This is a genomic window from Flintibacter hominis (genome assembly GCF_014287965.1).
GTDB classification, from domain to species: Bacteria; Bacillota; Clostridia; order Oscillospirales; family Oscillospiraceae; genus Lawsonibacter; species Lawsonibacter aceti.
This window is the reverse complement of record NZ_JACOPO010000008.1, coordinates 1-57671: the sequence shown is the minus strand read 5'-3', so window position 1 is coordinate 57671 and position 57671 is coordinate 1. Positions and strand designations below refer to the sequence as shown.

The following is a 57671-nucleotide window of genomic DNA, read 5'->3' as shown; positions in this document are numbered from 1 at the left end:
CTTCAACTTCGCATTCTCCTCGTACAGGGCATCCAACCGCTGAACGGCGGATGCGGACTGCTGAAGGCTGTCGATTTGCTCCTGGTTTTGCTCCAGATAACTCTGATATTGCCGCCGCTCCATCATGAAAGAGTACAGCAACAGCAAGAAGGCGGCGGCAAAGAGGATGGCTATATATTGGAATACCGACCGCTGGCGGCGCTGCCGCTGTCCCTTGGTCATGGGTTTGTCCCCACGTTTGGCGGGAGAGGGGGGGAGATCCTGTGAATCAGGCTGGGGGGCCTGTCCTACCTGTTGATCTTTTTCCTCATCCATTCCCACCACCTCCTTCCCGGTGGAGGCTCTGAAGCAGGGTCAAGAGAGCTTCCAGGTCCTGGTCATCATAGTACTCCAGCTCGATCCGGCCCTTTTTTCCTTTGTGGGCGATCTTCACCTTCCGGCCCAGCCGGCCGGATAGGTCCTTTTCCAGATCTCCCAGGTAGAGGGAGAGGTCGGGGCCGACGGCCTTCGGCTTTTCATTACGCTCCTTTTGAAGAGCCTTGACCAGCGCTTCGGTCTGGCGCACAGAGAGCTGACCCTCCGCTACCCGCTGGGCCGCCTCCTTCTGAATGGCGGCGGTGGGGGCGCCTAGAATGGCTCGGGCGTGCCCGGCGGAAAGAATGCCCTCCTCCAGAAGCGCCAGCACCTCATCCGGCAGAGCCAGCAGGCGCAGAGTGTTGGCGATGGCGGGTCGGGACTTGCCCATCTGTTGAGCTACCTGCTCCTGGGTCAGACCATATTCATCCATCAGGACCTGATAGCCTCGAGCCTCCTCGGCCGGATTCAGGTCCTCCCGTTGGAGGTTTTCAATCAGGCCCAGCTCCATGACCTTCCGGTCATCCGCCTCAATAATGACGGCGGGCACCTCGGCCAGCCCGGCGGCCTTGGCCGCCCGCCACCGGCGTTCACCGGCGATAATCTGATAGTAGCCGGAGGACAGCCGCCGCACCGTAAGGGGTTGAATAATGCCGTGGACTCGGATAGATTCAGTGAGATCGGCCAATGCCGCCTCGTCAAATCGCTTTCTAGGCTGGTTCAGTCCCGGCTCGACCTGGGAAATGGGCAGGGATACAGAGCCCTCGCCTTGGGGCTGGAGGTCCGGGTCGCCCAGCAGGGCGTTAAGACCACGGCCCAGCCCCAGTTCTTTGGTTCGTTTTGCCATAATAAACTCCTTTTCCAGAGTAAAACATCGGGTGCGGAGAGGAACGATATTGATTCATAAGAGCCGGACGACCACACAGCAGAACCTCGAAAGCTCCGCTTTCCGTACTCTTTTATAAGGTTAGCGCTTGGACGCGATCTCATCCGCCAACAGGCGGTAGGCCTCCGCGCCCCGAGAATAGGGATCATAGGCGGAGATGGGTCTGCCGTGGCTGGGTGCCTCGGAGAGGCGGACGTTCCGAGGGATGACGGTGGCGTATACCTGGCCAGGGAAGTGGCGCTTGACCTCCTCCGCTACCTGAAGGGAGAGGTTGGTACGGCTGTCGAACATGGTGAGCAGAACCCCCTCCAGAGAGAGGGCGGGATTCAATCCCCGCTTGACTAACCGCACTGTGGCCAAGAGGTCGCTAAGCCCCTCCAGGGCATAGTATTCGCATTGGACCGGGACCAACAGGGAGCCGGCGGCACACAGGGCGTTGACAGTAAGCAGCTCTAGAGAAGGGGGACAGTCGATAAATATATAGTCATAGTCCCCGGACAGGGCGTCCAGGGCGGTTTTCAACAGTCTCTCCCGGTTGTCGATGGCGATCATCTCAATGCCCGCTCCGGCCAGCGCCTTGTTAGAGGGGAGAACATCGCCATATCTGGTCCGGACCACTGCTTTGGCCGGCTCGGCCCCATTGATCAGCACATCGTAGATATTGGGAGAAGCGGTATTCTTATCTACACCCATGCCGGAGGTAGAGTTGGCCTGGGGATCGAAGTCGCATAGCAGCACCCGCTTGCCCAGGTCATGGAGGGCGGCGGACAAGTTGACAGCGGTGGTCGTCTTGCCTACTCCGCCCTTTTGATTGACGACAGCGATGATCTTGGCCATGAGCGCCTCCTTAGCAGCGATGAAAATGCCCCCGAAGGGGCGGTACAGCATCTTATTATATCAATCGGGCACCGGGATTTCAACTGCTTTTCCGCTTTTTCTCTGTCCTTTCCCACAAAAAATGAGTGCCTAATGTTTCACGTGAAACATCAGGGCCATCTGGGCGCAAAAACCCCGTGGGCTCAGGATCAAAAGCCCACGGGGCAAAAAGGGGGGAGGGCGTCATGTGGCCCTTCGGGGAATGTGAATGGTAAGTAAAATCTCCTCGTCGGTGTCCTCTCTGCGGCAACAGGCGTTGACGCCGGCAGAGCGCATCAGATCCAGACTGCGGCTGATGGTATTTAAAAACAGCCGGACATCCTTGACGATAAACGTGGGTTTCTTTTTAGGGCCGGAGGAGGGAGAGGAGAGCATGGCCTCCACCATACTCTCTGTCTGGGCCACGGTCAGGGAACGCTCGGTCACCTGCTGCGCCGCTTCCCGCTGCTGGGCCGGGTCCTCCAGCCGGAGCAGGGCGCGAGCGTGACGCTCGGTGCATCCACCTTCCCGCAGGATTGTGAGGACCGCCGGGTCCAGCTTCAGCAGCCGGAGCTTATTGGCCACAGCGGACTGGCTCTTACCCAAACGCCGGGCGGCTTCATCCTGGGAGATGTGATAGGTGTCAATGAGTTTACGCAGGGCGAGAGCCTCCTCCCAAAAATCCAGGTCACGCCGCTGGAGATTCTCCACCAGGGCCAGCAGGGAGGAGGACTGACCGTCTGTCTGGATGGATAGGCAGGGCACTTCCCGCAGACCGGCTAGCTTGGCCGCACGCAGCCTCCGCTCGCCAGCCACCAGCTCCCAGCCGCCCTCCCGGCGGCGCACAGTAAGTGGCTGTAAAATACCCATAGACTGGATGGAGTCAGCCAGTTCCTCTAGTTCGGGTTGGGAAAACAACGTGCGGGGCTGGTCAGGATTGGGGAGGATTGAGTCCACAGGGAGGAATAGGACACGCCCGCTGTCGAATATACCTTTTTTGGGCAGCAGCCGCATGATAGGTACCGCCTTTCTGTCAAGTTCTCATACCCATATTCTACCAAAATATGGTAAATAATAGGTCGAAAACACAGAGGGGCAGAAAAAAATCCGTAAAAATTTCAGAGGGAGGGTCAAAGGCTGACTGAATAGATAAAAAATGAATGATTGATATGGGAAACTTGCACAATTATAAAAGGAGAGGAAGAGAATACCTTGTAAATTCAAAGCGAGGTGTATATAATGGAAGCAGAACAAAAAGTGCTGTAAAAAGCGGGGATGAGGGAAATAAAAGGAAGGAGAGAGGGAGAGGGCCGGGTCCAATGCCGTTGCATGTATGATTACGGCCGTTTTGTTTCTGGAAAATCCTTGCGAAAGTATAAGGGAAGATAGGGAAGGAGAAGGAGAATTATGAAAACAAAAAAACTGCCTCTTGCCTTTTGGATCTTTGTCGGCTTAGTGGCTGGTATTGCCGCGGGCCTGATACTGATGGCGGTCCCTGACGGAGGGCAGATTGCCATTGGCTATATCAAGCCCTGGGGCGACATCTTTTTGAACCTGCTGAAATTTATTGTAGTGCCTATCGTCCTGTTTTCCATCGCTGCCGGAGTCATCTCGATGCAGGACATCAGCCGCGTGGGTTCGGTAGGTGGCAAGACAGTGGTATATTATATGTGTACCACAGCCTTTGCGGTGGTGCTGGCCCTAACGCTGGCCAGCGTGGCGAAGGGGGCCGGCCTCTTTACGACCTTGGAAACCAGCGGCCTGAGCTATGAACCCCCAGCGGGAAAAAGCATTATGTCGGTCATTGTGGATATTTTCCCCGCCAACCCAATCACGCCGTTGGCCAACGCCTCTATGCTCCAGGTCATCGTCATTTCTTTGCTGCTGGGCTTCGGTATCCTGCTGGCCGGAGAGAAGGGGCTGGTGGCCGCCCAGATTGTGGACAGTTTCAATGAGGTGTCCATGAAGATTATGGACCTGATTATCAAGTTGTCTCCCATTGGTGTAGCCTGCCTGATCTGTCCGGTCATCGTGGAAAACGGCCCGGAGATCCTAGCATCCCTAGTGGCGGTGCTGCTGGTGGCCTATGTGGGGTATATCCTCCATGCCGTCCTGGTCTATTCCCTGACCGTGGGTACCTTGGGGGGAGTGTCCCCTCTCAAATTCTTTGCTTACATGGCCCCGGCTATGATGATGGCCTTTTCCTCCGCGTCTTCAGTAGGGACGCTGCCCTTTACGCTGGAGTGTTCCGAGCGGCTGGGGGCCCGGCGTGAGGTGGCCTCCTTTGTCCTGCCCCTGGGGGCCACCATCAATATGGACGGTACCGCCATCTACCAGGGCGTCTGTGCCATCTTTATCGCCACGGCCTTCGGCATTGATTTGAGCCTGGGACAAATGGTCACCATAGTGCTCACCGCTACCCTCGCCTCTATCGGTACCGCCGGCGTACCAGGGGCGGGCATGGTCATGCTGGCCATGGTTCTTCAAAGCGTCAATATCCCCATCGAAGGTATCGCTCTGGTGGCCGGGATCGACCGGATCTTCGATATGGGCCGTACTACAGTGAACATCACTGGCGATGCCGCTTGTGCGGTCATCGTGTCCAAGATGGAGGACCGTAAGACCGCCAAGACGCAGGGCGCGGTCCGCTGATTTTCTCCGCGTTGTGCCTGGAGAGGCGGTGAGGGCCGCCCGATCCACAAAGCTGGCGCGTCAATGGAACAATAAGAGGGAGCCCCTCCTTTGGGAGAGGCTCCCTCTTACTTTTTAAACAAGCCGGAAAAGAATTTGATTTTTATTTAAATAATAATTATATTATTCTATAATAGAATTAAGCAACAAAAATATTTATTTAGAAAAAACTTATTTAATTATATAGACAAATTGGAAAAGAGATATATAATGAAAGCTATACTAAATATATATTTTTTAGTATTTATTGAAAAGTAAAATGGAGGATGATGTAAAATGGGTATTCCAGTTGGGATCAATGGATTCGGACGGATTGGAAGGGTTGTACTCCGAATCATCTTGGAGCGAGGGGACGGCTTTGACCTGCGCGGCATCAATTTGCGTAAGGCTGACCTGGACTACATGGAGTACATGGTGAAGTATGATTCAGTGTTTCACACCTTTCAGGGGACGGTGGAGCATGATGGCCGCGACCTGATTGTAAACGGACGCAGGATCCGGGTATTCAGTCAAAGCGACGCGGGGCAGATCCCATGGAGCGAGTGCGGCGCACAGTACATCGTAGAATCCACCGGGGCCTTTAACTCCCAAGAGCTGGCCTCCCTCCATTTTCAGGGCGGGGCAAAAAAAGTGGTCATTACCGCTCCGGCCAAAGATGAAATGACGCCCACCTTTGTCATGGGCGTCAACCACTGGAATTATAGCGCGGATATGGATGTAGTATCCAACGCCTCCTGCACGACAAATTGTCTTGCGCCTCTGACTAAGGTCATCCAAGACAATTTTGGGATAGAGCAGGCCCTTATGTCTACCATCCATGCCTCCACAGCCAAGCAGAAGGCGGTAGACGCCAGAGCAGGGCGTGATTGGAGGACAGGCCGCTCTGTCATTGGCAACATCATTCCCTCCACGACCGGGGCGGCCAAGGCGGTGGGCCTGGTCATTCCGGAGCTGAAGGGCAAAATGACCGGGATGTCCTTCCGTGTCCCGACCAATGATGTATCCGTGGTGGACCTGACCGCCCGCTTGGTGACACCCACCACCTATGAGGAGATATGCCATGCTGTCCATGTGGCCGCCCAGGGCCCCATGAAGGGAATCCTATCCTATACCAGAGATCAGATCGTGTCCTCCGATATCATTGGCAATCCCCACACCTCCATTTTGGACGAAACCGCGGGTATCATGCTGGATGACCGCTTTGTCAAGCTGATCGCTTGGTATGATAACGAGTGGGGGTACTCCAATAAAGTGCTGGACCTGATTTCCCATATGTACCGCGTGGACCGTTCCTAAAAGGAGAGCCGTCTGCCGGGAAACCAGCAGGCGGCTCTTTTTTGTTTTACTCGTCTGCGGTCGTTCTGGTACGCCAGGCGATCTCAGATTCCAAGTCGCTTTTCAGCTTGTTGTTCTCCGCCACCAGATCGTCGTAGTGCCGGCTTTGGACATAGTATTTGACAAACTCAAAAGTGGCCTCCTGGAATTCCTCCTCGCTATAAGAGGGGAGGAGGGAGCCGTTGACTCGCTTTAGGCCCTGGACGGAAATGAGGACCAGACGGCGGTTCTTTTCAGACAGGCGGGCCAGCTTCAGGGTGTCAGGAATCTCCAGACCCAGGCCGTAGGCCTCGTTCACCAGTTCCAGCAGCCGGCGCTGTTCCGGCTTGGCCGATACGATGACCCCGTATTTTTGGAATAGGTCCTTTAGATAATCTACCGATACCAGTTCTCTGGTAATGGTCCCTTTGCCAATGCCGGAGAACATTGTATTTGACAGGGAAAAGCTGACATAAACCTCATTTCCAGTTTTCGGATAACCCATGGACGTTTCCTCCTATACTTTAAATAAAATAGACTGGGGTGAAAGGGGCTGTGTATAGTTTTATTATAGTTCAGGTTGCATTAAATATCAAGAAGATTTTAAAAAAAATTGTGCAGGATTACCGACTAAAAAAAGATGCTGCACTTGGTTACGTCGGCTGGAACTTTGTCAGCCTGTATTTCAAGCGGTACCGTATTGCCCCGTTTTCTCCTGTGGAACGGGACGGTCGGGGCAAAAGAAGGCGTGGTTGGTGAAAAAGGACGAAAGCTGGGGAGAAACAGAGAAAAAATTGTGGAAGGCGCAAGAGAAAAAATTTAAAAAAGGGATTGCAGGGGACGAAAATTTTTTGTAGAATGAATGTATATCAAGAAGTAGCGTGGCCCGTATTTTCGGGCCACTGTCATTTTCGAGGAAAGGACGGGGACTGGAAATGGAGCTTCTCAAGCAGCGGATCCGTCAGGACGGGATCGTGAAGGGGAACGATGTGCTGAAGGTGGACAGTTTTCTGAACCATCAGATGGATATTGCCCTTTTTGAGGAGATCGGCAAAGAATTCCAGCGCCGGTTCGCCAACTGCGGCGTGAACAAGATTTTGACCATCGAGGCCTCCGGCATCGGGATCGCTTGTATCACGGCGCAGTTTTTTCACTGTCCGGTGATTTTTGCCAAAAAGACCCAGACCAAAAATATTGACGGCGAGGTCTTTGCCACCCAGGTGGAGTCTTTTACTCACGGCCGGATCTATCAGGTCATCGTGTCCAAAAAGTTTCTAGGCCCCCAGGACAAGGTGCTTATCGTTGACGACTTTTTAGCCAACGGCGCCGCCCTGGAGGGACTGATCGACATAGTGGCGCAGTCCGGGGCACAGCTGGCCGGGGCGGGGATCGTCATTGAAAAGGCGTTCCAGCCCGGTGGAGACCGGCTCCGCGCCCAGGGCGTGCGGGTGGAGTCCCTGGCCAGAGTCAAGGCTATGAGTGAGGAAAACGGTGTGGAGTTCGCGGATTAAAGCCGGAGCCATCCGGTTTTAATATATGTACCATCCGAGGAATGAAAAGAGCAACCAAAAACTAAGGAGGATAACACAACGATGAAGAAGATCCTTGCGGCGGCTATGGCAATGGCCATGGTCCTGTCCCTGGCCGCCTGCGGCAACAGCGGCGACGGCGGCAACAGTGCCACCAGCGGAAACAACCAGTCCAACACCAGCAGCAGCCAGGCTGGCGGCTCCCAGACCACCGACGTCAGCGACTTTAAGGTGGGCGCTATCTACATCAACAGCAAGAACGACACCGCCGGCTACACCTATGCCCACCACAACGGCATTACCAAGGCCATGGAGGCCCTGGGCATGGACCCCGACACCCAGCTCATCATCCAGGACGAGATCACCGAGGACTATGAGAACGTGGCCACCGCCGTGGATACCCTGGTGGGCGAGGACTGCGACATCATCTTCGGCATCTCCTTCGGCTATCTGAATGCCATGGCCGACAAGGCTGAGGAGTATCCCGATGTGATCTTCTCTCACGCCACTGGCTATATGAGCAACCCCAACAACTACAACAACTACTTTGGCCGTATCTATCAGGCGCGCTACCTGGCCGGTATTGCCGCTGGCCTGAAGAGCCTGGAGACCAACAATAACAATGTGGGCTATGTGTCCGCCTACGGCACTGAGTATGCTGAGACCTGCTCCGGCATTAACGGCTTTGCCCTGGGTGTCCAGGCCGTCAACCCCGACGCCACTGTCTATGTGAAGGAACTGGGCAACTGGTTCGACGAGGTCAACGAGTACGCCTTTGCCGAGGAGCTGATTAACAGCTACAACTGCGGTGTCATCGCCCAGCACTGCGACTCTGCCCAGCCTCAGCTGGCCGCGGAGAAGGCCGGCGTGTTTGGCTGCGGTTACAACTCCGACATGACCAAGGACGCCCCCAACGCCCACCTGACTGCCCCTGTGTGGAACTGGGATGTCTACTACAAGCTGGCGATCGAGACTGCCATGGCCTGTGAAGGCGATGCTTCCCAGTTCGTGGAGAAGATGGGCGGCGAAGCTTGGTACGGCGGTCTGGCTGAAGGCTTTGTAGATGTGTCCCCCCTGAGTGACAACTGTGCTGCCGGCACCCAGGACGCCATTGACCAGGTCCGTGAGCTTATCGTTTCCGGCGCTTGGGACGTGTTCTCCGGCGTAAAGCTGAAGGTCACAGTCGCTGACGGTAAGGCCGCCGTGGAGCAGTATGACGACGCTCTGGTCACCAGCGACCGGGACGAGACCAAGGACGGCCAGGTGGTGGTTCCCGCCAACACCGAGATCGTGCCCGCCGGCGGCGAGTCTGTGGAGGACGGCGTCATCACCGGCACCATGAACTACTTTGTCAAGGGTGTCGTAGTGGCCTGAGCTTTTTGAACGAATATCCCCTAAGACCCGAAAAACCGGGCCGGCCACCGGCCGGCCCGGTTTTTAGAGCTTAGGCCCTTGGCCTGTGCTCCCTGGTCCGGAACCTCCGGCCCAGGGAGGAGAGGCCAGCGGTATTGGATTGCCTGGATACGATGTGCAATATAAGAGAGAAAGATAACAATTTGTAGTACAAAAGAGGGAGCGTGGTTCCATGGCGTCGGAATATGTCATTGAAATGAAGGGCATCACCAAGACCTTTGGCAGTGTGGTGGCCAACAAGGACGTAGACCTGACCCTGCGCCAGGGGGAGATTCTGGCCCTGCTGGGGGAAAACGGATCGGGCAAGACCACCCTGATGAATATGCTGTCTGGTATTTACCAGCCTGACCGGGGCCAGATCCTGATGGACGGGATACCTGTGGCCATTAACTCCCCGGAGGATTCTAAGCGGCTGGGCATTGGTATGGTCCATCAGCACTTCAAGCTGGTGGATGTGTTCTCCGCGGCCGATAACATCTGGATGGGCAAGGAGAGGGCCGGTATCGGGCTAAACAGGGCTCGGTACGGAGAGATCGGGGAGATGGCCAAAAAATTCGGCTTTGACATCGACCCCAGAAAAAAGGTCCGGAACATGGCGGTGTCGGAGAAGCAGACCCTGGAGATTATCAAGGTGCTCTATTACGGAGCCAAGGTCATCATTCTGGACGAGCCTACCGCGGTGCTGACAGTCCAGGAGATTGACAAGCTCTTTGCTGTGCTGCGGAAGATGAAGGAGGAGGGCCACTCCATCATCATCATTACCCACAAGCTCAACGAGGTCATGGACATTTCCGACCGGGTAGCTATCCTGCGCAAGGGGGAGTATATCACCACCGTGGACACCGCTCGCACCAACGAGCAGGAGTTGACCGAGTGGATGGTAGGCCGGAAAATTGACCTGAATATTGAACGGCCTGTGGTGGAAAAAACCCGGCCCCTGCTGGAAGTCCGGGATCTGACCATCAAAAACGACGAAGGCGCCGTGGCCATCGACAAGGTGAGCTTCTACATCCGGGGAGGGGAGATTCTGGGAGTGGCAGGCATCGCCGGCTGCGGCCAGAAGGAGCTGTGTGAGGCCATCGCCGGCCTGCGGCCCATCCAGTCCGGCTTGATGATTCACAAGGGGGACAATATTGTGGGCCTGCCCCCCAAGGCTATTCTGGAGAAGGGCATCTCCATGTCCTTTATACCCGAGGACCGGCTGGGAATGGGCCTGGCCCCCTCCATGTCCATTACGGACAATATGCTCCTGAAAAATTATGGTGAGAACAAGGGCCCCTTTGTGGATCGGAAGGCGGGCCGGGCCGCCGCTCAACAGGTGATTGAGCAGCTGGGCGTGGTCACTCCCTCAACAGAAACCCCGGTACGCCGGTTGTCGGGCGGAAATGTGCAGAAGGTGCTGCTGGGCCGGGAGATTAAGGCGGGCCCCAATGTCCTGATAACCGCCTATCCGGTCCGTGGTCTGGACATCAATTCGTCCTACGCCATCTATCACATCCTGAACCAGCAGAAACAGGATGGGGTAGGCATCCTGTTCGTGGGCGAGGATCTGGATGTGATGCTGGCCCTGTGCGACAAGATCATGGTACTGTGCCACGGTAAGGTCATGGGCGTGGTCCACGCTCACAAGACGACCAAGGAGGAACTGGGTCTGATGATGACTGGCGCCCTGGACCTGACCAATAAGTATGAGGATAAGCCCGCCGGTATTGCCCGGGACACCAACATCACCGACCAGGAGTTGCGTGAGCTGGAGGCCCAGGAGGGCGGCGGCCGGAGGAAGGAGGACTGACCATGCGTTTTCATATCGTCAAGCGGGATCACTGTCCCCTCTGGAAAAAGCTGTGCCTTTATCTGCTTGCGGTGGGCGCCGCCCTGGCGGTAGGCGGTCTGCTGCTGCTGGCCATGGGAGTGGACCCAGTCGCCTATTACAGCCGGATGTTCACCATGGGCATGGTGGGCAACAAGATTGCCTACAAGACCTTTGAGAACTATCTGAAGGTCTTTGTTCCCCTGGCGCTCACCTCTGTGGCCCTGTCCCTGGCCTTTAAGATGCGGTTTTGGAACATCGGGGGCGAGGGTCAGTTCATCCTGGGGGCTGTGGCCGCCGCCACAGTGGCCTTTAAGGCCGGCCCTATGCTTCCGACTCCGCTGACTTTAGTGCTGATGTGTCTGGCAGGAATGGCAGCCGCCGGTCTGTATGGCGCCTTCGTAGCTGTGCTGAAGGTAAAGTTCGGCACCAATGAGACCCTGATGACCCTGATGCTCAACTATGTGGCCCTATATTTCCTGGTATTTTTGGGAGAAACCCAAGCGTCCTGGAACTTCTTTCTGGACACCTCGTCCGTCCGGCCTGTCTTTGCTAACTTCAGCAAGATGGTGTCCTTCCCCACCATTCCCATCGGGAAATTTTCCCTGAATATCTGCGTTCCCCTCACATTGCTCATCGGCGTCTTGGTCTATATCTACCAGAGATACTCCAAACATGGGTATGAGATCGCTGTGGTGGGGGACAGCGCCGGCACCGCCCACTATGCGGGCATGAAGGTGAACGCCATCGTGCTGCGCACCGTATTCCTGTCCGCCTGTCTTATCGGCCTGGCTGCCTCCTTCAAGGTGGGCACCTCCGGCATCCTCTCCACCTCCTTTACCGACGATGTGGGCTGGACGGGCGTTATTGTGGCCTGGCTGTCCCAGCTGAACACCGCTGTGATCTTTGTGGTGGCCGCTCTGATCTCCATGCTACAGCACGGCTCCACCATTGCCGCCGCCACCTTCTCCAAGGTGGACTCCAGCTTTGCCGATATGCTTCAGGGGGTCATTCTGTTCCTGGTACTGGCGGCGGACTTCTTCATCCGCTTTAAGCTTGTGCGTTCTCAGAAAGGGGGTAGCACCTAATGGAAATGGATAAACTGGGCGTGGTCACCACCTTTGTCCACAACATCGTGGTGTACAACATTCCTCTGCTCTACGGCACGGTGGGCGAGATCGTGGTGGAAAAGTCAGGCAGCCTGAACCTGGGCGTGGAGGGCATTATGGCCGTGGGAGCCATCTTTGGCTATATTGTGGGCTGCTACGCCAACAGCCTGGGGGTGGGCATTCTGGTGTCCTTCCTGGCCGGCGCCCTGTGCGGCCTGCTCTTTGCCCTGCTGACTGTTTCCCTCCAGGCGAACCAGAACATCACCGGCCTGACCCTGACCACCTTCGGCCTGGGCGTCTACTTCTTTGTGGGCAACGGCGTCAAGGCGGTCAGCTGGCCCGCCATGAATGACTACGCCAACATCAAGGAGGGCTTTTCCGATCTGGCTATTCCCGGCCTGTCCCAACTGCCCGTTGTCGGCCGGGGCCTGTTTGACCACAATATTATGGTCTATCTGGCGGTGGCCATTGCTCTGCTCATGTGGTGCTATCTGAACCGTACCGCACCCGGCCTGCGTTTGAGGGCGGTAGGGGAAAATCCCGGCGCCGCCGACTCTGTGGGTATCAATGTAAAGCGGTACAAATATATCCACATCTGCCTGGGCTGCGGCATCATGGGGATCGGCGGTTACTATATGGGGCTGAATATGTCTGGCTCCTTCAACAGCAGCTGCTGGATCAACGGCTACGGCTGGATTGCGGTGGCACTGGTCATCTTTGCCAACTGGAATCCTGCCCTGGCCATCCTGGGCACCTTCGTTTTCGGCTTTTTCAATACCCTGCGAGTTTCAGGCTCCAGTCTGGCCGCCGCCTTCCCCGATACGCTTGGGTGGCTGGCTGCCGTCCCAACCCAGCTGTACCAGGCCCTGCCCTTCCTCATCACCGCCATTGTGCTGGTGGCTACCTCCGTCCGCAAGCGTGAGGGCTCCGGCCTGCCCGCCTCCCTGGGGCTCAATTATTTTCGGGAAGAGCGGTGACCTGCAAGAAAAAGACCTGACCGGATCCATCACAATAGTTTTTTGCCGCTGTCTTCTGAGGAAGACAGCGGCATTTTCTATATATTTTATGTACCGTTTCCACATTTTTCAGGCTTTGATGCTTTCCACAATGCGTCCATCCTGACCTTTGATGGTCACCACCTCCTGCTTCATATTCAAGTCGATCTCACGATACATCATGCCGTAACGTTTTGGGGTTACTCCCGTAAGCTTTTTAAAGGTACGGATAAAATGTTCGTTGCTTTGGAAACCGGACCGTTCTCCCGCTTCCTGTACCCGCATTCCCTGTCGCAGCAGTCCCCGCGCCTTGAGAACTCTGCAGTTAATGACATAGTCAATTAAGCTAAAGCCAGTGTGCTCCTTAAATAGGTGGCACAGATAATGCTTGCTCATATAAAAGGCTTCCGCGATACTTGCGGTAGTCAGCGGCTCATCCAAATGGTCCTGGATATATTCTAAAATCGGGGTCACTTTTTCTAGTCCCGGATTGGTGCGCGCCTGGGGTTTTCCGGCTTTGGCAAAGTGGGAAAAGCACTCCACCAAAAAGTTGATGACCTCTGCAACTCTGTTCAAATCGGCGCCAAACCCGATCTCTTTTGGGGCCATCAGGCCGGAAAACAGTGTTTCCAGCCTGTTGATATCGTCTCCAGTGAGGGTCACCGCCTGCCCGATCCCGCAGCAGTATGTGCTGAACTGGGTATAGGGGCTGCTGAGGACCTGGAGCATCTGGGGAGACACATGAAATACCATACACCGGTACTCCTCATTCGCCACGCTGCGATGCAGGACCGAGCTATTAATGAAAAATAGCTGTCCCCGGTGCAGCGGAAACACAGTGTTTCCAATAAACAAAAGCCCTTCTCCAGACACACACAGAACAATCTCCACATCCTCATGGAAGTGAGGCTTATCCATAGAATAGGTGTCATTTTTACTGATGTGTACTTCATATCGGCACTGCAGCATACGGGCGCTGTTCTCTCCTTTCTCAAGTCGGGCGTTTCCCAGGGAGCGCCTGTGTTCTCTCAAATGTAGCATGGACGGAAACGCTTCTCAAAGCATTTTGCTTTTTTGAACAAGATAGATCAATAAAATAACAAGGTACCTACCAGAAATTTCGACATGACCCCATTTTATGTGTTTGATCCGAATTATTTAATATTTTTGGAAATAAATCCATTTTTTGTTTTATTCAATTTGTTTATTTGCTTTACCGTCATTTTCACTTTTTTGGTGTTTTCATCCTGCTATTAGCAAGATACGTCAATTTAATCCTCGTTGAGTGCAGGAAAACGTCCTTATTCTCTGACATAATTCAAGGCAGAAAAGCCAATGCGCAGCGGCGATTCCCATCTGTCTCTGCCCGGCAGCCAAGAAAAACCTGCGGCACGGGCCTTATACCAGGCGCAGCCAGCGGGTTGGGCTGGGCACGAATGAAAAAGGAGCAACAACATAATGCTGCACAACTACGACGTGATCCACTTTGAGGCTTTGGGCGAGGAAGCTCACCACCTTCGTGAGGAGACGGAGGCAGCGCAGGCCAAGGGGCTGCTGCCCAGGGATCTGCGTTATCTGATCGTTCCCGATGCACTGCAGGATTTTCTTGCACAGCACCCAGACGAAACGCTTCCTCCCCTCATTACGATTAAGACCCACTCTGTTCCTCCCCAGGACTACCTTGCCAGCAATCCCAAAAAGAGCATCATTACCAGAAGTGCTGGCTATGATCATCTGGAAAGTCTGGCTGATGTTTCCAACATCACCTCTTTGCGCAACTACTGCGTCAACGCGGTTGCGCAGACCGCCATCAAATTCCTGTACGCGACTGCCGGACTGCTAAACCAATACACAGTGAACACTGCTACGTTTGAGCGCAACAAGACTGACTCCTTCATGGAGCTGGCCGCCAACCGGGTGGTGACAGTATTTGGTCTTGGCAATATTGGAAAGCGCGCATTTGATCTGGCTCGTGCCAACGGTCTGACAGTACAGGCTGTGGACATCCGCGCCCGGGAGCTGTCCCAGCGATACGGTGACGACGTGAAATTTGTCACCAAGGATGAGGCCATTGAGACCAGCGACGTGATCATCAACGCCATGAATCTGACCCGGATCAAGGGGAGCCCTTATTACAACGAGAACTACTTCTCCTACGACTATCTCAGCCGTGCCAAGAAGGGGTTGATCTTCATCAATGTGACTCGTGGCGAGATTGCGCCGGAGCCTGTGCTGCTGAAGCTCTACGATCAGGGTGTGCTGGGCGGCATCGGCCTGGATGTGTTCTCCAATGAGCATGATTTTTCATTGGCTGTTCAGAAGGGGCAGGTTGAGACTGTGAACAACCGGGTAGCTGCGGCGCTGGTGCTGCTCCAGATGGCGGAGAGCCGGATGGGCAACATTTATGTGCAGCCCCACCAGGGCTTCAACTCTGATCTGGCTGTGGAGTCCAAGGCAGCTGACACAATTTCCCACATGATCAGCTGGTATCAAAACGGGAAGAAACGTTTTGATGAACAGCTGCCCTATTACCAGGATGTGATCTGACTTTCTGCGCGTCAGGGCTTTCTGGAGCAACTGATAAAGGAGGAAAGTGTTTACAATGGAACTCACAATGTCTTCTGCTATCTGGCAAGTCATGGTCGATATTTCGATCATGGGCGCACTGCTACTGATTGGTGAATTTCTGCGTGCCAAGGTAAAACTGATTCAAAAGGTGCTGATTCCTCCCGCGGTTATCGCTGGTTTTCTGGCTCTTCTGTTCGGTCCACAAAGTCCTGTGGAGCAGCTGAAGATCCTGCCTCTGTCTACCTCATTCGGGACCTATGCCAGCGTGCTGATCGTGGTGATCTTTGCCGCCACCCCCATCGGGGACAAGCCCCAGAAAGGGGCCGCGTCGGGCCCCAAGATCAGCGGTATGTTCTTTAACGTGTCGGGTATTGCCGTACTGCAGTACGCCGTAGGCATGCTGGTCACACTGGTGCTGCTGGTCAAACTCTATCCCACTCTGGACGAGAACTTTGGTCTGATGATGGCTACTGGCTTCTACGGCGGCCATGGCACCGCTGCGGCGGTAGGCTCCGCTCTGAGTGAGCTGGGCGTGCCTAACATGACGGATCTGGGCAACACCTGCGCCACCATTGGCATCGTAGGCGGCATCATTAGCGGCATGATCATTATCAACTGGGGCACCCGTAAGGGCTACACCCACTACGTGGAGAATCCCAAGGAGCTCCCTCAGGAAATGCGTACCGGCCTGGTCCCTGCCAATAAGCAGAAGTCTTCTTCGAAAGGCACCGTAGCCTCCATCTGCCTGGATCCTCTGGGCTTCCATCTGGGTATTGTGATGCTGGCCTGCTGGGTGGGCTATATCGCCTCCAAGTGGTTTGCCAACTGGACGCTGGCTACCTTTGATTTCAAGATCTCTATTCCTGAGTTCTGCCTGTCTCTCATTGCCGGAATCATCCTCAATGGCTTTCTGAACAAGACGGGTGCGGATCAGTATGTGGACCGGGGTACGGTACAGCGTATCCAGGGCACCGCCACCGACTTCCTGATGATTTCCGGTATCGGCTCGCTGAACCTGAGTGTCGTAATGGAATTTGCGGTTCCCCTCATCGTGGTGTGCGCCGCTGGCTTCCTCATCAACTGGTTCTGGTTCATCATCGTGGGCGGAAAATCCTCCGACGAGGATTGGTTCGAGCGCAACATGATGGTCTGGGGTCACGCCACCGGCGTGGCGGCCACCGGCGTGCTGCTGCAGCGCGTGGTTGACCCGGAACTGAAGAGCCGCGGTATTGAGGACTCCGGCATCGCCGATGTGTTCAACCGTCCCATCATCATTGGCCTTCAGGTAATTCCTCCCATTCTTATCGTCAACATGGGTACGACCGGAAGCTGGATCGTCACTGGCGCTTGCTTTGCCATTGTGGCTGTTATGTGGATCTTCGCCTACTTCACTAAGGGCTGGGTCCCCGGACGTCGTCTGAAGACATATCGATAATTTACCCATTTTTCATCTTCTTCTACATACACCGTCTCTTGGTCCTCCCCAGGGAGCCAGGAGGCGGTGTGTGCCGCTATATACCCAGATCGGAGTGCCCCATATACCAGTCAGGTCTTTTTTGCCCAGGAAATAAGGGGCAGAAAGTCATATAGGAGCTGGCTCCCGCATATCTTCCTGATACGAACCATACAGAGGATAAGGGGTGGTAATGTGGATAAGAGAGATCAAATCGGACGGGCCCTGCGCCGTGGAGTGGCCCTGGGGCTTGTGTTGGTGGCCTGCTGGGGGCTGTCCCTGATGGCCGATTTATCCGGGGTAAAGGAACGGCTGGCCGCGCTGGGGCAGGAGCCCGGCCTGTCCGTGTCCCTGTTGTCCAGCCAGCTGGGGGAGCTGCCCCGGCAGACCGCTTCCGCAGAGCTGACCGGATGGGGCAGGCTGCTGTTGAGTCACAGCGCCCTGCTGGCTGCCGGAGAGGAAGCGGTAGCGGAAGTCCGAGATGGGGCCGACCCGATGGAGGATTTGGGCTCAAAGGAAGAATTGGTGGATGAGGAGGAGCAGGGGGAACCCGACCTGAAGCCTCCCACAGAGGACGAGGGCATCCTGGAGATGACGGCGAAGGGCAAAGAGGGGGGGAAGTACCTCCACGACCAGGGAGTTTATGTCTATGACCGGACCGACCTGGGGCTGGACGCCTCGGTGCTGGAGGAGGGCACGGTGGACGTTCCACTGGGAGAGGGACCGCAGATCCTGATCCTGCACACCCATGGCAGTGAGGCATACTCCCAGTCGGACGGGAGGTCCTATGAGGAGAGCGATCCCTACCGGACCACCGACTGTAACCACAACATGGTCCGGGTGGGGGAGGAGATGGCCACGGTTTTCCGGGCCCACGGCCTTCAGGTGGTCCATGATACCAACCTCTATGACTATCCGGCCTATAATGGGGCCTATGACCGGTCCAAGGCGGCGGTGGAGCAGTGGCTGAAGCAGTATCCCACCATCAAAGTGGTGCTGGATGTCCACCGGGACGCCCTGGTGGGAAACGAGGGGGAGATCTATAAGCTGGTTTCAGAGGAGGCCGGGGAGAAGGTGGCCCAGGTCATGCTGGTGGTGGGCACCGACGGCTCTGGCGCTGCCCACCCCCGCTGGAGGGACAATTTGGCCTTTGGAATCAAGCTGCAAAAAAACCTGGTCACAGGGTACTCCAGCCTGGCCCGGCCCATCGTCCTGCGCAACAGCCGGTATAACCAGCAGCTCTCACCTGGCTACCTCCTGGTGGAGGTGGGAGGCCATGGAAATACTCTCACCGAGGCCCTGGCCGGTGCCCGCCTGTGGGCGGACAACGTGGCCCGCACCCTGCTGGCCATGAAGGAGGGGTAGGAAGTCCGAGAAAAGAGCGGTTGCGAAAACCACCCCCCTGGTGTAAACTGGGGAAAAGGGGTGAAACGGATGAAGCAATACGAATATAAAATAGCTGATATCAGGGCATCTATGGGGTTTGACGAGAAGAAAAAGGTGAGAGAAGCGGAGGAGCAGTGGAATGCGCTGGGCCGGGCAGGCTGGCAGTTTTGCGCACAGGTGAATGGGGGACTGGTGTTCATGCGGGAGATTCAGGATGAATCATGAACAGTATATGCGCCGGGCTCTGGAGCTGGCGATGGAGGCCCAGGCAGAGGGGGATGTGCCCGTAGGCTGTGTTATTGTTCGGAACGGAGAAATCGTTGGCGAGGGGCGCAACCGGCGGGAGGAACGGGGAGACGCCACCGCCCACGCGGAGCTGGAGGCCATACGGGACGCATGCGCCAGGACCGGAAGCTGGCGTCTTCACGGCTGTACCCTCTATGTAACGTTGGAGCCATGCCCCATGTGCGCCGGAGGGATCATCAACGCCCGCATTGACCGAATCTACTACGGAGCGGGAGATGAGAAGGCGGGCTGCTGCGGCTCGGTTCTCAATCTGTTCGAGGAACGCTTCAACCACCATCCCCGCATCTATCGGGGTCCCCTGCGGGAGGAGTGTGAAGCGGTCCTTCAGAAGTTTTTTGAGGCGCTGCGCTGAAAAGATTTAAAGGTTTTGTAACAACTGCGGATAACTTTTGTAATAACCCTTGGGTATACTGATACTCGCAAGGCAAGAGCATCTTTTCATTCTATCCTCCAATTTTTTTTGGAAGACCGGCGGTTTGACCGCTGGTCTTTCCCCCTTTTTGGGCAAAATTTTTGGATCCAGGAGAGATTTAAAACTTATGTAACAACTTGCGTTGGAATTGTTAATAAGTTTCTCTTATCATAAAATCTGCAAGAGACAGTTCGTTTCATTTTGATCCTCTTTTTCAACGGAAGCCCCCGGACGCCTTGGAGCAGGCGTCCGGGGGCTTTCGTCAGCGGCCCCGCAGAAAAAGAAAAGGCAGGCCTGTTCCAACTACAGGCCTGCCTTTTGATTTTTATGGGGAGGGGATACTTGTGTCAGCATTTCCCTGAACTTTCTTTTTCCGCATCAGCAGCAGGGTCATCAGCCCATGAAACAGCTTGCTTACAGGCAGCAGCAGGGAAATAAAGGTTACCTCCCCAAAATAGAAAAACCGCCACCACAGAAACCCCGCGGCCGCGAAGAAGCATACCGCATTACAGACAACGGAATTTTCCGCTGGCCGTATGGAGCACAGCGCCGTCCGGCCCAGGACCAGCAGCAATACAAGGATAAAGGCGGCAATGCCGGTCCCAAGGTCAAGGAGTAGGTATACAAGCTGATAGGTGCTCTGTGCCTTTTCCTGAAAGCCGGAGCAAGCCACATGACTCAGGAAAATAACAAGAAAAATGCCGCAGTAATAGAGAAGCTGTTTCTATATCTTGTTCATCTGTTTCCTCCCTCGATCATTGGATGGACCCTTTGACCGATTTGTTTCACTCTGCCTTTGAGTACCTTATTTTTCCCCTTGTTTCAATCTATCACCAGAATTTTCGTAAAAAAGACGAAAAGGCCCAAGGACCTCGGAAATTCCCGCTTTCTTGGGGGGAGACTCACAGGACAAAAGGAGCGGAGCCCTGGGGATGTCCCGGAGCTCCGCTCGATACTATATTGTGATCCTTCCAAAATCACAGGCCGCTTTTCCAAAGGGGAGAAGAGAAAATCAGCACTTCTCAAAGATGGTGGCAACGCCCTGGCCGCCGCCGATGCACAGGGTGGCAAGGCCCTTCTTGGCGTCGTCGCGCTTCTGCATCTCATGGAGCAGAGTGACAATAATGCGCGCGCCGGAGGCTCCCACGGGGTGACCCAGAGCGATAGCGCCGCCGTTGACGTTGACCTTGCTCATGTCGAAGCCCAGCTCGCGGGCCACGGCGATGGACTGGGCGGCAAAGGCCTCGTTGGCCTCCACCAAATCCATGTCCTCGATTTTCAGGCCGGCCTTGGCCATGGCCTGACGGGAGGCGGGCACGGGGCCCACGCCCATGATCTTGGGATCCACGCCGCCCTGGCCCCAGGAGACCAGCTTGGCCATGGGCTTCAGGCCGTACTTCTCCACGGCCTCGCCGGAGGCCAGGATGATAGCGGCGGCGCCGTCGTTGATGCCGGAGGCGTTGGCGGCGGTGACGCGCTGCTGGCCCTTGTCAGCGGACTCCTTGATGCCGGTGGGCTCGAAGGTGTGCTCCACGGCGGGGGCGGGGGATTCAGGCCCCACAGGGAAGGCGCCCTTCAGCTTGGAGATACCCTCGGCGGTGACGCCGGCGCGGGGGAACTCGTCCACTTTAAACTCCACCATCTGCTTCTTCTGCTTGACCATCACGGGGACGATCTCGTCGTCAAAGCGGCCGGAGTTGATGGCGGCCTCAGCCTTGTTCTGGGAGGAGGCGGCAAACTCGTCCAGTTCCTGGCGAGTGATGCCCCACACGTCGCAGATGTTCTCGGCGGTGGTACCCATGTGGTAGTTGTTAAAGGCATCCCACAGGCCATCCTTGATCATGGTGTCTACCACCTTCTTGTCACCCATGCGGGCGCCCCAGCGCTCGGCAGGCAGGGCGTAGGGGGCGGCGGACATATTCTCGGTGCCGCCGGCCACAATGATGTCGGCGTCGCCGGCCATGATGGTACGGGCGGCCTCGATGACGGACTTCATACCGGAGCCGCACACCATGCCCACGGTGTAGGCGGGGACGGAGGTGGGCACACCGGCCTTGATGGCAGCCTGACGGGCCACATTCTGGCCCAGGCCAGCGGTGAGGATGCAGCCAAACATGACTTCGTCCACCTGCTCGGGCTTGACGCCGGCGCGGGACAGGGCCTCCCTGATGACGGTAGCGCCCAGATCAGCGGCGGGGATATCCTTCAGGGAGCCGCCGAAGGAGCCGATGGCGGTGCGGCAGCAGTTGACAACGTAGATGTCTTTCATAGCTTCTGTTACCTCCAAAATTTATTTGGCGTCCAGAGGGACGCCCACGATTTCCGCTCTTGTTCTGATTATATCGGAGGAAAGGGGAAAAAGCAATCAATTTTTCTGCCCAAGGGTGCCTCTTTCCTGCCTGTGATTGACAAAATCGCAAAAATTATATCAGCGGAAGGGCAAAAATTATGTAAAATAGTGAATTTTTTAACAAAATCCCCCGGCTCTATTTTAAGCCGGGGGAGGGAAGAAGGCTTCAGTCCGCAAGGACGGCCTCCTGGTAGGGGGGCGCCACAGAGGTATCTCCGGTAGAAACGCTTCCGACAGCCGTTTCCTCATCGTGGAGGACCAGCTCATACTGGGAGCCCAGGCCGCTGAACGTCCGAAGCCATTCCAGTGTGCGGCTGGCGTTGGGCGTCAGGGTGATGCTGAGGGAGGAGGAATAAGTCTGGCCAACGGGACTGCTCTCTGCGGCGGGGGCATACTGGCCGCCGCGGCCGGGCTGCTCCTCAAGGGGCAGCTCCCATTGGAAACGCAGGTCGGTGCGGTAGGTGTTTCGCAACCGCTCCTCGTCGCTGAAGAGATAGCGTACGCCGATGCTCCCATCAGCAAAGTCAGCCTTGACCGCTTCCCACAGGCCCTCCAGGTCCTCCCCGGCGGCGCCGTCCAGATACAGGGTGCTCCGATCTTCCCCCTCCGGGGACAGGGAATTGGGCAGCATCCGGACATCGGTGAGATAGGCCTCCACCAGCCGGCCCTGTTCCTCGAAAGAGGCAAAATTATACACCATGGAGATCAGGCCGCGGTTCTGGATCAACTGGTCGGCCAGCTGAGTGACAGAGCCCTCCTTGTCCAACTCATCCAGGAAGATGGGGACGCTGGAATATTCACGGGACAGGGTGGACCCATCCTTCAGCGTATAGGTCACATAGAAAAAGATGTAGTCATCACCGTATATGCTGTAATTGTCAGCTCCATTCCGGTCCCTCTCATTGATGATGGCCTGGTGGAGGTCCAAGACCTGCTGGATCTGGCCGGGCTCGGTGATCTGGGACAGATGGAAGCCGCTGATATCCATGGGGTATCCCATGTCTGCCGATAGATTGATGGAAGCGACTTGGCCGGCATCGGGAATCCGGCTCTCCACGCCAAAGAGATCATAGACACAGGCGGCGCATAACAGAGCCATGGCGGCCGCCACCGCCGCGCAGCCTTTCCAGGCGTTTAGCACCCGGAAGGATTTTTTTAGCAGCATCTCAGCGGTAAAATAGCCCGCTACGGTCCAAAACAGCACACAGGCGGTGAGGAATACGGCGTCTGCCTGCCAGCCCAAAAAAGTGCTGGTAAAGGTGCCAAAGCACAGTCCGGCGCAGAAGGAGACCCCATATTTAAAAATAGGCCGGACCAGGGGGATGGACACTACATCCCCGGCGGATTCCACATGACGGTGGCGGTAGACCAGCAGGGCTAAAAGGGCAAAAACCAGTCCGGCCACGGCGTAGATGGCCACGGTGGAGGGGGAGGCGAGACCCCACTCCCTAGTCACAGCGACCCCGCTCTCCCCCGTCTGGACCACATTCCAGTTACAGGCCTGGGACAGCAGATAGACGGGGGTACACCACTCTACCAGTCTGCCCCCCACCCAGCCCCGGCCGGGGAAGCCGTAGAAAAAGCGGTTCATCAGCTCCGCCAGCAGGGTGGAGATCACCATGACCAGAAAATTCAGAATGACATAGAAGGCGGGCAGGGCCAGGATGTGGCCGGTAAACATGGCGCAGAAGGCGGCAAAGGAGAAGAAAAACAGAGCGGTGCCGCTCTGAACCAGCAGCCAGACAGCCAGGGCGGCCAGCGCCTCTCCCCAGCACTCCATAGGCAGAAAGGCCAGTTCGGCGGCCGCCGTCACCAGAGCCACCGCCAGATGGGGCAGCAGCAGGCAGGACAGACCGGCCAGATACTGGGTGGTGAACAGGGCCTCCCGCCGCAGGGGCAGCGCGTGCATCATGGCGGCGGACCGGTTATTGTATAGATAGCCGAAGGAGGCCATGGCGGCCAGCGCCCCAAAGACCAGAGAGAGGGCCACTCCCATAGTCAGGAGATAGGGGATGTCCAGGGCGGCGGAGGTCAGCATGGACTGAAGGTCCAGCTCTCCCTGATATCGCTCCTGAAGCCAGAAAAACTGATTGAGCAGGTTCAGAGGGATCAGAAAGGCCCAAATCACCCCATACAGGGCCCAAAGGGGCCAGAAGCGGGTCATAGTTTTGCGGTAGAGGGTGGAATTAAAGCACGATGTCGCGGACCCCATAGTCCTCACCTCCCATTTCATAGATAAAGATTTCCTCCAGGGACAGAGGCAGGGCCTCCATCAGAATGGGGGAATACACTGCCATCCTGGTCTTGATGTCCGCTGGGCTGCCCCGGACAATCAGAGTGAACACCCGACCTACCTGGGTGGTGTGGAGGACGTTCATATCTTGGGGCAGTTGGGGCAGCTGCCCGTCCTGGAAGGCCACCTGGAGCTTGACCACGTTATCCTGAAGGTCGGTGAGGGACCGTTCCAGAAGTACCTTGCCATGGGACAGGATGCCCACATGGTCGCACACGTCCTCCAGCTCCCGCAGGTTGTGGGAGGACACCAGCACCGTGGTCCCCCGCTGGGCCACGTCACCCATCAGCAGGGACCAGACCTGGCGGCGCATCACCGGGTCTAACCCGTCTACCGGCTCATCCAGCACCAGTACCTCCGGCTGGCAGCACAGGGCCAGCCAGAAGGCGGACTGCTTCTGCATCCCTTTGGACAGGCGGCGAATGGGCTGCTTCTCATCCACCTCGGGGAAGGCATCCTTCAGCGCCTCATATCGCTTGGCGTCAAATTGGGGGTACATCCCCCGGTAGAACCGCATCATGTCCCGGGTGGAGGCGGAGGCGAAATAATACAGCTCATCCGGAATGGTGGCGATCTTGGCCTTTACGGCGGGATTTTCATAGACCGGCTGGCCGTCAACCAAGACGCTGCCGGAATCGGGGCGGTAGACGCCAATGATGTGGCGCAGGATGGTGGATTTTCCGGCGCCGTTGGGGCCCACAAGGCCGTAGATAGAGCCCTTCTCCGCCGTCATGGTCAGACCGTCCAGGGCCCGGAAGCCCTCGAAGGTCTTGACTACGTTGTTTACCTTTATCATGGTTCCTCTCCTCCTTCCAGAGCCCGGACGCGGGCCCATAACTCCTCGCCGTTGACCCCTAGAAACAGCAGCTCCGCCGCTGTCTGGTCAAAGGTCTGGAACAGGGCGTCCCGCCGCCCGGTGTCCACCCCGCTGTTGGGGGCGGCAAAGGAGCCTTTGCCTGGCACGGAGCAGAGATAGCCCTCGGACTCCAGAGCGTCGTAAGCCCGCTGGATGGTATTGGGATTGATGGCCAGGGAGCTGGCCATGGTACGGACAGAAGGGAGCTTTTCTCCCTCCTGAATGACTCCGGATACCATCAGCTTCCGCAGGCCGTCCTTCACCTGTTCATAGATGGGACGGGAATCCCGAAAGTCTAGGTTGAGCAAAGCGATTCCTCCTCTCTCGGCGGGACGCCGCCGGATCTGGTCTGTAGATATTTACTGTAGTTCGGCCTGAAAGCCTGTTGCCTCGTCCCCGGAGAGTATCACAGTGTAACACGCTCCATACTGGGCGGGGATAGATACCTGGTCCGTAGTGCCTAAGGGGATGATCCTGCCCTCCGCATAGGGGGAAAAATCGATGGAGAAGCCAATCGGATCTGCACCGTCTAGGTAGGCACGGGAGAAACAGGGGACAAGTTCGCTTTCCGCTGTCAACTCTTCTCCGTCCAAGTCGGCCATTCCCCCAGAACCATAAAAGACTCCATCCAGATAGCAGCTCCAGAAGATCTGCTGTATGCCGGAACTCTTGCAGATAATCTGGACCTGAAAGGCATCTTGCTCCGCAGCGGCGCAACTGGTCAACCCCAAACACAGCAGGCAGGCACCCAGGAAACAGAGGCTTTTTTTCATCCCGCGCATTGCGACCTCCCACACTCAAAACTGTATTAATTGTATTAGTACACATAGTATATCGAAGAGAGCGGGAAAAAACAATTAAGAACTTCTTAAATTTTCTCCTAAGAAAAAAAGAACCGAGGGCGGGACCGGCAAAGGTCCCGCCCTCGGTTTCAAAAACAGAGGTCGGACTTACGGCTGGGACATATAGGGATATTTGATTGCGGAGGAGGGGCTAAAGGCCTCTTTGACGGAGTGAGCGCTGACCCAGCGAATCATGTTCAGGGTGGTGCCTGCTTTGTCGTTGGTTCCAGAGGCCCTAGCTCCTCCAAAGGGCTGCTGGCCAACTACGGCACCCGTGCATTTGTCGTTGATATAGAAGTTGCCCGAGGCGTTGCGCAGAGCCTTCTCCATCTTTACAATGGCCTGCCGGTCCTGTGCAAAAATGGCACCGGTCAGGGCATAGGGAGAGGCGCTGTCACAGATGGACAGGGTCTCATCCAGCTTGTCGTCCTCATAGACGTAGATGGAAACAATAGGGCCGAAGATCTCTTTAACCATGGACTCATATGTGGGAGTCTTGCAGCGTATGATGGTAGGCTGGACGAACCAGCCCTTACTGTCGTCATAGGCGCCGCCGGCCACAAATTCGCAGTCCGGAGAGACTGCTGCCCGGTCGATGTATTCCTTGCAGGTTTCAAAGGAGGCCTGGTCAATAACGGCGCCCATAAAGGTATCGAACTCCTGGACGTCGCCTACCTTTAGGGCGGCGGTGTGGGCTTTCAACAACGTCTCCACCTGAGGCCAGATGCTGGCGGGAATGAAGGCGCGGGAGCAGGCGGAGCACTTCTGTCCCTGATACTCAAAGGAGCCACGGACGATAGCGGTAGCTAGCGGCTCTATGTCGGCAGAGCTGTGGGCAAAGATAAAGTCCTTGCCGCCGGTCTCGCCTACCAGACGGGGATAGTTGGCGTAAGAGGCAATATTTTCACCCACCTGCTTCCATACATTCTGGAAGACCGCAGTGGAGCCGGTGAAGTGAAATCCGGCCATCTTAGGGTGGCTGACTACATATTGGGACATATCACTGCCCGTGCAGGGAACAAAGTTGATGACGCCTGCTGGCAGGCCACACCACATTAGCAGCTTCATGTAGTAGTAGTTGGACAGGACAGCCGTGCGGGAGGGCTTCCAAACTGCTACATTGCCCATGATAGCAGGCGCGGTAGCAAGGTTACCACCGATGGAAGTAAAGTTAAAGGGCGTAATGGCACAAATAAAACCATCCAGTGGACGATAGTCTTGGCGATTCCAAATACCGGCGCTGCTGCTGGGTTGATCCTTAAAGATCTCCTGTGCGCTCCAGACACCAAAACGCAGGAAATCAGCCAGCTCTGCGATGTCGATCTCGGCCTGGAATACCGTTTTGGACTGTCCCAACATGGTAGAAGCGTTTAGTACAGGGCGGTAAGAATTGGTGATATGATCGGCTGCTTTCAGAAAGATTGCAGAACGATGCTCCCACGGCATGGACTCCCATTCCTCTTTTGCAGCTAAAGCGGAGTCAACTGCCATTTTTAGTTCTTTTTCTCCTGCTATGCAACACTCGGCAATGACGTGGCTGTGATCATGGGGCATCGTCACTTTAATGGTCTTATCTGTATAAATCGCCTGACCGCCAATGATCAGCGGAATCTTAACAATCTGATTGGACTGCCTCTCCAGTTCCGCTTTCAGTTCCTCCCGCTCAGAACTGCCGGGCATATAGCCCAGGAAGGGATCATTGGTGGGCTTTGAAATAGTAAAGTAGGCATTAGCCATAGTACTCAACTTCCTTTCTGTGATTTAAGATAGGTCAGGTTAACCGAGCAAATTGGGCAAGAATGTCACAAGAGGTGGGAATAGGGCACAGACGGCCATAGAGAATAACAGGGCACAGGCAAAGGGGATCATAGCTTTTGCAGTGCGGAGGACAGGGGTCTTTGCAATGCCACTGGCCACGAACAGTAGATTCCCGACCGGAGGAGTGATGCCCCCTACAGTGGTCATCATGACCATCACCACGCCGAACTGAATGGGATCAATGCCATACTGCTTGACGATAGGGATAAACAGAGGGGTCATAATGGTGATCATGGCGGTATCTACCAGGAAACAGCCCATGATAAGCAGAGTACCTAGAATAATGAAGATAATCAGTGTGCTGTTGGAGGTCAGACTGGAGAGAAAAGCTACCAGCGCCTGGGGAAGTCGCTCAATGGTCAAGATCCAGCCCAGAGCCTGAGAGGTGGCAATGATATACATGATAGAAGCGGATGTCAAGGCACCGTTGACCAAAACAGTGGGTACTTCCTTCATGGGCAGCTCTCGGGTTACCAGGCCGACCAACAGGCCATAGAGCAGCCCTACGGCGCCGGCCTCCGTAGAGGTAAAGATGCCAGACATAATACCGCCCAGAATGATGACCGGCATCAAGATAGCCAGAACAGAGCCCTTGGCAGCGGAGAGCTTCTCAGCGGTGGAGGAACGCTCGTGGATGGGGTAGTTCCGCTTCTTAGAGATCAAGTAGGCGATCACCATTAGGCTGACGCCCATGATGATACCGGGGACCATACCTCCAAGAAACAGCTTGCCGACAGAATCTCCTGTGATGGAGGAGTAGATAATAAAGGCAATGCTGGGGGGAATAATGGGCCCCATGGTGGCGGAGCAGGCAGTGACGGCCGCACCGAAGCCAGCATCATAGCCATCTTCCTTCATGGCCGGGATGAGCATACCCCCTACAGAAGAAGCCGCTGCCACAGAGGAGCCAGACATACCAGCGAATAGCATACTAGCAAAAATGGTCACATGGGCTAGGCTGCCCCGAATATGTCCCACCAGCGTAGAGGAGAGGCGTACAATACGCTTGGTAATACCAGCCTTGTTCATCAGCTCGCCGGCAATGATGAACAATGGGACTGCTAACATAGTAAAACTGACGGAGGAGTTGTACATCCTCTGAACTAGGAGAGTACCTGGGATATCCCCGCCCAGAACAAGATAGAGCATGACGGCAGCTCCAGTAGAGAAAGTGATGGGAACACCAATCAGGACCATCACCATAAAAGCAATCAGCATCAATGCGGTCAATCCACTCATGCAGCTCCACCCTCCTTGTTCCGACTGGGATCATTTTTAGGTGCATAGGTCACAAAAAAGTCATAAGCAGCCGCCCGTACCACATTAATAGCCATCAAAATACAGGTGATAGGAATGGACAGATAGACATGATAGTAGCTCAGCTTCAGGGTAGAGGTGATTTGATGGGCAAAGGTGAGAGCCATGCTGTAGCCATTGAACACCATATATACAGAAAAAATAAACATAATGGCATAAATTAGAAGGTACCAATATCGCTTCACACGGAAAGGAAGGTACTCCAGTACCAGGTCGATCGTGATGTGCCGGCGCTCTGTTACACAAACAGCAGCGCCCAGAAAGATAGACAGGAAAAACAGAAGGTTACATGCCTCCTGAGACCAGACTAGAGAATTTTGCAGCACAAACCGGAAAAAGACTTGGAGCAGGCAGATGGCTACGAATCCTCCAGTGGCGCAGCAGAGTAATATTTTCAGCACCTTATCATAGATGTCAAATACCGCTTTCACAATATCGCCTCCTTGATCAAAATATCTAGCCGCTTAAAGAACTGCCATGCCTTATCCCATGGCACGAATCTCCTCCACGATGGCGGTGTTGAAAATGCCGCTGATCGACTTTTCAATGGCGGGTTGAGCCATCTCGATTACCTTTGACATTTCCTCGTCAGAGAATTGGATGGTTTCCACTCCAGCCGAGGCTAGGCGCTCTTTATAACCCGCAAGATTTTCGTTGAACGCCTTGCGCTGTTCAGTACTGGCTTCTTCAAAAGCGCGGGTCACAATTTCCTGTTCCTCGGGGGTCAGCCGTTGATATGCTCTCTCACTCATCAGGAAGCAATCGATGGTATAGGTGTGACAGGTTTCTACACAGTAGTCCACGACCTCTTGTAGGTTATTGGACAGAACACTCTCCAGACCAATCTCAAATCCGTTTACCACGCCAGTTTGCATAGCAGTATAGATTTCGTTAAAGGCAGTCACGGTAGGGTTGGCATCTAGGGCATTAAACAGGTTGATAAGACCAGCTACATCTGCTGTCCGCATGGTTAATTTCGAAAAGTCAGCAGCCGATCGAACCTCAACTGTGGTGTAGATGTTTCGTGGACCGCAGTCGATCATACCTAGAGTACGGATGCCTTGTTCTTCCAAAAACTTTTGCTGGACCTGCTGGCTGATTTCACTGTCCCACAGAACCTCAGCGTGTTCTGGCCCAAAAACTGTGAAGGGGATATCATAGAGGACAAACTCCGGCTCAAAATTTTCCACCGAGGAGGCGCTGACATAGCCTATTTCGATAGTGCCCAGCATCATGCTCTCAATAAAGTCTCGCTGGGAGCCAAGCTGTCCGGAGGGATAGATCTCAACGGTCACAGAGCCGTTAGTTTCCTCTTTGATCTGGTCCGCAGCTTTCTGCGCCATTTCGGTTGTAAGCGCGTTGGGCGCAATCTCCAGCGCCAATTTCAGAACCTTTGTATTACTGTTGGTGGCAGCATTTCCGCAGGCGGTCAGACCGAGCGTGAGGAGCAGAGAGGTTACAATTACTGCAGTGCGGCGAAAGATTCTCATAGTACCAGATACCCTCCTTTTTCATCCTGGTGTCATCCGGCTCCGCCCCGTGAGGACGGAAAGGTGGCCGGGGTGACTTTAATATTGAACTGTTCTGCACCTGCAACGCTTGTTATGGATGCCCCAAACGATGCAGGTGCATGAACAATCAGCTTATAGTAGGCCGAATTCTGTTAGCAGTCGGTCAATGAGGTCGCGAGTTTCCTGAGAGGGTTCGGCGGGAATGGGAGTACTGGCCAGTCCGGCGGGTAGTCCCAGCTTCCGCATAGCGTACTTGATGGGGCCGGGGTTAGCCTCACGGAATAGGGCTTTAAACAGGGGAATGTACTGCTTGACTATATCGGTAGCCTCCTTGTACTGGCCAGCCACGGATTTTTCATACAGCTCCAACCACACCTTAGGTAGCACGTTAGCGGTGGCAATAATACCGCCACAGGCGCCATAGGTCATGACGCTGGCAGCCAGGAACTCCTCTCCGCTGAGGACGGAGATCCGGCTGCCCAGTCGGCGCAGCAGATCGATGTTCTGGCCCAGGTCGGGGGAGCATTCCTTAATGCCAACTACATTTTTGGTGGTATTGACAATAGTTTCCACGGTATCGGGAGTCATATTGACGCTAGTACGGTAGGGAATATTGTAGAGGATGATAGGGGTGTTGACCGCTTGGTCAATCCGCTGGAAATAGTCGATGATACCAGGCTGCGAGGGGCTTAGATAGAAGGGGGTTAACACCAGGAGGGCATCCACACCCATAGAGTCAAAGGCTTTGCAGGCCTTCAAGCATTCGCCAAAGCCAGGCTCCAAGACGCCGGCCACCACGGGGACACGCCCGGCAGCCTCTTCCTTGGCAATCCGGACAGCCCGCTGCCGCTCCTCGGCAGATAAGGCTGCGTACTCGCCGGTGCCGCCCAGCATTACAAGGCCGTGGATGCCACTGTCAAGTTGAATGTTGACTAGCTGACGGAGTTTGGCCTCGTCCACCTGGAACTGCTCGTCCATGGGGGTGACAAGAGCGGTGAGAATACCTTGAAATTTCATAGTGACCTCTCCTTTTAAATAAAATATAGAATTTGCTATTTAGTGTTTTGGGCATTCAATTGTGACTGATTGACCACGTTTAGGGCGAATCTTCCACCTCCGTCGATGGCCTCTGCAATGGACTCAGCCCCCAATATAGCTTGATCGGCCATAAGGGTCTTATGAGTCCCAGCGACATGGGCGCTGACCAGGAGGTTCTCGATTTGGAAGAGCGGATTATCTGCAGGAGTGGGTTCCTTTTCAAATACGTCAAGGGCGGCACCAGCAATCTCATGGTTTTTCAGTGCCTGGTAGAGGGCCTGCTCGTGAACAATAGGACCACGGCCGACGTTGATAAAGAAGGCGCTGTTCTTCATTTGCTTGAACTGTTGGGTGGAAAACATACCTCGTGTTTGGTCGGTCAAGGGCATATGTACAGAAACAAAATCGGCTTCGGCTAGCCCGTCTTCTAGGGTTTCCATCTTCCGAAGGCCCACAGCGGCCATCCGATCCTGAGAAAGGAAGGGATCGTAGCCTAGTAGCTCCATCCCCAAAGCTCCAGCCCGCTTGGCCACTTGTTGCCCAATGTTCCCAGTTCCCACGATCAGAAGCTTACTGCCCATGATTTGGACACTGTTGAAGGAGGGCTGGTTAAAGGACTTCCACTGGCCGGCCCGCGTAGTAATATCATTCCACCTGAGGTCACGACCTAGGGCCATGATAAAAGCGATGGTATGTTCAGCCACAGCTAAGGCGCCCAGAGAGAGGTTGGCTACTTTGACACCATTGCGGGTGGCAGCGGCCACATCAATGTTGTCCACACCGATGCCGTTTTCCACCACTATTTGAAGGCTGGGACAGGAGTCAAAGATCCTTCCAGTAATTTTCTCGATGCGGACGAACATACCTACGATCTTATGCACATTGATCTGGTGGATCAGCGCGTCCTCTGAGGGGTTCTGCGCAACAAATACCTGGAATCCTAATTCTTCCAGTCTTTTCTTTGCATTGGGGTGGAGAGTTGGATTTGTGATCAGGATATTTCTGCTCATGGTAGGAACGACCTCCAAATAAGTTTTGGTATATGGCTCAATGTTGATTTTAGGAGCATCTCTGCTTTGTGTTACCATCATATCTCGGGATTGACATTTAGTAAATATCACAATATTATATACTATATTGAATAAAATTTAATGGAAAAGAGGGGGTATGACTATGTCACTGTCAGCCTATGAGCTGTTTTCCGCCATTGCGGAATACGGGAATATGACGAAGGCGGCGGAGTCGATGCACATCACGCCATCTGCAGCCAGCCATGCAATTAGTGCGTTGGAAAAGTCTTTTGGTTTTCCGTTGCTTTATCGGGACCGGAACGGCACGACGCTGACCAAAGATGGAGAGTGCCTGCTGCCTCAGATCAGGGCCATCCTTTCTCAAGAGGCCTGCTTGCAGGAGCGTGTTTCTCAAATCAAGGGGATGGAAAAGGGGACTGTAGGAATTGGTGTGATAGATAGTGTGTGTCGCAACTGGCTTCCAGGAATCCTGCGCTCTTTTCAGGAAAAATATCCGAATATAGAGGTCCGGATATACCAAGAGGGATACCACGCCATTGAACAGATGCTGTTGGATAATACTATAGATATGGGGTTTCTCTCCCTGCCGACCGCTGACAAATTTACTACAGTCACTTTAGCCCATGACCGTCTGCTGTGTGTCACTCCAATGGACTATGAGCCATTAAACGGATCCTATGTGACGGTCGAGGACCTTCGGACCTTGACATTGATTTTGGCACAGCGGGGATATGATAGGATTATGCGGGAGTTTTTGGAAGCTAATCAGCTGGTATTGGACCCACGATATGTCATCAATTTAGACCACTCAGTGTTGGCGATGGTGGAGAGTGGGATTGGTTGCAGTATCCTTCCAGAGCTGGTACTGCAGAATTGTGAAGGACATTATAGGGTCTATCCCATAGAAAACAATATTTACCGCACTATTGCTTTGGCCACCCTGCGAGGGAGGAGTTTGTCTCTTGCAGGTGAGAAGATGATACAGGAAATTCGTACCAATGTTGAACGATATTTAAAAAGAAGTTGAATTTAACTAAAAATAAGCAAAAAATAAAAAAGATTGTGCAATTTGATGAATTTATAAAATATATACAAAAATTGGAATGAAAATATGCGCATAATATATAAGGCTAGAGGTAACGAAGAAAAAATTGAAGTCAAACCTACATTTCGTGGAGATATCTAAAAAATGAAAGATTTAATCTGTATATATGCAAATGTGGCGAATCTGAAAGCGCCTGATAGTCTGCATCCGGGGGCAAAAGAAAGGATACTCCTTACATAGATTTGTATTAAATTGTTGACGGACTGTGTTATGATATAAAATAGAGAAAAATTCTTGTTTTACTGAGAATACCAAAAATAAAGGAGGACAAATCGATGTTTCGTTCCATTGGATTTATTGGGACAGGACACATGGGCTCCGCTCTGGCCAGGGTGGCTGCGAAGGGAGCGGCAGGCGCTCCAGTGTATTTGGCCAACCGTACACAGGAAAAGGCCAGAAGGCTGGCTCAAGAGTTGGACTGCCGTGTCGCTGACAATGAGACGATAGCTCAACACTGTGACTTAATTTTTCTGGGAGTAAAGCCCCAACTAATGGGACAGGTACTGGGTTCTCTGTCCCCGATCCTGGCTGCCCGTAAGGACAGGTTTGTTCTGGCGTCTATGGCCGCTGGTTTGTCTTCTCAGACGATTCAGGCGATGGCGGGGGCGGAATATCCTGTGATCCGACTGATGCCAAACACTCCTGTGGTGGTGGGTGCTGGTGTAATTCAGTATTGCGGTCTGGGGGCTACTGTGGAGGAATTGAAAGCACTTCAGACACTGCTTGCCCCAGCCGGTCTAGTGGACCACATTAACGAAGACTTGTGCGATGCGGCTATGTCCCTCTCAGGCTGTGGCCCCGCCTTCTGTGCTCTGATGATTGAGGCACTGGCGGACGGAGGTGTGGCCTGCGGCCTACCCCGGGACAAAGCGCAGATGTATACTGCCCAGATGATGAAAGGCGCAGCAAAGCTGGTGCTAGAAACGGGAATTCACCCCGGCGACATGAAGGACGGGGTCTGTTCCCCTGGTGGCACCACTATCCAAGGCGTCCGAATTTTGGAGGAGCAGGGATTCCGGGCTGCGGCTATGAACGCAGTGATTGCCGCTTATGAAAAGACCATCGCCTTAGGGCAGAAGTGAGCTAGATATAATAAGGAGGATCTATAATATGCGCATCGTAGTCAAAGTAGGCACCTCCACCTTAGCCCACGCCACTGGGCGATTGAACATCCGCCATGTGGAGGAGCTGGTCAAGGTGCTGTCCGACCTGAAAAACGCCGGACATGAGGTGATTTTGGTGTCCTCCGGCGCAATCGGCATGGGGGTAGGCAAGCTGAATCTATCCGGCCGGCCGGCTGATATGCCCACCAAGCAGGCCGCCGCCGCGGTGGGCCAGTGTGAGCTGATGTATACCTATGATAAGCTGTTTGCCCAGTACAACCACACAGTAGCCCAGATCCTGTTGACCGGAGAGGACGTTGACCACGACGACCGCCGGCAGAACTTTGAGAACACGATGGCCCGACTGCTGGAGCTGGGCGCTCTGCCTATCATTAATGAGAACGACACCGTTGCCACCGCCGAGATCAAGGTGGGGGACAACGACACGCTGGGCGCAATCGTAGCCTGCTCGGTGGAGGCCGACCTGCTGGTCCTTCTGTCCGACATCGAGGGGCTGTATACTGCCGACCCCCGCAAGGACCCCGCCGCCCGCCTTATCCCCACAGTGGAAGAGGTCACACCGGAAATCGAGTCCCTGGCTGACGGTAAGGGAAGCGAGCTGGCGGTGGGCGGCATGGGGACCAAGCTTCGGGCGGCCAAAATGGTCACTCAGCGGGGCTGCGATATGGTTATCACCAACGGCGCGCGCCCAGAGAACCTCTATGACATCGTAGACGGCCGGGCCGTAGGTACCCGCTTCCTGGGGAAGATTGCCCTGGAGGCCGCGCATCAAAAAGGACGGGAGACCGGGCGATGAAAAAAGTAAAGATCACCGTTCTGCGCAAGACACTTCAGGAGGACTTGGCCAGGGAATACGGAGTGGAAGGACTGTCTGCCTGTCCCATGCTTCGGGAGGGAGAGGTATTCTATGCCGACTACGCCAAACCTGACGGGTTGTGTGACGAGGCATGGAAGGCGATCTATCAATATGTATTTGCCCTGGCCCACGGGGCGGGCCAGGAGCCCTTCTACTTTGGGGACTGGATCCGCACCCCCGGTGTTGCCATCTGCTCCTGCAATGACGGCCTGCGCCCCGTCATCTTCAAGCTGGAGGCCACCAATCAGGATGTCCAAATCAATTACGTACCAGTGAGTTGAGCTCACAGACGGAAAGAAGAGATGTGCCGCTATGCCTGTAACCATGCTCCCGTCCTTCCTCTTATATTGTTTTACAGGCGGCATTACCCCCGGCCCCGCCAACCTGTGCTCCCTGTCGGCGGCCCTGCGGTATGGTCCCGGTGCGGCCCTGCGCCAATGGCGCGGGCTGTTTACCGGGTTCCTCCTCATCTCTCTGGTCTCGGTGGCCATCACTTGGCGGCTGGGCGCGGCGCTGGGCCAATACGTGGGAATGCTGTCCTGGCTGGGCGCGGTGTATATGCTGTGGCTGGCCTGGCACATAGCGCGCAGCCCGAAGTCCGGGGCTGCCAAGGACCCGGCCGCCCCCACTTTCCGGACCGGGCTGCTTATCAACCTGACAAATGTGAAAATCATGATTTTCTGTCTGACCGCGTTGAGCGCCTATGTGCTGCCCTATACCCGATCCTTCTGGGCCCTGCTGGGCGTGGGGCTGTTTCTCCCCTTCACTGGGCCGGTCTGCAACCTGGTATGGCTCTTTGCTGGGGCCTCCCTGCAGTCCCTGTTCACCAGCCACCGCGGGGCGGTAGATACCACAATGGCCGCCGCCCTAGTCCTGTGCGCGTTTAGCTTGGTATGGCCCTTTTTTACCGAGGGCCCTGCCTCCCTCGTCTCTGGTTGAAATCGAGTGTGCGCCCGTCCTTTTCTATGCTGACCTACCATGATAAAGAGGTGTTTGATATGACGACACAAGAACTGCTGCAAAAGGCCAAGGCATCCAAGGCCGCCATGGCTCTGGCAGATACTGACCGGAAAAACCGTGCCCTGCTGGCTATGGCGGATGCGCTCATCGCCCGCGCAGACCCCATCCTGGCGGCGAACGCCCTGGATATGGAGGCGGCCAGAGGGACCATCTCTGAGGTGATGCTGGACCGGCTGGCCCTGAATGAGAACCGGATCGCCGGAATGGCACAGGGTGTCCGGGAGGTGGCTGATCTCCCAGATCCGGTGGGCGTCGTCCTGAACCGAGTGGACCGGCCAAATGGCTTGGTGATTCAACGGGTCTCTGTTCCCATGGGGGTCATCGCTATCATCTACGAGTCCCGGCCCAACGTGACCTCCGACGCCGCCGCTTTGGCCCTGAAGGCCGGGTCTGCCTGCGTGCTCCGCTGTGGCAAGGAGGCCCACCACTCAGCCGCCGCCATTGTGGCTGCCCTGAAGGATGGGCTGTCCTCTGCCGGCCTGCCCAGCGAGGCACTCCAGCTGGTGAAGGACACCACCCGCCAGTCGGCGGGGGAGCTGATGGCGGCCAGGGGCCTGGTAGACCTGCTCATTCCCCGTGGCGGGGCGGGGCTGATTCGGGCGTGTGTGGACAACGCCGCCGTCCCGGTACTGGAAACAGGCACCGGCATTTGCCACATCTATGTGGACCAGTGGGCCAATCAAACGATGGCCCTGGACATTGTGGAGAACGCCAAATGCTCTCGGCCCAGTGTGTGCAACGCCGCCGAGGTGTGCCTGGTCCACCGGGCCATCGCCGAGGAGTTCCTGCCCAAGCTGCGTCGGCGGCTGACGGAGGACCGGGCTGCCGCCGGCCTGCCCCCCGTGGAACTGCGCCTGGACCGCTCCGCCGCGGCGGTCATTCCGGGCACTCCCGCCGGGGAGCGGGACTTTGACACGGAGTTTTTGGACTACATTCTGGCAGTCAAGGTAGTGGACAGCTTGGAAAACGCGGTGGACCACATCGCCGCCCACTCCACCGGCCACTCTGACGCCATTGTCACCGGCGACGAGAGGGCTGCCCACGCCTTTCAACAGCGGGTGGACTCTGCCGCCGTGTACTGGAACGCCTCCACCCGCTTTACCGATGGCGGTGAATTTGGACTGGGGTGTGAGATGGGCATTTCCACCCAAAAGCTCCATGCCCGGGGCCCCCTGGGGCTGGCGGAGCTGTGTTCCTACAAAACTATCATTCGGGGCAGCGGCCAGATACGATAGATTTGGTAAATTTTTTGTCTGGTATTTTTCCAGCTTTTGTGTATAATGAGCCCAGAGAATGACTTTTCCAGAAGGAGAAAGGATGGATTCCCATGAATCGTCATATTTTGGATTTCCTCCAGACTACCCGTGAGCTGTTGGAGTCTGACCAGGTGCGGATGATGGGCCGGTGGAAGCACCATGGCCCTATTTCCACCCTGGACCATTCCCTGTTTGTGGCCTACTTGTCCTACCGCGCCGCCAAGGTACTGGGGCTGGATGCTCGGGCCGCTGCCCGGGGAGGACTGCTCCACGACCTGTATCTGTACGACTCTAAGGATAAGTCCGCCCATCCCGGCTGGCAGTGCTTTGACCATCCGCGGGCGGCCGCTCGAAACGCCGGGGAGTTGACCTGGCTGTCCGACAAGGAGCGGAACATCATCCTGTCCCATATGTGGCCCCTGGGTGGAGCTCTGCCCAGGTCTCGAGAGGCTTGGCTGGTGGACCTGGTGGACACCCTTTGCGCCGGACTGGAAATGTCCCGCGTTTACCATCCCGCCCGTCTGCGGGAGCGGCTCGGAGTGCGCCCCCTCCTGCCCGCCTGTGCCTGATTTTTATCTCTCCTCCACCTGCTGGAGGAGAGTTTTTTTGCGAAGTTGGGGGATTTTGCGGTGAAATTGTGCTTTCTGGCCTTTTTGAAAAAATTTTCCTTGTCACGGGAAAAAAGACCTGATAATATGCTATAATGTCTATAGTCCTGATTTCAGGGCCTGTTAAGCCAGAGCAAAAGGAGAATTCAATATGCGTGATCGTCAGGCCGCTTTGGAAGCCAAACGCCAGGCTCTGCTGGAGGCGGGCGTGGATATGATGGACCCCTCCTCTGTGTATGTGGAGGACTCGGTCCAGGTGGGCGAGGGGACCCTGCTCCTCCCCGGCACCATTTTACGCGGGGACACCGTGGTGGGCAGGAACTGCCAGATTGGGCCCAACGTGATGCTCACCAGCTGCACAGTGGAGGATGAATGCGCCATCAACGCCTCCCAGTGTGAGGAGAGCGTCATTCGGAAGGGCTGCCAAATTGGCCCCTATACCCACATCCGCCCCCACTGTGTGGTAGGCGAGGGGTCCAAGATCGGCGCCTTTGTCCAGCTGAAGAACTGCAATCTGGGCAAAGGGACCAAGATGGCCCACCTGACTTATGTGGGGGACAGCGACGTGGGGGACGACTGCAACTTTGGCTGCGGCACCGTCACCTGCAATTATGACGGCTTTCAGAAGCACCGCACCATCATCGGAAGCAACGTGTTCGTGGGCTGCAACACCAACTTTGTCCCCCCAGTACAGATTGGGGACGGGGCCTTTATCGCCGCTGCTACCACGGTTACCCAGGATGTGCCCCAGGACGCCATGGTCATCGGCCGCACCCGCCAGCAGGTGAAAGAGGGCTGGGCCGCCGCCAACCGGGAGAAAAAGCGCAAAAAGTGAGGGGACGCCTCACACAACATAGGAACGGGGCCGGCGGCGACAGCCGGACCCAAAAATATTAGGAGGAAGCTGTATTATGATCGCACACGGGAAGGATATCAAGGTCTTTACCGGCAATTCCAACCCCCAGCTGGCCAAGGACATCTGTAAGGAGCTGGGCATCCCCCTCGGGAGCTCCGAGGTAGGAGCCTTCTCCGATGGAGAAAATTTTGCCTCCATCTATGAGACTGTCCGCGGCTCCGACGTTTTCGTGGTCCAGTCCACCTGCTCCTTTGTCGATGAGGGAAAGCCCGGCACCGTCAACGATTCCCTGATGGAACTGCTCATCATGATCGATGCCCTGAAGCGGGCCTCCGCCGGCCGCATCACCGCTGTTATCCCCTATTTCGGCTACGCCCGCCAGGACCGCAAAACCAAGCCTCGGGACCCCATCTCCGCCAAGCTGGTGGCCAACCTGATCACCACGGCGGGAGCGGACCGGGTGCTGACCATGGACCTCCACGCCAACCAGATCCAGGGCTTCTTTGATATCCCAGTGGACAATCTGTTGGGCTCCCCCATCTTTGTGGAGCACTTTACCCAGAAGTACGCCTCCTGCCATGATGACACTATGATCGTGTCGCCCGACGTAGGCTCCGTGGCCCGGGCCCGGGCCTTTGCCCAGAAGCTGAATATGCCCCTGGCCATCGTGGACAAGCGCCGCCAGAAGGCCAACTCCTCCGAGGTCATGAATATCATCGGTGATGTGCGGGATAAGCACGTCATCCTTCTGGACGACATGGTGGATACCGGCGGTTCTCTGTGCCACGCGGCTAAGGCGCTGGTAGAGATTGGCGGCGCCCGGGATGTTACCGCCTGCGCCTCCCATGGCGTGCTGTCCGGCCCCGCCATCCAGCGCATCATGGACAGCGTGCTGGACGAGGTGATCTTCCTGAATACCATCCCCGCGAAGCCTGGTATCCAGTGCCCCAAGATCAAGTACATCTCTGTGGCCCACATGTTTGCCGAGGCCATCAGCCACATCTACATGGAGACCTCCGTTTCTCCCCTTTTCCTGTAAGAACAAACCTCCAGGGGCGGGCTTTTGCCCGCCCCTGTTTTCAAAGAAGGGACCGCGATGTTTTTGAAAAAAGATGCCGGCGGCGTCAACTGGCTGCTGGTCTGCCTGGGAAATCCCGGAGAAAAGTACGAAGATACCCGCCACAACGTGGGCTTCATGGTGGCCGACGAGATCGGCGAGCGCCAGCACGCCCCCATCCAGAAGCTGAAATTTAGGGCGCTGACCAATATCTTCACCATTTCCGGGGAAAAGGTGCTGGTGATGAAGCCGGTCACCTATATGAACCTGTCTGGCGAGGCGGTGCGGCAGGCGGCGGATTTTTACAAGGTCCCGCCTGACCATGTGCTGGTAGTGTTGGACGATACCGCGCTGGCTGTGGGCAAACTGCGCGTCCGGAGGGGCGGCTCCGCCGGCGGACACAACGGGTTGAAAAGCATCATCCAGCACCTGGGCACAGATCAGTTTCCCCGCCTGCGGGTAGGCGTGGGCGAGAAGCCCCACCCGGACTACGACTTGGCCGACTGGGTGCTGGGCAGGTTCACCGGCGAGGACAAGAAGGCCATCGACGCCGCGGTGAAGCGGGCGGCCGACGGGGTGGAGTGTATTTTGAAGGACGGCCTGGAGCAGGGAATGAATCGGTTTAACGGGTAGGGCAGAACTTTTTGAGGAGGGTGTCCAGATGGGAGAGCTGATGACCGGGATCGCCTGCGGCCGGGCACTGAAGAAGCTGGCGGGGATGGCCCGCCCCCTGTGGGAGCGGTGCGACCCAATGCCGCTGAAGCGCGCCATCGAGAATCGATATGCCGGCGGCCCCCGGCGGGAGCGCCAGCTGGTCCAAGATCTCTATACCACCTATTATGTGGGTGCCCTGATCGCGGCGGGGGAGGTAGTGACGCCGGAATCTGTGATGAAGGCCCAGTTAGAGGACAGGCACAGCGGCAACGGCGCCCTGTACTGGGGGCTGGCCGCCCTGATCCATATCCAGTGGGAGCGCTGGGACCAGGCCCTTCAGGCCCAGGTTCAGGCCATGGCCAACTATGACGACTGCCCCCTGCGGCGGGACGTCCGGCGGGAGGTCCAGCGCCTGCTGTGCGTCACGGGCTACGCCTTGAAGATCCACAGTAGTACCCTGGAGGGGCTGGAGGACGATTTGTCCGCCTTGGCAGACAGCGCCGTTAACCGGTTCCAGCGGGTAGAGGCCCGGCTGCTGCTGGGGCGGTATCACCTGACTGTGGGAAATACCCAGGCGGCCCGGGACCATCTGGAATTTGCGCTGGCCCAGGGCGGGGAAACCTATGTCGGGCTGCTGGCGGACGACCTGCTGAGGGAGCTGGAGGGCCGGGAGCCCAGCCCGGAGCGCCAATGGCGTCGGGCCATGCTTCGGGTGGAAGAGGAAACCAGGAGGATGGCGGATACCTGCGACCCTTGGCCCCTGCTGGCGGCCCTGGAGGCTGTCCAGGCCTGTCAGATCCCTGCCCCTGCCCGCACCGGACTCCGGATGCTGGAGGCCACCGCTCTGGTCAACCTGGGCCGGGAGGAAGAGGCCGAGGCCCTGCTGGACCAGGTCCCTGACCAGGAGCAGGGGGATTACAGGATGCAGAAGCTGCAACTCAGGGCCATCCTGTGCAACCGCCGGGGCCGGACCGAGGAGGCGGAGGAGCTGGCCGGAAAGATGGAGGAGCTGATGGTCCAGGCGGGCAGGGACAATGGACGGCGGGAGGTGTTTTGCCTCCGGTGCACCGCCCGCCTCAAGCGGGGGGAGGCGGATGGACTGGAGGAGGGCCTTCGGCGGTACATCACCTGCGGCGGGCCTCTCCTTTCTCAGGTCGGTGACCACTTGCTGCTGGGCCGGTACTGCCTGGCCGTGGGGAGAATAGAGGAGGCCGGGGAGCACCTGACCTTTGCGGCGGAGCGGGGCGGGCCCATGTATGTGGGAAAAGAGGCGGCGCAGCTGCTTCGGACCCTCCGCCAATCCCCGCGGGACGGAAAAAATTAAGAGAGAATTAAGAGAATATACCTCTTTTTTTAACAGAGCCGTGCTATTCTGACCGGGCAATACATAGGATTTCAGGAGGTATTCTGTGATGAACCGATGGATTTTAACCCATGCCCGGCTAGCCTTCTGGCTGTGGACTGTTCCCTCCCTGGCCCTGTTGGTCTGGTATGCCGCGCGGAACGAGGGGGAGGGCCTAATGACCGCCTACGCCCTGTTTGCCCTCTGGGAAGCGGCGGGGTTTTGGGGGATCAACGGATTCCTGTGCGGCTGGGCCCGGCGGCCGGCCTTCCGGGCGATGGACGAGTATTGTGACCCGGAACCCCTGCTGGAACTGTGCCGCATGGTGCTGAAGCAGAACCCCAAGTCCCTTTTTTACCGGGTGTTTGAGGGCTATGCCCTGGCTCTGTTGGGCCGGCGTAGGGAGGCGGAGGACTCTGCTCACATGGCCGCGGAGCAGCCCCGGCTGTGGAAAAACCCGCCCCTTCTAGCTGTGTGGCTCACCCAGCTCCCTCCAGAGGACCCGGAGCGGGAACGAGGAGAGCTGGCCATGGAACGGCTGGTCCGCCGGCTCTCTCCCCAAAAGCGGGCTGTCCTGGCCAGGGCCGGGACCATGCGGGACCGGGCGGCCCAGATCCAGGAGGCGCGGCCTGAGCTAGAGCCTCTGCTGCTGGCCGATCTGGAACAGGCCGGCTGTACCCGGGAACAGGTAGCGGCCCACATGGCGCTGGGGATCTATTACCAGCGCCGGGGGTTGGAGAACAAGGCCCAGGAGCATCTGTCCTTTGTGGTTGCCCGCGGGGGACGGCTGGCAGTCCGTACGGAGGCGGAGCGGATGCTGTGCCGCCTATCAGGAAAGGGTTGAGGCAAGCGGGGGACAACGTCCTTCCGGTTCGCCTGGGTTTTCTTCCTTTTGGATGACCCTCTGAACGGGGCGGTCCCACTTACCGCCCTGTTCCTCTTGACACGGGCCTATTCTGGAGTAAACTTTTATCCATACCAAAGAGATCACCCCCTGTCCGGTTGGATTGGGGGCTTTGCCGCGTTGCTTCGGAGGTTTTGTTATGATGCAGCTGCTTATTGACGCCCTGAACCGCATCCCTGAATTCCAGCAGCTCCTCTCCGCCCTGGAGGGGGGCCGCTCTCCCGCCGCCCTGTCCGGTGTGGCGGCGGTCCACCGGGCTCACATGGCCGCGGGGATTGGGACGATGACCGGGCGGCCCGTGGTAGTGGTGTGCGCCGACGAAGGGGAGGGGGAACGGCTGGCCCGGGATCTGGCTGCCTTCGTAGGTCAGGAGGTGCCGGTTCTTACCCCGCGCTCCTTTACCTTCCACAATGCCGCCACCGTCTCCCGCCAGTGGGAGCACCGGAGGCTGGCCCTGATGGAGAAGCTGGCCGCGGGGCGGCTTCCCTTCCTGGTAGCCACGGTGGAGGGCTTGCTCCAGCGCACCCTTCCGCCACAGGCGCTGGAGCAGTATTGCTTCCGACTGAAAGTCGGCCAGAGCCAGGACCTGGCCCAGCTGGCGGAAGCCCTGTCGGCCGCGGGATACATCCGGTGTGACCAGGTGGAGGGTGTGGGCCAGTTCGCCCTCCGGGGCGGCATCCTGGATGTGTATGCCCCCGGTATGGACGCCCCAGCCCGGGTGGAGTTTTTCGGGGATGAGGTGGACGCCATGGGTTCCTTTGACCTGTCCACCCAGCGGCGGACGGAAAATTTGGAGGAGGTCCGTCTTCTCCCGGCCGCCGAGACGCTGCCTCAGCTGGCCCCAGGGGGACTGGCCGGGTTGTCGGAGCGGCTCCGCCAACTGGCGGCTAAGGCCGCCCAGAACGGCTTAAAGGAGCTGGCAGCCACCTTGGAGCAGGACCGGGAGGCCATTTCCCAGGGCCGTTCCTTCCCGGCTATGGACCGCTATCTGCCGTTGATCTACCCAAAGGCGGCTTCCGCCGCCCACTATCTCCCCGGAGATGCCTGTGTGGTATTCTCCGAATGCGCCCGGGTGGCTGACCGGGCCAAGACCTGGCAGTGGCAGCTGGATGAGGACGTGAAGTCCCTGCTGGAGCGGGGGCTGCTGGATGGCTCCTGCGGCGAGCTGTCCCTGACCTTCTCCCAGCTCACCGCCCTGCTACGGGACTGGCCGGTGGTCTATCTGGACTCCTTTACCACCTCCGCCTATCCTGACCCGCCCAAGGTGCTGCTGTCCATCACCGCCAAGCAGCTTCCCTCCTTTGGGGCCAGTCTGGAGACGGCGGTCCAGGACTTGGCTCACTACCAGAACAGCGGCTTTTCCTCCTTGGTGCTGGTGTCCGGGGAGCAGCGGGCCTTGGATCTACAGGGACTGCTCCGGGAGCAGAAGGTAAAGTCGGCTGTGGATTTCCAGATGAAGGAGCTGCCCCGGCCTGGGCAGACGGTCATCACCGTGGGCGGCCTGTCCGGGGGAATGGAGTATCCATCCATCCAACTGGCCGTCATCACAGAGGGCGACCCGCGGGCCATCAAAAAGCCGCGGGCCCGGAAAGACGCCACCAACCGGCAAAAGCTGAAGTCCTACGCCGACCTGTCCCCCGGCGACCTGGTGGTTCATGAGCACCATGGAGTGGGCCGCTATGTGGGTATGGTCAAAATGCAGGTAGACGGCGTGGAGAAGGACTATGTGAAGATCGCCTATGCCGGCACCGATGTGCTCTATGTCCCAGCCACCCAACTGGATATGGTGTCCAAGTACATTGGCGGCGGCGAGGACGCGGCGGAGACCAAGAAGCTGAACAAACTGGGGGGCACCGAGTGGGAGAAGGCCAAGACCCGGGCCAAAAAAGCGGTTCAGGACCTGGCCAAGGGGCTTATTCAGCTCTACGCCCAGAGACAGCGTCAGCCAGGATATGCCTTTTCTCCTGATTCCCCATGGCAGAGGGAGTTCGAGGAGCAGTTCGAATACACCGAGACGGAGGACCAGTTGCGCTGCATCCAGGAGATCAAAACAGATATGGAGCGGGCCTCCCCAATGGACCGCCTCCTCTGTGGCGACGTGGGCTACGGAAAGACGGAGGTAGCCTTCCGGGCCATGATGAAGTGCGTGCTGGACGGCAAGCAGGCCGCTATCCTGGTGCCTACCACCGTATTGGCCCGTCAGCACTATCTCACAGCCCTGCGCCGCTTTGCCAAATATCCGGTGAACATTGACGTGGTGTCCCGGTTCCGTACCCCCGCCCAGATGAAGGAGACACTGCGTCAGGTGGAGAACGGTTCGGTCGATATCCTGATTGGCACTCACCGCCTGTTCAATAAGGATGTGAAGTTCAAGGATCTGGGGCTGCTGGTGGTGGACGAGGAGCAGCGTTTCGGTGTGCAGCACAAGGAGAAGCTGAAGGAGCAGTTCAAGCAGGTGGACGTCCTTACCCTGTCCGCCACCCCCATCCCACGCACACTGAATATGGCCCTGTCCGGTATCCGGGATATGTCTACCTTGGAGGAACCGCCGGCGGACCGCCAGCCGGTCCAGACCTATGTGCTGGAGCACGATTGGGGGGTGTTGGCCGACGCCATGCGCCGGGAGCTGGAGCGGGGCGGCCAGGTCTACTACCTCCACAACCGGGTGGAGACCATCGACCGCTGCGCCGCCCGTGTTCAGATGCTGCTGGGGGAGGATGCGGCGGTGGGTGTGGCCCACGGCAGGATGACCCAGGAGGCCATCGACGACGTGATGAGCCGGATGACCGACGGGGAGTTGAACGTGCTGGTGTGTACCACCATCATCGAGACGGGCATCGACCTGCCCAACGCCAACACCCTCATCATCGAAAACGCCGACCAGCTTGGCCTGGCCCAGCTCCACCAGATTCGGGGCCGGGTGGGCCGGTCCAGCCGCCGGGCCTTCGCCTATCTGACCTACCGTCGGGGCAAGGTGCTCACCGAGGTGGCCTCCAAGCGGCTGGAGGCTATCCGGGAGTTTGCCGAATTTGGCTCCGGCTTCAAGATCGCCATTCGGGATCTGGAGATCCGGGGGGCGGGCAATGTGCTGGGTCCGGAGCAGAGCGGCTTTATGCTCTCGGTGGGCTATGATATGTACTTGAAGCTGCTGGAGGAGGCCGTCCTGCTGGAGCAGGGACAGGAGGTCCCCACACGTGCCGAGTGCTCCGCCAACCTGTCGGTGGCCGCCTCCATCCCCGACCGGTATGTGCCCTCCCCGGAGCAGCGGATGGACCTGTACCGTCGCATCGCCGCCATCCGGGAGGAGAGCGACGCTGACGACCTGGTGGATGAGCTTATCGACCGCTACGGCGAGCCTCCAAGGACTGTAAACAACCTGATCTCCGTGGCGCTGCTCCGGGCGGACGCCGCCCGGGCCGGCGTCACCGACATCGACCAGAGGAATGGCTGCCTGCTGCTGACCATCCCTCAATTCGATCTGCGTCAGGTATCCCTCCTGTGTGGAGATCGCAAGTACAAGGGCCGGCTCCTTTTCTCCGCCGGGGAGCTCCCGTATCTCTCCCTGCGGCTGAAGCAGGGGGAGGACGCTCTGCGGGCGGCCCGTACCCTGGTGGCCGACTACGCCGCCGGAGGTGAGGGGCCCGTGGAGGAGTGACCGCCCGCCGTGGCCCGGCCCGTGCCCCAGGGGAGCGGGCCCTCACTTGCCCTTGCTCCCCGCTTCATTTTGTGTTATGATGATATGCGTCCGCGGGCCTTTGGCCTAAGAGAGACAAAACTTGTCCTGATGAGAAAGGAATCCTATCTCCATGATCATGATGAAACGAATCCTGTCCCTGGCCCTTGCGCTGGCACTGGGGACCACGCTGTTGAGCGGCTGCTCCAAGGGGGACGGCTCGGAGGACAGCAGCACCAGCGGCTCTTCCGCCGACACCTCCGCCCCCTCTGAAGTTGAGCCCATGGACCTGACCGGGGTCACGGACCCCTATCAGGCTACCGCCGGCGTCCCCGGAAACACCGTAGTGGCCAAGGTGGGCGACTATGAGATCACCGCTGAAAGCCTGCTCTACTGGCTGAACTACAACATCGAGTATCAGTTGCAGCAGTATGCCATGTTTGGCCTGACCGACCTGCCATGGGACAGCGAAACAGAGGACGGCACCTTAGCGGACACGCTAAAGAACGCTGCCCTTCAGATTGCCGCCTATTACCGCCTGGTTCCGGAACTGTGCGCGGAGAAAGGGCTGTCCCCAGATCAGGAGATGCTGGACCAGGTGGCGGCCTTTCTAGACAGCGCCGTTCAGGAGCTGGGCGGCCAGGAAACGATGGAGCACTACTTTTGGGCCAGCATGATGACCCCGGACCAGTTCCGCAGTATGTACGAGGGGGTCAGCCTGGATGAACAGCTCCAGGAGCTCTACTACGGCGAGGGGAGCGAGGGCTATCCCACCGACGCCGAGGTGCTCTCCTATGCCCAGGATGAGCTGGGCGTCTATCGGGCCAAGCACATTCTGCTGCTGACCAAGGATATGGAGCAGACTGTCACCAATGAGGACGGGACCACCGGGTATGCCCCCTTAGACGACGCCACAGTAGCGGAGAAGAAGGCGCTGGCAGATGACCTGCTGGCCCAGCTAAGGGCTGCGGAGGACCCCATCGCCCTCTTTGACGAACTGATGAACGAGCACAGCGAGGACAGCGGCCTAGCCGCCAATCCTGATGGGTACACAACCACTAAGGGCCAGATGGTCCCAGAGTTTGAGAACACTGCTTTGGCCTTGAAGGACGGGGAGATCAGCGACGTGGTGGAGAGCACCTACGGCTACCACATCATCCTCCGGCTGCCCCTGGACCCCGCTGATTACCGCGGGCAGATGGTGGCGGACAAAATGGAGATTCTGAGTCAGCAGTGGCTGGATGAGTACGGCGTCGTGCCCACCGAGGCCTTTGAGCAGATCGATCCCATCACCTTCCGGACCCAGGTTACGGCCCTGCAGGCAGCGGTTCAGCAGGAGATCGCGGCCATCTATGAGGCCGCGGAGGATGACGCGGACTCCTCCGCCCCCTCCGATGGCTCCAGTCCCGCGACAGACAGTTCCAGCGCCTCTGGAAGCCAGGGATAAATCCAAAAAACGGGAGGCTCTCTTTTGAGAGCCTCCCGTTTTTTGCTGTTCAGGGAGCGGATTACTCCGCCCAGGCGATGAACTGGACCTCCACAGGGGCATTACCGGGCAGGGTGCCCATACCGATGGCGGCCCGGGCGCCGATGCCGGCGTCGCCCAGCTTCTCATAGAGATAGTCGGAAACCAGGTCGCCGATCTTGGCGTGGGAAGTAAAGTCGGGGGCGGCGTTGATATAAACAGTGAGGGACAGGATCTGGGTGATCTTCTCCCCAGGCTGTACACAGCTGAGGGCGGCGTTCAAGGCGTTGGCGGTGGCCTGGTCCGCGGCCTGGCGGTAGTCCTCTACGGAGACGCCGCTCTCCACCTTGCCGGACATAATCAGCTGGCCGTTCAGGCGGGGGGTCATGCCGGCGGTAAAGATCAGGTTGCCCTTCCGGACGGCGGGCTTATACTTGCCCTGCGGGATCGGATTACTCATAACAGACACTCCTTTATGTTTTGGTAATATTAAGTAGCGGCTGTGTTTAGGCGTGGTACCGCTGGGCCATCTGGCAGATGCGCTCCACAGCGGCCACGGCAGCCTGGTGATCCTGGGAGAAGTTCAGGCGGACGCTGTCCGTGAACTGGGGACCAAACTCGGTGCCGGGGGTGACGGTGACGGCGGCCTGAGCCCGGCACAGCTTAACGAACTGGTCCAGGGTGACCTTCAGAGCGGGGAGCTGGAGGAAGATGTAGCTGCCGCCCTCGGTGGGACGGGCCCAGCAGCCGGGGTACTTGGCGACAACCTTCAGCAGATCGTCCCGGATGGCCTTGTGGTCGGCTACCCGCTTCTCCATCCACCCATCGGGCTCGGAGAACCAGCTGAGATAGGCGGACTGGCAGTAGCCGGCAGTCCGCAGGGACACGATAGCCTGGAGCTTTTCCATGCGGGTGATGATGTGGGCGGAGCCGTAGGCCACACCCAGACGGAAGCCGCTGAGGGACTCGGTCTTGGAGGGGCCAATGATGGTGATCAGAGTGTCGGGCTTCTCCTCCAGGGCGCGCAGGTGGGTGTAGGGCTGGTCCTTATCGAAGAGCTGGCGGGAGTACAGCTCGTCGGCGATGACGGCCACATTGTACTTCTTGGCCAGCCGGCCGATGGCGGCCACCTCTTCAGGGGAGTAGATGACACCAGTGGGGTTATTGGGGTTGGAGTACAGGAACACCTTTACGCCGCTCTGGAAGGCCTTTTCCAGCGCCTCCAGGTCCAGACCGGAGTAACGGTCCACATCCTTCCAGTGGATGGGCACAGGGACCAGCTCGCCGTCAAAGAACTCCACCAGCTTGCGGTTGGCAAAATAGTCGGGCTCGATGATGGCCACCTTGTCCCCGCGACCGATGAGGGAGCCCATGGCCAGGAACAGTGCGCCCTGGGTGCCGGGAGTCAGAATCAGCTCGCTGGCCGCGTCCACAGGGGCGCCGCTAAACTCGGTGAGCTTCTGGGCCAGATAGGCGCGGATATCGCTCTTGCCGCGGTACTCGGTGTAGGCCTGGTGGCCGCCTCCCACCACATAGCCCTCCACAAACTTCTCCAAGCTGCCGGGGATGGGCTTGTGTGCGTCCACGTCGCCGTGGGAGAAGTCTACGGGGGTGCCGGGGATGGGATCGCCCTCCATGGGCAGAGCCTCCTGCTTCTGCAGGGTCTCCTGGCCGGGAGCGTTGTCACAGCCCAGCTTTGAGAATTTTTCAGTGATGTAATCCATATTCAACATACCTCCTGAATAGTGGTCAGTGCCGTCTCCTCCAGAGGAGGAAGAGTGCCGGTCCGCCTTTGATATCTATATTTTAGTAGCATCCCGCCAGAAAATCAATTACAGAAAATTATATAAGAATATATCTAAAAAATTTTAAGGTTGCCCCAAGGGGCCCTGTTGAGGTAAAATAAATCATTCTAATACGATTAAAATAAGGAGGGACGTCCTATGCTCCGAGACAGGGAATATGTCTATGCTGTTTACCAGGAGCGCAGCTTTTCCAGGGCGGCCCAGCGGCTGTTTATTTCTCAGCCAGCCCTCAGCAGCAAGGTGAAGAAGGTGGAGGAGCGGGTGGGAGCCCCCCTCTTTGACCGCAGCACCAACCCCATCCGCCTGACTCCCGCCGGCAAATGCTATGTGGAGGCGGTGGAGCAGGTGATGGGCATAGAGGACGAGCTCCGCAGCCGCCTCGCCCAGCTGGCCGACCAGCGGGAGGGGGCCATCACCATTGGAGCATCCGCCTATTTCTGCTCCTATGTGCTGTCTGAGCTGGCGATGGAATTTCAGCGCCGGTACCCCGGCTATGTGGTCAGCCTGCTGGAAGGCAATACCAGCGACCTGACTAAGTGTCTACAGTCCGGTGTCATTGACTTCATGCTGGATATTTACCCCTTGGATACCAACCTGTTTCAGGGCCAGCTTTGGGGGCAGGAGGAGCTGATCCTGGCAGTCCCGGCGGGGCTGGAGATCAACCAGGAGATGGCGGAGTGGCGCCTCACGTTTGAACAGGTCCGATCAGGCAGCGGCATGGGGGTGGACAGCCACCGGGCGCCTCTGTCCGCCTTTGCCAAGGAGGGCTTTCTGCTGCTGAAGAAGGGGAGCGACACCTACCGCCGGGTGCTGAAGCTGTGCCGCAACGCGGGCTTTACCCCCAAGGTGAATATGTACCTGGACCAGATGCTGACCGCCTATCATGTGGCGGAGAACGGCCATGGCCTCACCTTTGTCCGCCCCCGGGTGCTGGACCATGTGAAGCCCACGGACCAGCTCTACTTCTACGAGATCGACGACGAGAATGTGATGCGGACCCTCTATCTCTACTACCGGAGGGAATCTTCCCTCCCGGCTATCTATACCGATTTCCTGGACTTTATGGACAAAAATCGGCAGGAGGAGTGAACCCACACCCCCGAACCTCTGGTTCGGGGGATTTTTATGCCCCAGCCTCTCTTTTTTTCTTCCCCCAGGATTCTCCAAAAAATGGACAGGCCCAAGGCTATACTGAAAGAGAAGCTGAGAAGGAGCGTGGTACATATGAGTGACTGGCACAGCCGGCCTTTGGAACAGGTAATGAAAGAGCTGGACAGCCGTCCCTCCGGCCTGACGGAGCGGGAGAGCGCCCAGCGGCTGGAGCGGCTGGGTCCCAACCAACTGGAGCCGCCCAGAAAGCCCTCTGTGCTGGCCCGGGTGCTAGGCCAGTTGAAGGACCCTATGATCCTGGTGCTGCTGGGGGCGGCCGCCCTGTCCCTGGCGGCCAGCGGCGGGGAGGACTGGTTGGACGGCGCTATCATTCTAATTATTGTTCTGGTCAACGGAGTCATCTCCATCACCCAGGAGGACCACGCCCAGCAGGCCTTGGAGGAGCTGAGGCGGATGTCCTCCCCACAGGCCCATGTCCTGCGGGAGGGGCGGGCAAAAAAGATATCCGCCGCCGCCCTGGTGCCTGGGGACGTGATCCTGCTGGAGGCGGGGGACATGGTGCCCGCTGACGCTAGAGTTATGGAGTGCAGCCGCCTCCAGGCGGACGAGTCGGCCATGACCGGCGAATCGGTCCCCGTGGAAAAGGGAGCCCACGACCGGCTGCCTGAGGAGGCCGCTCTGGGGGACCGGACCAACATGGTGCTCTCTGGCACCATGATCACCGCCGGCCGAGGGACCGCCCTGGTGGTGGCCACGGGGATGGACACCCAGATGGGGCGGATCGCCAACCTGCTTCTGGAGGACAAGGAGGGCGACACGCCGCTCCAGCGAAAAATGGGGGAGATCTCCAAATCCCTGTCCTTCCTGTGCCTGTCGGTGTGCGCTGTCATGTTCGGGGTGGGACTGATCCAGGGAAAAAATATGCTGGATATGTTTCTTACCGCCGTATCCCTGGCGGTAGCTGCCATTCCTGAGGGGCTGCCAGCCATCGTCACCATCGTCCTGGCCCTGGGCGTCCAGCGTATGGCGGCCCGGGGGGCCATAGTAAAAAAGCTGCCCGCCGTAGAAACGCTGGGCTGTGCCAGCGTCATCTGCTCGGATAAGACAGGGACACTGACCCAAAACCGGATGACGGTCCAGGAGCTATGGACACCTGCTGGCGGCCATCGGCGGGATGCCCTGCTGGCCGGCTGCCTGTGCTCTGATGCCAGGCTGGAGTGGAAGGCGGGGGCGCCTACCGCTGTCGGTGACCCCACCGAGGGGGCCTTGGTGGTGGCCGCCGCCCGGGAGGGGGTGGACCAGGAAAAGGAGGAACAGAACTGGCCGCGGACGGCGGATCTGCCCTTTGACTCCGGACGAAAGCTTATGTCCACCATTCATGCCAGGGAGGACGGGAGCTGGACTGTTTTTGTCAAGGGGGCCCCTGACATCCTGCTGGAGCGATGTGTGGCTGGCCCCCGCGGGCCTCTGTCCGCCCAAGACAGGCGGGCGGTGCTGGAGGCCAATGAGGCCATGGCCCAAAAAGCCCTGCGTGTCATCGCCGTGGCCCGGCGGGAGCTGCACATCCTGCCGCCTGGGCTGGAGCCGCGGGCGGTGGAGAGCGGCTTGACCTTCCTGGGTCTCTTTGGCCTGATGGACCCGCCCCGGCCGGAGGTAAAGGCGGCCGTGGCTCGCTGCCACCTAGCCGGAGTCCGTCCCGTGATGATCACCGGAGACCACAGGGCAACCGCCGCCGCCGTGGCCCGGGAGCTGGACATTATCCGCCCCGGAGAGTGGACCGTGACAGGCGGCGAGCTGGACTTCATGCCCCAGGAGGTGTTGGAGGAGGACATCGAAAAATTTGCCGTCTTTGCCCGGGTGACTCCGGAGCACAAAATGCGCATCGTAAAGGCGTGGCAGAAGCGGGGCCATGTGGTGGCCATGACTGGAGACGGCGTCAATGATGCCCCTGCCCTCAAGACGGCGGACATCGGCTGCGCCATGGGAGTGGCGGGCACCGACGTGGCCAAGGGGGCAGCCCACATGATTCTCACGGACGACAACTTCTCCACCATCGTTTCCGCCATCGAGGAAGGGCGGGGCATCTACTCCAACATTCGAAAAGCCATTCACTACCTCCTCTCCTGCAACATCGGGGAGATCTTCACCATCTTTGCCGCCACTCTGCTGGACTTCGGACAGATGCCTCTGGTCCCTGTGCAGCTGCTTTGGCTCAACCTGGTTACAGACTCCCTGCCCGCCCTGGCGCTGGGGGTGGAGCCTGTGGAGGAGGGGGTTATGGAAGAGAAGCCAAGGGACGCCGCGGCCGGCCTCTTTGATCAAAAATTTTCTTTCCGACTGGCCTGGCAGGGCCTGATGGTGGGCGGACTCACCCTGGCGGCTTACTTTTTGGGCTTTACCAGGCTGGCTGCTCCAGGCATGGAGGGGGCCGTGGCCAACACCATGGCCTTTGCCACGCTGACCCTGTGCCAGCTGTTTCACGCCTTCAATGTCCGCAGCGAGGACCGCTCCCTCTTTGCCCAGGGGGCGCTGTCCAACCCGGCTATGAACCGGGCGTTCCTGGTGGGAATGGCGCTTCAACTGTCGGTGCTGCTGGTGCCTCCGCTCCAGGGCGTATTTGCGGTGACTGCCATGGACAGCGCCCAGTGGTTAGCTGTCTTTGGGCTGGCGGCGGCCCCCATTCCCATCTGCGAGATCACCAAGGCGCTGGGACGGAAGGGAGAGCGGGGGGAGCGGGAGGAGCGGTCTGCCGTCAGAGAGAAAGCAAAACGGTAAAAGTCCCTCCATTCCAGCGGGAAAAATTGATTTTTACATAATCTCCCTTCTTCTTGGCAAACTATGCCGGAAGGAGGGAGCTGTCATGTCAAACAAAAATCAGGTGGACGGGCCCCATCCCCGCAAGGAACCCCTGTTTCCCGGACCGCTCTCACTGGAAAATCTGGAGGCGGCATTTGCCGGCTGTGCCGACTTCAGCAAGCGGCAGATGTACCTCCACGGGGACAGGGAGCGGATGGTGACTGTCTGTTATCTGTTGGGAATGGCCCGAAATGAGAGACTGAACGACTATATCCTGCGTCCCCTGACCCAGAATCCGGCACTGAGCCAGGTGTCAGAGGGAGAATTGTTTTCTATGCTCCAGTATGGGGCCTTATATAATCTGGCCGCGGTCCGGCGGGATACACTGGACGATGTGGTCAATGACCTTATCCTGGGAAGCTGCGCTTTGTTTTTTGACGGCCGGATAGACGCGCTTACTCTGCCTGTCCCCACAGAGGAAAAACGGTCGGTGGGGGAGCCGGACAATGAACCTGCCCTGAAGGGAAGCCGTGAGTCCTTTGTGGAGTCGGTGCGTACCAACACCGCTATGGTACGCCGCCATCTGAAGGCCCCCCAACTGAAAATCAAGGAGCAGATCGTAGGCCGGCAGTCCAGGACGGTGGTGGATGTACTCTTTTTGGACGGCATCGCCGATCCGGACACTGTGTCCCAGCTGGAGGAAAGGCTGGCGGACCTGGATATAGACGGGGTGGAAGCGACCGGCAATCTGGAGGAGTATCTGGTGGAGGGAGACAGAAGCCCCTTCCCTCTGATGGCCTATACCCAGCGGCCGGACCGCTTCTGCCAGGGCCTGCTGGAGGGAAGAGTGGGCCTGCTGGCCGACGGGATCCCTCTGGGGTGGCTGGTGCCTGGCACTATCGACCAGTTTTTCAAGACCGGACAGGACCAAGCCTACCACTGGATGGTGTCCTCCGCCCTCCGACTGATCCGCTGGTTTTGCGCCCTGGTCACCCTGGTGGTGCCCGGCCTCTATATCGCTTTGGTCACCTTTCATCCGGAGGCCATCCCGGTGAAGCTGGCCCTGTCCATTGTGGCCGCTAAACAGGAAGTGCCATTTTCCACTGTCTTTGAAGTGTTAATTATGCTGCTGGCCTTTGAGGTCATTCAGGAGGCTGGCCTCCGTCTTCCGGGCCCTATCGGGTCCGCTGTATCCATTCTGGGCGGCCTGGTGGTGGGCAACGCCGCGGTAGAGGCCCATATCGTGTCCCCGGCGGTCCTCATCGCCGTTGCCATCGCCGGGGTGGCGGGGTACGCCCAGCCCTCCCAGGACTTTGGCAACGCCCTGCGGCTGTGGCGGTTCCTGCTGGCCGTCCTGGCCAGTGTGGGCGGGCTGTTCGGCCTGGCCATGGGCTGGGCCGCCCTGATCTATCACCTGGCCGGGCTGGAGAGCTTTGGCATCCCCTATCTGGCCCCCTTTACCACTGGGGCTGGGGCCAGGAGAGGCCACCCTACCTTGATCCGCCTGCCCCTGCCGCGAATGAAGTGGCGGGATGGAGCCTATGACACCAAGAACCGGAGGAATCAGAAATGAGAGGACGGCTGTGTGCCTTGGCCCTTGCCTGTGCTTTTTTAGCTGGGTGCTCCCCGCTGCCCAGGGCCAGGGAAATGGGGGACATGGCCCTGTTGCGTACCATGGGAGTAGACTGGCTGGAAACGGGACTGTCCGTCACCGCCTCCACCGGTCCACGGGCCAGAGGGCTGCAGGCGGAGGGACAGTCTGCCCTAGTCCTATCCGCCCAGAGCCAGTCCCTCAGTGGAGCCTGCCTGGCCATGCAGGGCCAGAGCGACAGCTATGTGTTTTTCGGATATGTAGACCAGCTTTTGCTCGGGGAGGAGCTGGCCCGCCATGGGGTAGTATCTGTGCTGGACTACTTTGCCCGGGATGTGGAGCTGGGACTTGGAGCTCAACTGTGGCTGGTCCGGGAGGCCTCTGCGGAGGAAGCGGTTCGATCTGGCGGAGATCAGGGGGTGGAGGCCCGCCTTTCCACCCTGCAGATCGACAGCGAGATGGGGGTGGCGACCATCTCCCGTACTGCCGGGGAGGTGTATGCCGACCTGCTGGAGCAGGGGGCGGCCTATGTCCCAGCCCTTATCCCGGCGGAAGGGGGGGAGGGGGACACCTCCCTGCTGGAGGGCGGCTATGGTATCTTGAAGGGTGAGCTGCTGGCGGGATATCTGGAGGGGCGGGAGGCCCGGGGGCTAGAACTGCTGGCCGGCAGGCCGGGAGTCAATCTCCTGGAGGGCGAACTGCCCGAAAACCGGGCCGCGCTCCGCGTGACACAGGCCCATACAGAGATGTCCCCTATCTGGGAAGGGAATAAGCTGATGGGGCTGACGCTGACCTGCCGCGTCGAAGCGGACCTGTTGGAGTACCGCTACCCCCTGTCCGACCAGGAGCGGAAAGAATTGACCGGACGGCTGGCCAGCCAGGTGGAAAACCAAATTAGGGGGGCGCTGGACAAGCTCCGCCAGTGGCAGGCGGACTGCCTGGGGCTGGGCGCCCAGGTGGCCCTGACCTCGCCCGGCAAATGGCAGGCCATCCAGGAGGACTGGCCCAGTATCTTTGCCGCGCTGGAACCAGACCTCCAGATCAGGGTATCGATCCAGGAGTGAGGAAAGAGGGAAGCTTGTGAAGAACAACGACCATATTTCACGCACCCAGCTCATGACCATGGTGTGGGCCGGACTGCTGGCCCCGGCGGCGGAGCTGCTGCCCAGTCTGACCCTGCCTGCCGCGGGGAAAGGCGCCTGGCTGGCTCCGCTGGCCGCCGCCCCTCTGACGCTGGTATCGGGCTGGCTGCTGGGACGGCTTTCCGGGGGGCGGGGGCTGGCGTTCGCCTTTTGCGAGCGGCTGGGCAGGGCAGGGGGAAACTTGCTCCTCATTATATATATAGTGTGGGCGGAGCTCCTTCTGGCCATCCGCCTTCGCGCTTGTGCCCAGCGCCTGCTGGCTTCGGGTTACCGGGACGGATCGCTGATCTTTTTCTTGGCGGCCCTGGCTTTGATGGCCCTCTGGATGGGAACTGGCCGGCTCGCTCCTTTTGCCCGGGCGGCGCAGCTTTTTCTGGTGGTCCTTCTGGGGACGGCGGCAGTGGTCCTAGTTTTGTCCCTAGGACAGGTGAAGGCGGAGCACTTGCTGCCGCTGTGGAGTGGGGACGTGCCAGGAATACTCCGCTCCGCCCTGCCCGCCTTTGGGGTGGTGGGCTGGGGCGGCTGGGCCGCCTTCCTGACAGGCTCTCTGGAGGGGCAGAAGGAAAAGCGGAACTGGCATTGGCTGTTTTGGGGGCTAGGCGGGATGGCCCTGCTTACTTTGGCTCAGGCCGTTATCCTGGGTAACCTGGGACCTCGGCTGGCCGCAGGGCTGGACAGCCCCTTCTTTGCCCTGGCCAAGAGCGTAGGCGTTGAAGGCGCGTTTCAACGGGTGGAGAGCGTAGTGTCCGCGCTATGGACCTTTTCAGACCTGACTATGGCGGCCCTCCTTCTATTTTCTATCCGGGCTATGGCCAGGACTGCCATTCCCAGACTCAGGGAGCGGGGACTGGCGGCGGGGGCGTTGGCCGTCGCCGCGGTGGGCGCCCTGGCTGGCTTCCCCGACGGAGCGGCGGCAGAGCGATGGAGTCGAGAGGTCCTGCCCTGGGGGCATATCATTCTGACGTTGGGTATCCCACTCCTACTGTGTCTGTCGGATGCCTTTGTGAAAAAAGACACAGGCGGTCCAGATATAGTGGTAGGAGGGAGTGAGGGAGGGGAAGATATAGTGTAGGTAAGGAGGGGATAAAAAAAGGGGAAAAAAGTGGGAAAAAAGTGTTGACAAGGGAGGAAGTGTTTGCTAATATAAGCAAGCGCTCTGCGGCAGGGGCA

Annotated in this window: 52 protein-coding genes (1 of these 52 running past the window's edge); 33 read left to right on the top strand and 19 right to left on the bottom strand. The window is 57.7% G+C overall.

Annotated features, from left to right (window positions below):
- The 4 genes from H8S11_RS11290 to H8S11_RS11275 all read right to left on the bottom strand — a co-directional run.
- Positions 1-315: the 5' portion of a hypothetical protein gene (locus tag H8S11_RS11290; protein WP_186853208.1), read on the bottom strand. The gene continues 309 nt to the left of window position 1, outside the view; 315 of the gene's 624 nt are visible here — the first part of the coding sequence; its start codon is at positions 313-315; the stop codon falls past the left edge of the window.
- Positions 308-1201, bottom strand: coding sequence for a ParB/RepB/Spo0J family partition protein (locus H8S11_RS11285; RefSeq protein WP_147572562.1), 894 nt, complete (start codon positions 1199-1201; stop codon positions 308-310). The genes H8S11_RS11290 and H8S11_RS11285 overlap by 8 nt, the downstream gene beginning before the upstream one ends.
- Positions 1202-1321: 120 nt before the next feature.
- Entirely contained in the window at positions 1322-2077 is a 756-nt protein-coding gene (locus tag H8S11_RS11280) for a ParA family protein (RefSeq protein WP_147572564.1), read from the bottom strand.
- Positions 2078-2299: 222 nt separating this feature from the next.
- Entirely contained in the window at positions 2300-3109 is an 810-nt protein-coding gene (locus H8S11_RS11275) for a ParB/RepB/Spo0J family partition protein (protein WP_186853207.1), read from the bottom strand.
- 146 nt (positions 3110-3255) lie between these two features.
- Between H8S11_RS11275 and H8S11_RS11270 the strand changes: the two genes are divergently transcribed.
- The 3 genes from H8S11_RS11270 (at position 3256) to gap (ending at position 6082) form a co-directional block, all read left to right on the top strand.
- Positions 3256-3432, top strand: coding sequence for a hypothetical protein (locus tag H8S11_RS11270; RefSeq protein WP_186853206.1), 177 nt, complete (start codon positions 3256-3258; stop codon positions 3430-3432).
- Between the two features lie 70 nt (positions 3433-3502).
- On the top strand, positions 3503-4747 hold the full coding sequence (locus H8S11_RS11265) for a dicarboxylate/amino acid:cation symporter (protein ID WP_186853205.1): 1245 nt from the start codon (positions 3503-3505) through the stop codon (positions 4745-4747).
- A gap of 315 nt (positions 4748-5062) precedes the next feature.
- Complete coding sequence (gene gap, locus H8S11_RS11260) at positions 5063-6082, top strand: type I glyceraldehyde-3-phosphate dehydrogenase (RefSeq protein ID WP_186853204.1); 1020 nt, start codon at positions 5063-5065, stop codon at positions 6080-6082.
- 46 nt (positions 6083-6128) lie between these two features.
- Here gap and H8S11_RS11255 read toward each other — a convergent pair whose 3' ends face one another.
- Positions 6129-6605, bottom strand: coding sequence for a hypothetical protein (locus tag H8S11_RS11255; RefSeq protein ID WP_147572571.1), 477 nt, complete (start codon positions 6603-6605; stop codon positions 6129-6131).
- 430 nt (positions 6606-7035) lie between these two features.
- Between H8S11_RS11255 and H8S11_RS11250 the strand changes: the two genes are divergently transcribed.
- The 5 genes from H8S11_RS11250 (at position 7036) to H8S11_RS11230 (ending at position 12938) form a co-directional block, all read left to right on the top strand.
- Positions 7036-7611 carry a xanthine phosphoribosyltransferase gene (locus H8S11_RS11250; RefSeq protein WP_147572573.1) on the top strand — a complete coding sequence of 192 codons (576 nt, stop codon included), beginning with the start codon at positions 7036-7038 and terminating at the stop codon, positions 7609-7611.
- A gap of 81 nt (positions 7612-7692) precedes the next feature.
- Entirely contained in the window at positions 7693-9003 is a 1311-nt protein-coding gene (locus H8S11_RS11245; RefSeq protein WP_147572574.1) for a BMP family ABC transporter substrate-binding protein, read from the top strand.
- Between the two features lie 211 nt (positions 9004-9214).
- Complete coding sequence (locus tag H8S11_RS11240; RefSeq protein ID WP_186853203.1) at positions 9215-10834, top strand: ABC transporter ATP-binding protein; 1620 nt, start codon at positions 9215-9217, stop codon at positions 10832-10834.
- A 2-nt stretch (positions 10835-10836) separates the two neighbouring features.
- Complete coding sequence (locus H8S11_RS11235; RefSeq protein ID WP_186853202.1) at positions 10837-11940, top strand: ABC transporter permease; 1104 nt, start codon at positions 10837-10839, stop codon at positions 11938-11940.
- Complete coding sequence (locus H8S11_RS11230) at positions 11940-12938, top strand: ABC transporter permease (protein ID WP_240288853.1); 999 nt, start codon at positions 11940-11942, stop codon at positions 12936-12938. Before H8S11_RS11235 ends, H8S11_RS11230 begins: the two co-directional genes overlap by 1 nt.
- Positions 12939-13046: 108 nt before the next feature.
- Here H8S11_RS11230 and H8S11_RS11225 read toward each other — a convergent pair whose 3' ends face one another.
- On the bottom strand, positions 13047-13988 hold the full coding sequence (locus tag H8S11_RS11225) for an AraC family transcriptional regulator (RefSeq protein WP_243201033.1): 942 nt from the start codon (positions 13986-13988) through the stop codon (positions 13047-13049).
- A gap of 426 nt (positions 13989-14414) precedes the next feature.
- Between H8S11_RS11225 and H8S11_RS11220 the strand changes: the two genes are divergently transcribed.
- The 6 genes from H8S11_RS11220 (at position 14415) to H8S11_RS11195 (ending at position 19700) form a co-directional block, all read left to right on the top strand.
- A complete protein-coding gene (locus tag H8S11_RS11220; protein WP_186853201.1) occupies positions 14415-15503 on the top strand; it encodes an NAD(P)-dependent oxidoreductase in 1089 nt (362 codons plus the stop codon).
- 55 nt (positions 15504-15558) lie between these two features.
- Complete coding sequence (locus H8S11_RS11215; RefSeq protein WP_186853200.1) at positions 15559-16959, top strand: sodium/glutamate symporter; 1401 nt, start codon at positions 15559-15561, stop codon at positions 16957-16959.
- Positions 16960-17172: 213 nt separating this feature from the next.
- Entirely contained in the window at positions 17173-18342 is a 1170-nt protein-coding gene (spoIIP, locus tag H8S11_RS11210; RefSeq protein WP_186853199.1) for a stage II sporulation protein P, read from the top strand.
- Positions 18343-18411: 69 nt separating this feature from the next.
- The gene (locus tag H8S11_RS11205; protein WP_186853198.1) at positions 18412-18588 is read left to right on the top strand and encodes a hypothetical protein; all 177 of its coding nucleotides are present in this window, start codon (positions 18412-18414) and stop codon (positions 18586-18588) included.
- On the top strand, positions 18578-19021 hold the full coding sequence (tadA, locus tag H8S11_RS11200) for a tRNA adenosine(34) deaminase TadA (RefSeq protein ID WP_186853197.1): 444 nt from the start codon (positions 18578-18580) through the stop codon (positions 19019-19021). Before H8S11_RS11205 ends, tadA begins: the two co-directional genes overlap by 11 nt.
- A 460-nt stretch (positions 19022-19481) precedes the next feature.
- Complete coding sequence (locus tag H8S11_RS11195) at positions 19482-19700, top strand: hypothetical protein (RefSeq protein WP_186853196.1); 219 nt, start codon at positions 19482-19484, stop codon at positions 19698-19700.
- Between the two features lie 393 nt (positions 19701-20093).
- On the opposite strand, the gene H8S11_RS11190 is transcribed toward H8S11_RS11195, so the two are convergent.
- The 11 genes from H8S11_RS11190 to H8S11_RS11140 form a co-directional block, all read right to left on the bottom strand.
- Complete coding sequence (locus H8S11_RS11190) at positions 20094-21350, bottom strand: acetyl-CoA C-acetyltransferase (RefSeq protein WP_186853195.1); 1257 nt, start codon at positions 21348-21350, stop codon at positions 20094-20096.
- Between the two features lie 247 nt (positions 21351-21597).
- Positions 21598-23643, bottom strand: a complete 2046-nt coding sequence (locus H8S11_RS11185; RefSeq protein ID WP_186853194.1) for a hypothetical protein — start codon at positions 23641-23643, stop codon at positions 21598-21600.
- A complete protein-coding gene (locus H8S11_RS11180; protein ID WP_147572589.1) occupies positions 23618-24520 on the bottom strand; it encodes an ABC transporter ATP-binding protein in 903 nt (300 codons plus the stop codon). The genes H8S11_RS11185 and H8S11_RS11180 overlap by 26 nt, the downstream gene beginning before the upstream one ends.
- A complete protein-coding gene (locus H8S11_RS11175) occupies positions 24517-24888 on the bottom strand; it encodes a GntR family transcriptional regulator (protein WP_186853193.1) in 372 nt (123 codons plus the stop codon). Before H8S11_RS11175 ends, H8S11_RS11180 begins: the two co-directional genes overlap by 4 nt.
- Before the next feature lie 51 nt (positions 24889-24939).
- Positions 24940-25353 (bottom strand): hypothetical protein, encoded by a 414-nt coding sequence (locus H8S11_RS11170; RefSeq protein WP_186853192.1) that lies wholly within the window; start codon positions 25351-25353, stop codon positions 24940-24942.
- A 177-nt stretch (positions 25354-25530) separates the two neighbouring features.
- The gene (gene pruA / locus H8S11_RS11165; protein ID WP_186853191.1) at positions 25531-27159 is read right to left on the bottom strand and encodes an L-glutamate gamma-semialdehyde dehydrogenase; all 1629 of its coding nucleotides are present in this window, start codon (positions 27157-27159) and stop codon (positions 25531-25533) included.
- Positions 27160-27198: 39 nt separating this feature from the next.
- Positions 27199-28479: a TRAP transporter large permease gene (locus tag H8S11_RS11160; protein WP_186853190.1), complete on the bottom strand. Its 1281-nt coding sequence runs from the start codon at positions 28477-28479 to the stop codon at positions 27199-27201.
- Positions 28476-28988, bottom strand: a complete 513-nt coding sequence (locus H8S11_RS11155; RefSeq protein WP_186853189.1) for a TRAP transporter small permease — start codon at positions 28986-28988, stop codon at positions 28476-28478. Before H8S11_RS11155 ends, H8S11_RS11160 begins: the two co-directional genes overlap by 4 nt.
- Before the next feature lie 51 nt (positions 28989-29039).
- Positions 29040-30047, bottom strand: a complete 1008-nt coding sequence (locus tag H8S11_RS11150; protein ID WP_186853188.1) for a TRAP transporter substrate-binding protein — start codon at positions 30045-30047, stop codon at positions 29040-29042.
- A 153-nt stretch (positions 30048-30200) separates the two neighbouring features.
- Positions 30201-31085, bottom strand: a complete 885-nt coding sequence (gene dapA, locus H8S11_RS11145) for a 4-hydroxy-tetrahydrodipicolinate synthase (protein ID WP_186853187.1) — start codon at positions 31083-31085, stop codon at positions 30201-30203.
- A 35-nt stretch (positions 31086-31120) separates the two neighbouring features.
- On the bottom strand, positions 31121-32116 hold the full coding sequence (locus H8S11_RS11140) for a hydroxyacid dehydrogenase (protein WP_186853186.1): 996 nt from the start codon (positions 32114-32116) through the stop codon (positions 31121-31123).
- 163 nt (positions 32117-32279) lie between these two features.
- Between H8S11_RS11140 and H8S11_RS11135 the strand changes: the two genes are divergently transcribed.
- The 14 genes from H8S11_RS11135 (at position 32280) to H8S11_RS11070 (ending at position 48039) form a co-directional block, all read left to right on the top strand.
- Positions 32280-33164 (top strand): LysR family transcriptional regulator, encoded by an 885-nt coding sequence (locus H8S11_RS11135; protein WP_186853185.1) that lies wholly within the window; start codon positions 32280-32282, stop codon positions 33162-33164.
- 353 nt (positions 33165-33517) lie between these two features.
- On the top strand, positions 33518-34324 hold the full coding sequence (gene proC / locus H8S11_RS11130) for a pyrroline-5-carboxylate reductase (RefSeq protein ID WP_186853184.1): 807 nt from the start codon (positions 33518-33520) through the stop codon (positions 34322-34324).
- 28 nt (positions 34325-34352) lie between these two features.
- Positions 34353-35162: a glutamate 5-kinase gene (gene proB, locus H8S11_RS11125; RefSeq protein WP_186853183.1), complete on the top strand. Its 810-nt coding sequence runs from the start codon at positions 34353-34355 to the stop codon at positions 35160-35162.
- Entirely contained in the window at positions 35159-35503 is a 345-nt protein-coding gene (locus H8S11_RS11120) for a TIGR04076 family protein (protein WP_186853182.1), read from the top strand. Before proB ends, H8S11_RS11120 begins: the two co-directional genes overlap by 4 nt.
- A gap of 31 nt (positions 35504-35534) precedes the next feature.
- Positions 35535-36161, top strand: coding sequence for a LysE family transporter (locus H8S11_RS11115; protein ID WP_186853181.1), 627 nt, complete (start codon positions 35535-35537; stop codon positions 36159-36161).
- A gap of 59 nt (positions 36162-36220) precedes the next feature.
- Complete coding sequence (locus tag H8S11_RS11110) at positions 36221-37477, top strand: glutamate-5-semialdehyde dehydrogenase (protein WP_186853180.1); 1257 nt, start codon at positions 36221-36223, stop codon at positions 37475-37477.
- Between the two features lie 92 nt (positions 37478-37569).
- Complete coding sequence (locus tag H8S11_RS11105) at positions 37570-38067, top strand: HDIG domain-containing metalloprotein (protein ID WP_147572609.1); 498 nt, start codon at positions 37570-37572, stop codon at positions 38065-38067.
- A 190-nt stretch (positions 38068-38257) separates the two neighbouring features.
- Positions 38258-38941, top strand: coding sequence for a GlgC family sugar phosphate nucleotidyltransferase (locus H8S11_RS11100; protein WP_147572611.1), 684 nt, complete (start codon positions 38258-38260; stop codon positions 38939-38941).
- A gap of 76 nt (positions 38942-39017) precedes the next feature.
- Positions 39018-40001, top strand: a complete 984-nt coding sequence (locus tag H8S11_RS11095; protein ID WP_147572613.1) for a ribose-phosphate pyrophosphokinase — start codon at positions 39018-39020, stop codon at positions 39999-40001.
- 57 nt (positions 40002-40058) lie between these two features.
- Positions 40059-40652: an aminoacyl-tRNA hydrolase gene (gene pth / locus H8S11_RS11090; RefSeq protein ID WP_147572615.1), complete on the top strand. Its 594-nt coding sequence runs from the start codon at positions 40059-40061 to the stop codon at positions 40650-40652.
- A 28-nt stretch (positions 40653-40680) separates the two neighbouring features.
- A complete protein-coding gene (locus H8S11_RS11085; protein ID WP_147572617.1) occupies positions 40681-41997 on the top strand; it encodes a tetratricopeptide repeat protein in 1317 nt (438 codons plus the stop codon).
- 88 nt (positions 41998-42085) lie between these two features.
- A complete protein-coding gene (locus H8S11_RS11080) occupies positions 42086-42859 on the top strand; it encodes a hypothetical protein (protein ID WP_186853179.1) in 774 nt (257 codons plus the stop codon).
- Between the two features lie 202 nt (positions 42860-43061).
- Complete coding sequence (gene mfd, locus H8S11_RS11075) at positions 43062-46574, top strand: transcription-repair coupling factor (protein WP_186853227.1); 3513 nt, start codon at positions 43062-43064, stop codon at positions 46572-46574.
- Between the two features lie 157 nt (positions 46575-46731).
- Positions 46732-48039 carry a peptidylprolyl isomerase gene (locus H8S11_RS11070; RefSeq protein WP_186853178.1) on the top strand — a complete coding sequence of 436 codons (1308 nt, stop codon included), beginning with the start codon at positions 46732-46734 and terminating at the stop codon, positions 48037-48039.
- Positions 48040-48100: 61 nt separating this feature from the next.
- On the opposite strand, the gene H8S11_RS11065 is transcribed toward H8S11_RS11070, so the two are convergent.
- Complete coding sequence (locus H8S11_RS11065; RefSeq protein WP_147572623.1) at positions 48101-48517, bottom strand: RidA family protein; 417 nt, start codon at positions 48515-48517, stop codon at positions 48101-48103.
- Between the two features lie 46 nt (positions 48518-48563).
- Positions 48564-49781 (bottom strand): pyridoxal phosphate-dependent aminotransferase, encoded by a 1218-nt coding sequence (locus H8S11_RS11060; protein ID WP_147572625.1) that lies wholly within the window; start codon positions 49779-49781, stop codon positions 48564-48566.
- A gap of 219 nt (positions 49782-50000) precedes the next feature.
- Between H8S11_RS11060 and H8S11_RS11055 the strand changes: the two genes are divergently transcribed.
- From H8S11_RS11055 to H8S11_RS11035, 5 genes are all read left to right on the top strand, one after another.
- Entirely contained in the window at positions 50001-50951 is a 951-nt protein-coding gene (locus H8S11_RS11055) for a LysR family transcriptional regulator (protein WP_186853177.1), read from the top strand.
- A gap of 135 nt (positions 50952-51086) precedes the next feature.
- On the top strand, positions 51087-53747 hold the full coding sequence (locus H8S11_RS11050; RefSeq protein ID WP_147572629.1) for a cation-translocating P-type ATPase: 2661 nt from the start codon (positions 51087-51089) through the stop codon (positions 53745-53747).
- An 85-nt stretch (positions 53748-53832) separates the two neighbouring features.
- Positions 53833-55341, top strand: coding sequence for a spore germination protein (locus tag H8S11_RS11045; protein WP_147572631.1), 1509 nt, complete (start codon positions 53833-53835; stop codon positions 55339-55341).
- Positions 55338-56423, top strand: coding sequence for a Ger(x)C family spore germination C-terminal domain-containing protein (locus H8S11_RS11040; RefSeq protein ID WP_186853176.1), 1086 nt, complete (start codon positions 55338-55340; stop codon positions 56421-56423). Before H8S11_RS11045 ends, H8S11_RS11040 begins: the two co-directional genes overlap by 4 nt.
- Before the next feature lie 16 nt (positions 56424-56439).
- Positions 56440-57573 (top strand): GerAB/ArcD/ProY family transporter, encoded by a 1134-nt coding sequence (locus tag H8S11_RS11035; protein ID WP_186853175.1) that lies wholly within the window; start codon positions 56440-56442, stop codon positions 57571-57573.
- The last annotated feature ends 98 nt before the right edge of the window (positions 57574-57671 follow it).

Bases quoted from the DNA above. Each gene is read 5' to 3' on its own strand.
- proC (WP_186853184.1), top strand. From the start codon at position 33,518: ATGTTTCGTTCCATTGGATTTATTGGGACAGGACACATGGGCTCCGCT.
- H8S11_RS11180 (WP_147572589.1), bottom strand. From the start codon at position 24,520: ATGATAAAGGTAAACAACGTAGTCAAGACCTTCGAGGGCTTCCGGGCC.
- H8S11_RS11060 (WP_147572625.1), bottom strand. From the start codon at position 49,781: ATGGATTACATCACTGAAAAATTCTCAAAGCTGGGCTGTGACAACGCT.
- H8S11_RS11100 (WP_147572611.1), top strand. From the start codon at position 38,258: ATGCGTGATCGTCAGGCCGCTTTGGAAGCCAAACGCCAGGCTCTGCTG.
- H8S11_RS11065 (WP_147572623.1), bottom strand. From the start codon at position 48,517: ATGAGTAATCCGATCCCGCAGGGCAAGTATAAGCCCGCCGTCCGGAAG.
- H8S11_RS11095 (WP_147572613.1), top strand. From the start codon at position 39,018: ATGATCGCACACGGGAAGGATATCAAGGTCTTTACCGGCAATTCCAAC.
- H8S11_RS11255 (WP_147572571.1), bottom strand. From the start codon at position 6,605: ATGGGTTATCCGAAAACTGGAAATGAGGTTTATGTCAGCTTTTCCCTG.
- H8S11_RS11040 (WP_186853176.1), top strand. From the start codon at position 55,338: ATGAGAGGACGGCTGTGTGCCTTGGCCCTTGCCTGTGCTTTTTTAGCT.
- pth (WP_147572615.1), top strand. From the start codon at position 40,059: ATGTTTTTGAAAAAAGATGCCGGCGGCGTCAACTGGCTGCTGGTCTGC.
- H8S11_RS11240 (WP_186853203.1), top strand. From the start codon at position 9,215: ATGGCGTCGGAATATGTCATTGAAATGAAGGGCATCACCAAGACCTTT.
- H8S11_RS11230 (WP_240288853.1), top strand. From the start codon at position 11,940: ATGGAAATGGATAAACTGGGCGTGGTCACCACCTTTGTCCACAACATC.
- H8S11_RS11275 (WP_186853207.1), bottom strand. From the start codon at position 3,109: ATGCGGCTGCTGCCCAAAAAAGGTATATTCGACAGCGGGCGTGTCCTA.
- H8S11_RS11185 (WP_186853194.1), bottom strand. From the start codon at position 23,643: ATGGGGTCCGCGACATCGTGCTTTAATTCCACCCTCTACCGCAAAACT.
- H8S11_RS11195 (WP_186853196.1), top strand. From the start codon at position 19,482: ATGAAACAGCTTGCTTACAGGCAGCAGCAGGGAAATAAAGGTTACCTC.
- H8S11_RS11270 (WP_186853206.1), top strand. From the start codon at position 3,256: ATGATTGATATGGGAAACTTGCACAATTATAAAAGGAGAGGAAGAGAA.
- H8S11_RS11265 (WP_186853205.1), top strand. From the start codon at position 3,503: ATGAAAACAAAAAAACTGCCTCTTGCCTTTTGGATCTTTGTCGGCTTA.
- H8S11_RS11190 (WP_186853195.1), bottom strand. From the start codon at position 21,350: ATGAAAGACATCTACGTTGTCAACTGCTGCCGCACCGCCATCGGCTCC.
- H8S11_RS11140 (WP_186853186.1), bottom strand. From the start codon at position 32,116: ATGAGCAGAAATATCCTGATCACAAATCCAACTCTCCACCCCAATGCA.
- H8S11_RS11160 (WP_186853190.1), bottom strand. From the start codon at position 28,479: ATGAGTGGATTGACCGCATTGATGCTGATTGCTTTTATGGTGATGGTC.
- H8S11_RS11135 (WP_186853185.1), top strand. From the start codon at position 32,280: ATGTCACTGTCAGCCTATGAGCTGTTTTCCGCCATTGCGGAATACGGG.
- H8S11_RS11050 (WP_147572629.1), top strand. From the start codon at position 51,087: ATGAGTGACTGGCACAGCCGGCCTTTGGAACAGGTAATGAAAGAGCTG.
- H8S11_RS11215 (WP_186853200.1), top strand. From the start codon at position 15,559: ATGGAACTCACAATGTCTTCTGCTATCTGGCAAGTCATGGTCGATATT.
- H8S11_RS11115 (WP_186853181.1), top strand. From the start codon at position 35,535: ATGCCTGTAACCATGCTCCCGTCCTTCCTCTTATATTGTTTTACAGGC.
- H8S11_RS11285 (WP_147572562.1), bottom strand. From the start codon at position 1,201: ATGGCAAAACGAACCAAAGAACTGGGGCTGGGCCGTGGTCTTAACGCC.
- H8S11_RS11055 (WP_186853177.1), top strand. From the start codon at position 50,001: ATGCTCCGAGACAGGGAATATGTCTATGCTGTTTACCAGGAGCGCAGC.
- gap (WP_186853204.1), top strand. From the start codon at position 5,063: ATGGGTATTCCAGTTGGGATCAATGGATTCGGACGGATTGGAAGGGTT.
- tadA (WP_186853197.1), top strand. From the start codon at position 18,578: ATGAATCATGAACAGTATATGCGCCGGGCTCTGGAGCTGGCGATGGAG.
- H8S11_RS11150 (WP_186853188.1), bottom strand. From the start codon at position 30,047: ATGAGAATCTTTCGCCGCACTGCAGTAATTGTAACCTCTCTGCTCCTC.
- H8S11_RS11045 (WP_147572631.1), top strand. From the start codon at position 53,833: ATGTCAAACAAAAATCAGGTGGACGGGCCCCATCCCCGCAAGGAACCC.
- H8S11_RS11170 (WP_186853192.1), bottom strand. From the start codon at position 25,353: ATGAAAAAAAGCCTCTGTTTCCTGGGTGCCTGCCTGCTGTGTTTGGGG.
- H8S11_RS11235 (WP_186853202.1), top strand. From the start codon at position 10,837: ATGCGTTTTCATATCGTCAAGCGGGATCACTGTCCCCTCTGGAAAAAG.
- H8S11_RS11080 (WP_186853179.1), top strand. From the start codon at position 42,086: ATGAACCGATGGATTTTAACCCATGCCCGGCTAGCCTTCTGGCTGTGG.
- H8S11_RS11085 (WP_147572617.1), top strand. From the start codon at position 40,681: ATGGGAGAGCTGATGACCGGGATCGCCTGCGGCCGGGCACTGAAGAAG.
- H8S11_RS11105 (WP_147572609.1), top strand. From the start codon at position 37,570: ATGAATCGTCATATTTTGGATTTCCTCCAGACTACCCGTGAGCTGTTG.
- mfd (WP_186853227.1), top strand. From the start codon at position 43,062: ATGCAGCTGCTTATTGACGCCCTGAACCGCATCCCTGAATTCCAGCAG.
- H8S11_RS11110 (WP_186853180.1), top strand. From the start codon at position 36,221: ATGACGACACAAGAACTGCTGCAAAAGGCCAAGGCATCCAAGGCCGCC.
- H8S11_RS11250 (WP_147572573.1), top strand. From the start codon at position 7,036: ATGGAGCTTCTCAAGCAGCGGATCCGTCAGGACGGGATCGTGAAGGGG.
- H8S11_RS11280 (WP_147572564.1), bottom strand. From the start codon at position 2,077: ATGGCCAAGATCATCGCTGTCGTCAATCAAAAGGGCGGAGTAGGCAAG.
- H8S11_RS11070 (WP_186853178.1), top strand. From the start codon at position 46,732: ATGATGAAACGAATCCTGTCCCTGGCCCTTGCGCTGGCACTGGGGACC.
- H8S11_RS11205 (WP_186853198.1), top strand. From the start codon at position 18,412: ATGAAGCAATACGAATATAAAATAGCTGATATCAGGGCATCTATGGGG.
- H8S11_RS11220 (WP_186853201.1), top strand. From the start codon at position 14,415: ATGCTGCACAACTACGACGTGATCCACTTTGAGGCTTTGGGCGAGGAA.
- proB (WP_186853183.1), top strand. From the start codon at position 34,353: ATGCGCATCGTAGTCAAAGTAGGCACCTCCACCTTAGCCCACGCCACT.
- dapA (WP_186853187.1), bottom strand. From the start codon at position 31,085: ATGAAATTTCAAGGTATTCTCACCGCTCTTGTCACCCCCATGGACGAG.
- H8S11_RS11120 (WP_186853182.1), top strand. From the start codon at position 35,159: ATGAAAAAAGTAAAGATCACCGTTCTGCGCAAGACACTTCAGGAGGAC.
- H8S11_RS11245 (WP_147572574.1), top strand. From the start codon at position 7,693: ATGAAGAAGATCCTTGCGGCGGCTATGGCAATGGCCATGGTCCTGTCC.
- pruA (WP_186853191.1), bottom strand. From the start codon at position 27,159: ATGGCTAATGCCTACTTTACTATTTCAAAGCCCACCAATGATCCCTTC.